The organism is Rhizobium changzhiense (genome assembly GCF_013087625.1).
Classification (GTDB): domain Bacteria; phylum Pseudomonadota; class Alphaproteobacteria; order Rhizobiales; family Rhizobiaceae; genus Rhizobium; species Rhizobium sophorae.
In genome coordinates, this window is record NZ_JABFCQ010000003.1 from 286,399 (window position 1) to 343,795 (window position 57,397).

Annotated in this window: 54 protein-coding genes (2 of these 54 running past the window's edge); 26 read left to right on the plus strand and 28 right to left on the minus strand. The window is 60.6% G+C overall.

Features of this window, described 5'->3' with window-relative positions:
- The 7 genes from G9X68_RS16440 to G9X68_RS16465 all read left to right on the plus strand — a co-directional run.
- On the plus strand, positions 1-472 hold the 3' portion of the coding sequence (locus tag G9X68_RS16440) for a carbohydrate ABC transporter permease (RefSeq protein WP_171603298.1). 365 nt of this gene lie to the left of the window's left edge; only the last 472 of its 837 coding nucleotides appear in the window; its start codon lies beyond the left edge, outside the window; it ends in the stop codon at positions 470-472.
- A gap of 13 nt (positions 473-485) precedes the next feature.
- Positions 486-1,628, plus strand: a complete 1,143-nt coding sequence (locus G9X68_RS16445; protein WP_171603299.1) for an ABC transporter ATP-binding protein — start codon at positions 486-488, stop codon at positions 1,626-1,628.
- 110 nt (positions 1,629-1,738) lie between these two features.
- Positions 1,739-3,112, plus strand: a complete 1,374-nt coding sequence (locus tag G9X68_RS16450) for a NosD domain-containing protein (RefSeq protein WP_171603300.1) — start codon at positions 1,739-1,741, stop codon at positions 3,110-3,112.
- Between the two features lie 95 nt (positions 3,113-3,207).
- Complete coding sequence (locus tag G9X68_RS16455) at positions 3,208-4,896, plus strand: glycoside hydrolase family protein (protein ID WP_171603896.1); 1,689 nt, start codon at positions 3,208-3,210, stop codon at positions 4,894-4,896.
- 43 nt (positions 4,897-4,939) lie between these two features.
- Positions 4,940-5,125 carry a hypothetical protein gene (locus tag G9X68_RS16460; RefSeq protein ID WP_171603301.1) on the plus strand — a complete coding sequence of 62 codons (186 nt, stop codon included), beginning with the start codon at positions 4,940-4,942 and terminating at the stop codon, positions 5,123-5,125.
- Complete coding sequence (locus tag G9X68_RS31915; RefSeq protein WP_240603792.1) at positions 5,037-5,225, plus strand: hypothetical protein; 189 nt, start codon at positions 5,037-5,039, stop codon at positions 5,223-5,225. Before G9X68_RS16460 ends, G9X68_RS31915 begins: the two co-directional genes overlap by 89 nt.
- A 208-nt stretch (positions 5,226-5,433) precedes the next feature.
- A complete protein-coding gene (locus G9X68_RS16465; RefSeq protein WP_171603302.1) occupies positions 5,434-6,573 on the plus strand; it encodes an ROK family transcriptional regulator in 1,140 nt (379 codons plus the stop codon).
- A gap of 8 nt (positions 6,574-6,581) precedes the next feature.
- On the opposite strand, the gene G9X68_RS16470 is transcribed toward G9X68_RS16465, so the two are convergent.
- Positions 6,582-7,628: a Gfo/Idh/MocA family protein gene (locus G9X68_RS16470; protein WP_171603303.1), complete on the minus strand. Its 1,047-nt coding sequence runs from the start codon at positions 7,626-7,628 to the stop codon at positions 6,582-6,584.
- Positions 7,629-7,997: 369 nt separating this feature from the next.
- Between G9X68_RS16470 and G9X68_RS16475 the strand changes: the two genes are divergently transcribed.
- The 6 genes from G9X68_RS16475 (at position 7,998) to G9X68_RS16500 (ending at position 14,470) form a co-directional block, all read left to right on the plus strand.
- Complete coding sequence (locus G9X68_RS16475) at positions 7,998-9,296, plus strand: type 2 periplasmic-binding domain-containing protein (protein ID WP_171603304.1); 1,299 nt, start codon at positions 7,998-8,000, stop codon at positions 9,294-9,296.
- 142 nt (positions 9,297-9,438) lie between these two features.
- Positions 9,439-10,368, plus strand: a complete 930-nt coding sequence (locus tag G9X68_RS16480) for a carbohydrate ABC transporter permease (RefSeq protein WP_171376781.1) — start codon at positions 9,439-9,441, stop codon at positions 10,366-10,368.
- Complete coding sequence (locus G9X68_RS16485) at positions 10,365-11,207, plus strand: carbohydrate ABC transporter permease (RefSeq protein WP_171603305.1); 843 nt, start codon at positions 10,365-10,367, stop codon at positions 11,205-11,207. The genes G9X68_RS16480 and G9X68_RS16485 overlap by 4 nt, the downstream gene beginning before the upstream one ends.
- 38 nt (positions 11,208-11,245) lie before the next feature.
- Positions 11,246-12,484: an ROK family transcriptional regulator gene (locus G9X68_RS16490; RefSeq protein WP_171603307.1), complete on the plus strand. Its 1,239-nt coding sequence runs from the start codon at positions 11,246-11,248 to the stop codon at positions 12,482-12,484.
- Between the two features lie 47 nt (positions 12,485-12,531).
- The gene (locus tag G9X68_RS16495) at positions 12,532-13,386 is read left to right on the plus strand and encodes a TIM barrel protein (RefSeq protein WP_171603308.1); all 855 of its coding nucleotides are present in this window, start codon (positions 12,532-12,534) and stop codon (positions 13,384-13,386) included.
- A 22-nt stretch (positions 13,387-13,408) separates the two neighbouring features.
- A complete protein-coding gene (locus G9X68_RS16500; protein WP_171603309.1) occupies positions 13,409-14,470 on the plus strand; it encodes an ABC transporter ATP-binding protein in 1,062 nt (353 codons plus the stop codon).
- Between the two features lie 275 nt (positions 14,471-14,745).
- On the opposite strand, the gene G9X68_RS16505 is transcribed toward G9X68_RS16500, so the two are convergent.
- Positions 14,746-15,219 carry a ProQ/FINO family protein gene (locus tag G9X68_RS16505; protein ID WP_171603311.1) on the minus strand — a complete coding sequence of 158 codons (474 nt, stop codon included), beginning with the start codon at positions 15,217-15,219 and terminating at the stop codon, positions 14,746-14,748.
- Positions 15,220-15,473: 254 nt separating this feature from the next.
- Here G9X68_RS16505 and panC point away from each other — a divergent pair, with 254 nt between their 5' ends.
- Together panC and panB are read left to right on the plus strand one after the other, a co-directional pair.
- Positions 15,474-16,385 carry a pantoate--beta-alanine ligase gene (gene panC, locus G9X68_RS16510; RefSeq protein WP_171603312.1) on the plus strand — a complete coding sequence of 304 codons (912 nt, stop codon included), beginning with the start codon at positions 15,474-15,476 and terminating at the stop codon, positions 16,383-16,385.
- The gene (gene panB, locus G9X68_RS16515) at positions 16,382-17,203 is read left to right on the plus strand and encodes a 3-methyl-2-oxobutanoate hydroxymethyltransferase (protein WP_171603313.1); all 822 of its coding nucleotides are present in this window, start codon (positions 16,382-16,384) and stop codon (positions 17,201-17,203) included. The genes panC and panB overlap by 4 nt, the downstream gene beginning before the upstream one ends.
- Positions 17,204-17,224: 21 nt before the next feature.
- On the opposite strand, the gene G9X68_RS16520 is transcribed toward panB, so the two are convergent.
- On the minus strand, positions 17,225-18,139 hold the full coding sequence (locus G9X68_RS16520; RefSeq protein WP_171603314.1) for a hydrogen peroxide-inducible genes activator: 915 nt from the start codon (positions 18,137-18,139) through the stop codon (positions 17,225-17,227).
- A 143-nt stretch (positions 18,140-18,282) separates the two neighbouring features.
- On the opposite strand from G9X68_RS16520, the gene katG reads away from it, so the two are divergent.
- On the plus strand, positions 18,283-20,469 hold the full coding sequence (gene katG, locus G9X68_RS16525; protein ID WP_171603315.1) for a catalase/peroxidase HPI: 2,187 nt from the start codon (positions 18,283-18,285) through the stop codon (positions 20,467-20,469).
- Positions 20,470-20,533: 64 nt separating this feature from the next.
- Here katG and G9X68_RS16530 read toward each other — a convergent pair whose 3' ends face one another.
- From G9X68_RS16530 to G9X68_RS16545, 4 genes are all read right to left on the minus strand, one after another.
- Positions 20,534-20,944 (minus strand): PIN domain-containing protein, encoded by a 411-nt coding sequence (locus G9X68_RS16530; RefSeq protein WP_171603316.1) that lies wholly within the window; start codon positions 20,942-20,944, stop codon positions 20,534-20,536.
- On the minus strand, positions 20,941-21,201 hold the full coding sequence (locus G9X68_RS16535; RefSeq protein ID WP_171603317.1) for an antitoxin: 261 nt from the start codon (positions 21,199-21,201) through the stop codon (positions 20,941-20,943). Before G9X68_RS16535 ends, G9X68_RS16530 begins: the two co-directional genes overlap by 4 nt.
- 80 nt (positions 21,202-21,281) lie before the next feature.
- On the minus strand, positions 21,282-21,842 hold the full coding sequence (locus G9X68_RS16540) for a DUF3299 domain-containing protein (protein ID WP_171603318.1): 561 nt from the start codon (positions 21,840-21,842) through the stop codon (positions 21,282-21,284).
- Between the two features lie 108 nt (positions 21,843-21,950).
- Complete coding sequence (locus tag G9X68_RS16545) at positions 21,951-22,925, minus strand: zinc-dependent alcohol dehydrogenase family protein (RefSeq protein WP_171603319.1); 975 nt, start codon at positions 22,923-22,925, stop codon at positions 21,951-21,953.
- 50 nt (positions 22,926-22,975) lie between these two features.
- On the opposite strand from G9X68_RS16545, the gene G9X68_RS16550 reads away from it, so the two are divergent.
- From G9X68_RS16550 to G9X68_RS16570, 5 genes are all read left to right on the plus strand, one after another.
- Complete coding sequence (locus G9X68_RS16550) at positions 22,976-23,392, plus strand: acyl-CoA thioesterase (protein ID WP_171603320.1); 417 nt, start codon at positions 22,976-22,978, stop codon at positions 23,390-23,392.
- Positions 23,393-23,421: 29 nt separating this feature from the next.
- The gene (locus G9X68_RS16555) at positions 23,422-24,951 is read left to right on the plus strand and encodes a class I adenylate-forming enzyme family protein (protein ID WP_171603321.1); all 1,530 of its coding nucleotides are present in this window, start codon (positions 23,422-23,424) and stop codon (positions 24,949-24,951) included.
- A complete protein-coding gene (locus G9X68_RS16560) occupies positions 24,929-26,134 on the plus strand; it encodes a thiolase family protein (protein ID WP_171603322.1) in 1,206 nt (401 codons plus the stop codon). The genes G9X68_RS16555 and G9X68_RS16560 overlap by 23 nt, the downstream gene beginning before the upstream one ends.
- 334 nt (positions 26,135-26,468) lie before the next feature.
- Positions 26,469-27,233 carry an SDR family oxidoreductase gene (locus G9X68_RS16565; RefSeq protein ID WP_171603323.1) on the plus strand — a complete coding sequence of 255 codons (765 nt, stop codon included), beginning with the start codon at positions 26,469-26,471 and terminating at the stop codon, positions 27,231-27,233.
- Positions 27,234-27,282: 49 nt separating this feature from the next.
- Positions 27,283-27,696, plus strand: a complete 414-nt coding sequence (locus tag G9X68_RS16570; RefSeq protein ID WP_138330791.1) for a cupin domain-containing protein — start codon at positions 27,283-27,285, stop codon at positions 27,694-27,696.
- Between the two features lie 50 nt (positions 27,697-27,746).
- On the opposite strand, the gene G9X68_RS16575 is transcribed toward G9X68_RS16570, so the two are convergent.
- The 21 genes from G9X68_RS16575 to oiaX all read right to left on the minus strand — a co-directional run bounded on the left by G9X68_RS16575 (position 27,747) and on the right by oiaX (position 53,593).
- Positions 27,747-29,030, minus strand: a complete 1,284-nt coding sequence (locus G9X68_RS16575) for a cystathionine gamma-synthase family protein (protein WP_171603324.1) — start codon at positions 29,028-29,030, stop codon at positions 27,747-27,749.
- A 73-nt stretch (positions 29,031-29,103) separates the two neighbouring features.
- Positions 29,104-30,183, minus strand: a complete 1,080-nt coding sequence (locus G9X68_RS16580) for a YihY/virulence factor BrkB family protein (RefSeq protein WP_171603325.1) — start codon at positions 30,181-30,183, stop codon at positions 29,104-29,106.
- 1,879 nt (positions 30,184-32,062) lie between these two features.
- Entirely contained in the window at positions 32,063-32,236 is a 174-nt protein-coding gene (locus tag G9X68_RS16585; protein ID WP_171603326.1) for a hypothetical protein, read from the minus strand.
- 1,113 nt (positions 32,237-33,349) lie between these two features.
- A complete protein-coding gene (locus tag G9X68_RS16590) occupies positions 33,350-34,261 on the minus strand; it encodes a protein-L-isoaspartate O-methyltransferase family protein (protein WP_171603327.1) in 912 nt (303 codons plus the stop codon).
- A gap of 314 nt (positions 34,262-34,575) precedes the next feature.
- Positions 34,576-35,085, minus strand: a complete 510-nt coding sequence (locus G9X68_RS16595) for a GNAT family N-acetyltransferase (RefSeq protein WP_171603328.1) — start codon at positions 35,083-35,085, stop codon at positions 34,576-34,578.
- A gap of 149 nt (positions 35,086-35,234) precedes the next feature.
- Positions 35,235-36,305 carry an ABC transporter ATP-binding protein gene (locus G9X68_RS16600; RefSeq protein WP_171603329.1) on the minus strand — a complete coding sequence of 357 codons (1,071 nt, stop codon included), beginning with the start codon at positions 36,303-36,305 and terminating at the stop codon, positions 35,235-35,237.
- 20 nt (positions 36,306-36,325) lie between these two features.
- Positions 36,326-37,846: a DUF5060 domain-containing protein gene (locus tag G9X68_RS16605; protein WP_171603330.1), complete on the minus strand. Its 1,521-nt coding sequence runs from the start codon at positions 37,844-37,846 to the stop codon at positions 36,326-36,328.
- Positions 37,847-37,880: 34 nt separating this feature from the next.
- Positions 37,881-38,765: a carbohydrate ABC transporter permease gene (locus tag G9X68_RS16610; protein WP_171603331.1), complete on the minus strand. Its 885-nt coding sequence runs from the start codon at positions 38,763-38,765 to the stop codon at positions 37,881-37,883.
- The gene (locus G9X68_RS16615) at positions 38,762-39,661 is read right to left on the minus strand and encodes a carbohydrate ABC transporter permease (RefSeq protein ID WP_171603332.1); all 900 of its coding nucleotides are present in this window, start codon (positions 39,659-39,661) and stop codon (positions 38,762-38,764) included. The genes G9X68_RS16610 and G9X68_RS16615 overlap by 4 nt, the downstream gene beginning before the upstream one ends.
- A 93-nt stretch (positions 39,662-39,754) precedes the next feature.
- Complete coding sequence (locus G9X68_RS16620) at positions 39,755-41,008, minus strand: ABC transporter substrate-binding protein (protein WP_077980559.1); 1,254 nt, start codon at positions 41,006-41,008, stop codon at positions 39,755-39,757.
- Between the two features lie 71 nt (positions 41,009-41,079).
- Positions 41,080-41,724 carry a dihydroxyacetone kinase subunit DhaL gene (gene dhaL, locus G9X68_RS16625; RefSeq protein ID WP_171603333.1) on the minus strand — a complete coding sequence of 215 codons (645 nt, stop codon included), beginning with the start codon at positions 41,722-41,724 and terminating at the stop codon, positions 41,080-41,082.
- A gap of 3 nt (positions 41,725-41,727) precedes the next feature.
- Positions 41,728-42,729 (minus strand): dihydroxyacetone kinase subunit DhaK, encoded by a 1,002-nt coding sequence (locus G9X68_RS16630; RefSeq protein WP_171603334.1) that lies wholly within the window; start codon positions 42,727-42,729, stop codon positions 41,728-41,730.
- A 56-nt stretch (positions 42,730-42,785) separates the two neighbouring features.
- Positions 42,786-44,669 (minus strand): D-apionate lactonase, encoded by a 1,884-nt coding sequence (gene apnL / locus G9X68_RS16635; protein ID WP_171603335.1) that lies wholly within the window; start codon positions 44,667-44,669, stop codon positions 42,786-42,788.
- Complete coding sequence (locus G9X68_RS16640; RefSeq protein WP_171603336.1) at positions 44,666-45,700, minus strand: Gfo/Idh/MocA family protein; 1,035 nt, start codon at positions 45,698-45,700, stop codon at positions 44,666-44,668. The genes apnL and G9X68_RS16640 overlap by 4 nt, the downstream gene beginning before the upstream one ends.
- A 1-nt stretch (position 45,701) precedes the next feature.
- Positions 45,702-46,766, minus strand: coding sequence for an ABC transporter permease (locus tag G9X68_RS16645; RefSeq protein ID WP_171603337.1), 1,065 nt, complete (start codon positions 46,764-46,766; stop codon positions 45,702-45,704).
- Positions 46,763-48,313 (minus strand): sugar ABC transporter ATP-binding protein, encoded by a 1,551-nt coding sequence (locus G9X68_RS16650; protein ID WP_171603338.1) that lies wholly within the window; start codon positions 48,311-48,313, stop codon positions 46,763-46,765. The genes G9X68_RS16645 and G9X68_RS16650 overlap by 4 nt, the downstream gene beginning before the upstream one ends.
- The gene (locus G9X68_RS16655) at positions 48,310-48,954 is read right to left on the minus strand and encodes a DUF2291 family protein (RefSeq protein ID WP_171603339.1); all 645 of its coding nucleotides are present in this window, start codon (positions 48,952-48,954) and stop codon (positions 48,310-48,312) included. The genes G9X68_RS16650 and G9X68_RS16655 overlap by 4 nt, the downstream gene beginning before the upstream one ends.
- Positions 48,955-49,027: 73 nt before the next feature.
- Entirely contained in the window at positions 49,028-49,969 is a 942-nt protein-coding gene (locus G9X68_RS16660; protein WP_003550404.1) for a D-ribose ABC transporter substrate-binding protein, read from the minus strand.
- A 75-nt stretch (positions 49,970-50,044) separates the two neighbouring features.
- Positions 50,045-50,872, minus strand: coding sequence for a phosphogluconate dehydrogenase C-terminal domain-containing protein (locus tag G9X68_RS16665; protein WP_171603340.1), 828 nt, complete (start codon positions 50,870-50,872; stop codon positions 50,045-50,047).
- 121 nt (positions 50,873-50,993) lie between these two features.
- Entirely contained in the window at positions 50,994-52,331 is a 1,338-nt protein-coding gene (locus G9X68_RS16670; RefSeq protein WP_171603897.1) for a four-carbon acid sugar kinase family protein, read from the minus strand.
- 5 nt (positions 52,332-52,336) lie between these two features.
- Positions 52,337-53,593 (minus strand): 3-oxo-isoapionate-4-phosphate decarboxylase OiaX, encoded by a 1,257-nt coding sequence (gene oiaX, locus G9X68_RS16675; RefSeq protein WP_171603341.1) that lies wholly within the window; start codon positions 53,591-53,593, stop codon positions 52,337-52,339.
- Positions 53,594-53,770: 177 nt separating this feature from the next.
- Between oiaX and G9X68_RS16680 the strand changes: the two genes are divergently transcribed.
- The 5 genes from G9X68_RS16680 to G9X68_RS16700 all read left to right on the plus strand — a co-directional run.
- Positions 53,771-54,475, plus strand: coding sequence for a transcriptional regulator NanR (locus G9X68_RS16680; RefSeq protein WP_171603898.1), 705 nt, complete (start codon positions 53,771-53,773; stop codon positions 54,473-54,475).
- A 179-nt stretch (positions 54,476-54,654) separates the two neighbouring features.
- Complete coding sequence (locus G9X68_RS16685) at positions 54,655-54,975, plus strand: hypothetical protein (RefSeq protein ID WP_171603342.1); 321 nt, start codon at positions 54,655-54,657, stop codon at positions 54,973-54,975.
- Positions 54,976-55,162: 187 nt separating this feature from the next.
- The gene (locus G9X68_RS16690; protein ID WP_171603343.1) at positions 55,163-55,921 is read left to right on the plus strand and encodes a FadR/GntR family transcriptional regulator; all 759 of its coding nucleotides are present in this window, start codon (positions 55,163-55,165) and stop codon (positions 55,919-55,921) included.
- A 23-nt stretch (positions 55,922-55,944) separates the two neighbouring features.
- The gene (locus tag G9X68_RS16695; RefSeq protein ID WP_171603344.1) at positions 55,945-56,919 is read left to right on the plus strand and encodes a sialic acid TRAP transporter substrate-binding protein SiaP; all 975 of its coding nucleotides are present in this window, start codon (positions 55,945-55,947) and stop codon (positions 56,917-56,919) included.
- Between the two features lie 287 nt (positions 56,920-57,206).
- Positions 57,207-57,397, plus strand: the 5' end (the start) of a protein-coding gene (locus G9X68_RS16700; RefSeq protein ID WP_171603345.1) for a TRAP transporter small permease. It continues 382 nt past the right edge of the window; 191 of the gene's 573 nt are visible here — the first part of the coding sequence; the start codon lies at positions 57,207-57,209; its stop codon lies beyond the right edge, outside the window.

Consider the following 57,397-nt stretch of genomic DNA (forward strand, 5'->3'; position numbering starts at 1 on the left):
GGCGCTCGGAGTGCCGCTGTTCCAGCTTTTGAAGTCGCTGGGTCTGCTCGATACCATTCCAGGCCTGGTCCTCGCTCACACGTCGGCCGCGGTACCACTGGCACTGCTGCTCATGTCCGCCTTCTTCGAGGGCATACCGAAGGAGCTCGAAGAAGCAGCGCGCATGGATGGCTGCACACGATTCCAGGCGTTTCGAAAGATTGTCCTTCCGGTCATGACAGGGGGGATAGCGGTCACCGCGCTCTTTACGTTCATTACCAGCTGGAACGAGTTCCTCTACGCGCTGCTGTTGACGTCCGAGGCGACCAAAACGGCGCCGATCGTCATCGCCGAATACAATTCGGTCTACGGGCTCGCCTGGGGGGCGATGACCGCCGCAGCCGTCCTCTACTCACTGCCGGTCATCATCGTAACGCTCGCACTGCAAAAACAGATCGTCGGCGGCCTGACTTTCGGCGCTGTGAAGGGATGAGGGAGGCAAAGGCATGGCCGGCATAGAACTGCGCAATATCAACAAGGTCTACGGAAACAGCTTTCACGCTCTGCACGATCTGAGCTTCGACATCAGGGATGGCGAGTTCATGGTGTTTGTCGGTCCGTCAGGATGCGGAAAGTCGACGGCCCTCAGGATGATCGCTGGCCTGGAGAGCATTACGAGCGGTGAACTCAGGATCGGTGACAGGCTGGTCAACGACGTCGATCCCAAGGATCGCGACATCGCCATGGTCTTTCAGTCCTATGCGCTCTACCCGCACAAGACAGTGCGGGAGAACATCGCCTTCCCCTTGCTGATGGCAGGCCTGCCGAAGACCGAGATTGCCAGCCGCGTAGACGAAGCCGCACGCATCCTCGAACTGACGACTTTGCTCGACCGCAGGCCGGCACTCCTTTCAGGAGGCCAGCGTCAGCGTGTCGCCATGGGACGGGCGATCGTCCGCAAACCAGCGGCCTTCCTGATGGATGAACCGTTGTCGAACCTCGATGCCAAGCTGCGCGTGCAGATGCGCGCCGAGATCGCCAGCCTCCAGAGAAAACTAAATGTCACGACGATTTACGTGACCCACGACCAGGTCGAGGCGATGACAATGGGTGACCGCGTCGCTGTCATGAAAGGCGGTGTGCTGCAGCAAGTCGACACACCGCAAAACCTGTACAATCGTCCTGACAATGTCTTTGTCGCCGCCTTTATCGGATCGCCCTCGATGAATTTGTACGAGGCCGTCCTGAATGGGAGGACGCTGACCCTGGGCAGCAACAGCTTGCAAATCCCCGACCAGGTTTTCGAACACCGCCCCTCGCTCAACGGTGCGTCTAACCGTCAGGTCATTGTCGGTATCCGGCCCGAGCATATGAACGATGCCGCAATCCGGCCCTCTTCGGCCGAGATCTCGGCCCCGGTCACTCTTGTCGAGGCGCTAGGTTCTGAATCCATGGTGCATTTGAATATCGACGCCACCCGTGTAGATGCCGGCGACCCGGACGCCGTCGCCGAGATTGGCAACGAAAAGGCTGCTGTAGCCCGCTTTTCTCCAAAGAGCACCGTACGCGCAGGCGACATCGCGCGCATCGCTGTCGATGCCGACGAACTCCATTTCTTTGAACCGGACGTCCGCACCAGCATCTGGTGACGGTGCGCAGGATCGAACGCATTTCCCCAGGCGGCTTGCGAGCAACAAGCCAATCAAGACATCGGTCTACTCTCGCTGTGGAGTAGAAAATGACCGAGGAGACATGAACAATGGTAAGTGAAAACTTTTACGACGTAACACAATATCCCTTAGGCAACCCCTATGAGGATATCGGCTCGGTCATCAACAGCATCATTGCGGATATTAAGAGCAGGCAAGCGGTTCGCGACCAGAATGACGGCGGAAAGCCTGGAGCCGTGATCTATATTCCGCCAGGCGATTATCGTCTTGTCACCCAGGTCTTGATAGACGTGAGCTATCTGAAGATTGCAGGCTCGGGACATGGCTTTACGTCTTCGAGCATCCGTTTCAACACACCTGCAGACGAACTTGCACAGTGGCATGAAGTGTGGCCGGGCGGGAGTCGCATACGTGTGGACATGTCTCCGGACGCCGCCGACGGTGAGGCTGGCGGAGCCGCGTTCTACGTCAAGCGCACCGGCAATCCTCGCATAAGCTCTGTGGAGTTTGCCGATTTTTGCATCGATGGCCTGCACTTCATGGACGACGGTTCGGGGCAGGATGATGCGGAAAATACCTACAGGAATGGCAAAACCGGAATCTATGTGGGTAGCGCCAATGACTCATTCCGAATAACGGGGATGGGCCTTATCTATCTGGAACACGGCGTGACTGTTCATGACGCGGATGCGCTGGCGATAGACAATAATTTCATTGCAGAGTGCGGCAACTGTATCGAATTGAAAGGTATGGGGCAGGCCTCGAGGATAGCGAATAATTTTGTCGGAGCCGGATATAGGGGACATTCCGTCTACGCTGAAAATTACGGCGGCATTCTGGTCTCTTCAAACAACGTCTTCCCTCGGGGCGCGAGCAGCGTCTATTTTTCCGGCGTGGCGCGTTCCTCGATCACAGGAAACAGATTCCATTCCTTCTATCCCGGAATGCTGGTTCTTGCTGCGAATTGTTGCGAAAACCTGGTGTCCTCAAATCACTTCCTGCGAGATCGCGAGCCGTGGGCGCCTATGCAAAAGTACGATAACGGCCTGGATGACCTGTTCGGACTTTTGCACATTGATGGCAGCAACAATTCGGTCATCGCCAACCACATTTCAGAAACGATCGATACTCAATATATCAAGCCTCTCGCCGCAAAGCCTGTGATCATCAATGTCGTTTCCGGTAGCGGCAACTACATCGCCAACAATCACATCGTGGCCACAACCGAAATGTCGCAGATCAACGATGCACCAAACAGTGCCTGTTTTTCAACGCAAGTGGGCGCATTGCTTTCAACGGACAATTTGAAGGCGCTCGAGGTAACGGCAGTCCTGGTGCAAAGGGGTTCGGTGCGGAATACAGTTCTGGATTCAGGCAGTGCCGAACAGGTCGAGATGGACAGAACAGTGAATGCTTTCAGGGGCACGCCAGTTCCCGGGCAATGGTCGGCAGAGTTTCACTAGACCGAGCATGGTTAGGCCGTCGGTCGAAAAACCAGTGACTATTCGCAGTTGTGTTCATGGCGAACCAAATGGAAAACCGGAAAAGTGACCCGTTGATGCAGCAAAACCTGTTCCTACCCCCGGGGTACCGCTTGGAATTTTGGGCCGCGGGCGACGGCTTTTTTCGTATCGGCATTGACGGGAAAACGGTTTGGCAGGTTCAGTCATTTGCCATCCATCCGGAGTTTTTCAAATATCACCACAGGGAAGCTTGCGAGGTCACCATTGTCACCAATGCGCCGGACGCTGTTCTGTGGGCCTATGGATATCAGCCTCAAACCGTGAACGAGACCGGTATAACAGTGTTTGAATTCTCGGAAAAAGGGATCCTTCAACGCACCGGCGCGGAAATTGAAGATTGGCTTCGGTCCGATCCGGATCGTCCTGCGCTTCATTTCTCGCCAATCCGGCATTGGATGAACGATCCCGTAGGTCTCTGCAAGATCGACGAGCTATGGCACCTTTTTTATCAATTCCATCCGAGCGGCAGTGATTGGGGACCGATGCACTGGGGACATGCGACCAGCCGCGATCTGGTCAATTGGCTTCACATGCCGGTATTTCTGCATCCAGAACAGAACCTGTGGCGTCTCGGCGCCACAGGGGGCGCATTCTCCGGCAATGCCTTTCGGGATCGAGATGGAAGTTTGATGTTCTTTTACACCGAGCGCCTGCCTGCCTATGACCTTTTCAAGGGCTATCGGGAAATTCAGAAAATAGCGCGTCCAGATCGGCTGATGATCAAGGCGGAAGGCATTGTGACGGTGCTGGAGCAGCGTCCCGATGGGGTCGAGCACGATTTCCGCGATCCAAAGGTTTGGTGGGATGACGCAGCCAACGCCTATCGCATGATACTCGGCGCATCGATCGAAGGCGATCCCGCGGTGTTGTTGTTCGGCTCCGCCAATGGCCTCGATTGGCAATATCTCAGGCCGCTCTACCGTGCACCGGTTAATTTCCGCCAAGAAGGCGCGCGTGCGGTGGAATGCCCGGATTTCTTTCGGCTGGAGGAAAAGTGGGTTTTGGTGATGGGTTTTGTTGGCCATGTCGAGCCACGAACACGGCGCCACAATCTCCTTTATGCCCTGATCGGCGAGTTTATCGACGACTGCTTCGTACCCGACATGCCGGAACTGCAATTGCTGGATTTCGGCACCGATTATTATGCGATGCAGAGTTTCGAAGCGGGAGGGCGCCAGATCGCCTTTGCCTGGCTTTTCAATTGGGAATATCGCAAGCCCGAGGGCTCAGCCTATTCCGGGGAGATGTCCCTACCACGTGTTCTAAGTTTGAGTGAAGACAAGAAGAGGCTGCGGATGCTGCCGACGATCGAAGTCGACGATCACTTTGCCGTTGCCCCAATCGTCGAGGACCAAAGCGGCAAATTCTCGCTACCGATGGCTCCCATTGAAATCCGCCTTTCCGGAGCTCTGGAGGGCAGCAAGGTCGTTGCGACGCAGGGCGGCGAACTTGCCTTCGAGGTGGGCGTCGCTGGCGGTATCCTCTCGATCCGGCTCGCCCAGGATGACGGCTCGATCCACTACGTGGCGGAGCTTGGCGACGGAAAGGAAATTCGTCTGTTTCATGATTGCGGAATCATCGAGATTTTCGCCAATGGCGGAACTGTTTGTGGAACCCGTCGCGGCTACGCGAATATCAACCCCGACTACCTGGAAATCTCATCGTCCGCTTCAACGCGGGTGCTGGAAAGGGATGCGAAACGCTGCTGTGCTGCCGCAAGATGAGCTGTTGAATGAAACGCTTGGGCCTTCGCGGAATAACGAGATCTTGATCGACAACAACAGTTATCGAAACCCCCGTCGGCCCTATTTGACCGAGAATTGCACTGATATCGCAGATTTCAGGCAGCGCTGGGGAGGATGGGATGCTTCAAGTCCGCAAATTATTGACAGCCGCGACAGCCGTCATCGTGGTTGCCGTATCGTCGTCATCCTGCACGACAACCTCGAATGACTCGATGCAAACCGGCTCGGTTGGATATAGCAGCGTCGACTATGGGCTCAGACCTGCCTGCCGCGACGGCTTCGGCAACGATCGTTCCTGCAGCTATTAGCGACCGATAGAGCGAAGCTCCGATTGCCGTGTAGTTTAGACGATCTGTTGACGCATTTTGCGGCATTCGGCCGCCGCGCTTCGTCACCCCCGTGATGGCCCTGATCCCGATTGATAGGACGTTGTGCCCAAAAAGCGGCTGCTAAGCTCGGCTTTCCCATAGCCCATGGATGAAGTACACAACCGGAAAGGCTTTAGGAAAGACAGTCATGCGGTATCTTCGGTCAGGGCCGCGTCGGCTTCACACTCAGGAGATGGGCGCCCCACGCGCTAAAACAGTCGGTCTGCGGTCGGGCGAAATCGCCGACCGGAATATTCGCGTCATTCTGGAGGCGATCCGCCGCCATGGCCCGCTGACGCGGATGGAGCTTGGCCGGCATTGCGGCCTGACCGGGCCCGGCATCACCAATATTCTGCGGCGGCTGGCCGAGGAAAAACTTGTCACCTCCAACCGTCGCAATGGCCTCGGCGGAGGGGCCACCGCTACCGAGTTTGCCTTGCGCCCGGAAGGTGCTTTCTCGATCGGCGTCAAGCTTCGCCCAAGGCGTGGTGAGGCCGTGCTCATCGATCTGAGTGGCCAGGTCCATGACCGGGTCTATATCGAGCTGGACCCCGCAGACAAAGTCGGCCTGGTGCATGCGGCCGTCAGGGATATGGTCGATCGCCACGCGACATTGCCGATCATGGGGCTCGGCATCGCCGCCAACGACTGGACAGAGGATCAAAGCGATCAGATCGCCGTGATGTCGACGATCGCGCGTCCCTATGTCGAGAACGAGTGCACGGCGAGCCTTCTCGCCGAGCGCACGATCGGCAGCTCCGGCAGGGAAGGCGGACTTGCGATGATCATCATCGACGACGACGTTCAGGCCGGCTTTCTCATTCGCGGTATTCCCTATTCCGGCGTGCATGGCCGGGCAGGCAGCATCGGCGAAATGCTGACCGGTCCCGACAATGTCCAGCTCAATACCGTCGTCGGTTTCGAGTCCTTGCGATCACGGATCGGCGACCAGGCATTCACCCGCCTGCTGAAGGGCGAGGAAATCTCCTCGCCGTCACTGTCGCAATGGATACGGGAGGCCGCTGGCCATCTGCTCGACCCGATCATCGCCATGGCCGGTTTTCTCGCGCCGAGCGTCGTCATGATCGGCAGCGATCTGCCGCAGGGCGTGATCGAAGCGCTGATCCATCAGCTTTCCATCGAGCGGCGCGACACCTCGACGAGGCCGTTGCTGACGCCCTGGATTTCGCCGATGAAACCCGCAAGCTTCAGCGGCGGCGGCGTTGCGCTCGGGGCAGCACTCCTGCCCTTCCTCAACACTTTGCTGCTGCCGCCGGCTTCGGCCTGATGGCCGGGTCAGGCGAGCGCTTCATCGGCGTGGCTGAGATCGGAGGCCAGCGCCTTGTCCAGGACTTTCTGGATATTGGCCGCCCGCCGGAACGAGGGTTCCTGGGTCCTGCCCGCCCGTACGGCCTGGACGAAACGCTGGTAGTTGGTCTCGACCGGATCGAAGGGGACGTCGCGCCAGGTCGCCGTGTGCACGTCTTCTCCAAAACAGGCGCGTAGCGTCGATTTTCCGGTGTCGTAGATCATCTCGATCGAGCCGGTTTCGCCATAGACCCTGAGGCGCAGCTGATCCATCTGTCCGGCCGCCGTGCGCGTCGCCTGGATCGTCCCGATCGCGCCATTGGTGAAATCGACATTCATCGTGAAGCTGTCATTCGCATCAAGATCATACTCGCCGATCTTGTGGCCTGGCGCCTTGTCGAAGGTCTTCAGCCGCGCGAAGACATGAGCGACGTCAAGCCCTGAACCGTATGATGCAAAATCGACAATGTGAATTCCGATATCGCCGAGCGCCCCGTTGGATCCATGCTTCTTGCTCAGCCGCCACAGCCATTTGCTTTCGCTCTTCCAGTCGCCCCAGTGACGACCGACCAGCCAGCTTTGCAGATGGGATGCCTCGACGTGCCTGACCTCCCCGATTTCGCCGGCGAGTACCATCTGCCGGCCTTTCTGAAGGGCGGGCGAATTGCGATAGGTGAAATTGACCATGCCGACCTTGCCCGATCGCTCGATGGCCTCGGTCATCTCCATGGCCTTGACCGCATCGGTGGCGAGCGGCTTTTCGCAGAAGACGTGCTTGCCGGCGGCAATGGCCTGAAGCGTCGTCGGGTGGTGAATGCGGTCCGGCGTAACGTTTGCCACTGCGTCGAACTCGCCCCAGGCGAGAGCATCCTCGAGGGTCGTGAAGTGATTGGCGATGCCATGTTCGGTGCAAAAGGCCGCGAGCCTTTCCGGGACGACATCGACGCCGCCGACGACACTGACGCCTTCGATCGCCTTGAAGTTGGCGGCATGCTGGTTGGCCATTCCGCCGGTACCGAGAATGAGTAGACGCATCTTATCCTCCATGGAATTAACTTCCCCGCCGCAGTTCAGCCGGGGCAAAACCGCACTCACCCATCGCAGCCATCCGCGATTGCCTCGTGCTCTTCTTCAGGAAAATTGCGGTGGACGCGCCGCGCGCCAACAAGACGCTTCATCACTTCACGGCGCGGATCCTTTTCCGAAAATCGATCTCGAATTTCCGGAACTGTGCACTAGCTGCTGTTGATTGTCGCCAGCATCTCAACCTCCCAGGTCTGGCCTTCCAAGCTGTGGCTTGACATCAAATCAAAGTAACTTAATCTAATTAGTGCAGCACGGAAATGAGGAGAGGTCAACTGACCGCCAAGGCTGTATCCGTTCAAAATGGGGAGGAGACCCATCATGAAGAGCGCCACCGTCAGCGCATTTGCGCTGAGCACACTGCTATTTTCAGCATCTGTTTCATTTGCCCAGGAACTTGCCACTAAGGACAGGATCGGCCTCGCCGATGCGCCAAAATCCCTCGTCGTCCGTTTGACGAACGATAGTCCGAACAATTCGGATCCGGCGATCGCCGAGGGCTACCAGAAGCTCTTCGTCGATTTCATCAAAAAGCATCCGGACTGGAAATTGCAGCTGCAATTCATGTCCTCGGACATTGGAACCGAACAGGCCAAGATGCTGGAGCAGGCCAAAGCCGGCAACGCGCCTGACTGCGCTGCGGTCGACTCGTTCGTTCTTTCGCAGTTCATGGTCAATAATGTTCTTGCGGACTTCACACCGTATTTTTCGAAGGAGGAAGTGGATGACCTGTTCCCCTTCATCCGCAGCGGCATCACGGATAAGGACCAGAAGGTCCGCGCCTGGTGGTGGGATACCGACCTTCGTGTGCTCTACCGCAACAAGTCGATCGTGGCGGATGCGCCGCAGACATGGGACGATCTGAAAAAGGCCGCGCTCGCCTCCACCAAAGAAGGCATGGAAGGCGTTCTCTTCAACGGCGGGCGCTGGGAAGGGACGACGTTCGACTGGCTCGCGAATTATTGGGCGCTCGGCGGCAAGCTCGTCGACGACTCGGGCAAGCCAGTGTTCGGCGAAGGCGAGAACAAGGAGAAATTCCTGAAGGCGCTGAATTATTTCAAGGATCTCGTCGATTCGGGTGCCGCGCCCAAGCGCGTCAGCACGATCGCGAATTACGACGATATGAATGCTGCGGCCGCAGCGGCGACGACGGCTCTCTTCATCGGCGGCAACTGGCAATATGCGCAGTTGAAGGCCACGCTCGAAGAGGACGAGTTCAACAACTGGACCTTCTCGCCGATCCCCGGTCCCAGCGCCGATCAGCGTTCGACCGGCACCGGCGGCTGGACGATCGCCTCCTTCAGCAAGGACAAGGACAAGATCGAGATGTGCGCCAACCTCGCACGCGAGGTCTATATGGGGCCGGCAAACGCGCTACAGCAGCAGTTGCCGACCAGGAAGTCGCTGTTCGACAAATATGAGGTCTTCTCCACCGAAGCCAACAAGACCTTTGCCAAGGCTCTGGTCGACGGACAGGCACGCCCTGGCGTGCCGATCTATCCTGAAATCTCCAACCAGATCCAGATCATGATGGGCGACGTGCTCTCAGGGACCAAAAAGCCGGAAGACGCTTTGAATGCCGCCTTCAACGCAGCATTGGAGGCTTACAAGCGTCTGTGATGTCACGGCTAAATCGCGACCTGCCCCTCATCCGGCTGCCGCCACCTTCTCCCCGCTTGCGGGGAGAAGGTTAGGGTGAGGGGCAGCCACCGGCACGAACAGGTCAGTCGTGCTCAAATGCCAACCCCGGACAGAGAAGCCAATGAGCCCCATTGCCATCGAGGCCGACAGCCCGCCTCAAAGCAGAACGTTCATGCGCCGTTTCGCCGGTGCGCCCCTGCCCTGGATCATGCCTGTGATCGTCGTCATCGGCATCTTCTACCTTTACCCCGTCATCGACGTTTTCAGGCTTTCATTCACCAATGCCACGCTGATCGGCGACAATCAGGATTATACGCTGGGGTCGATCACCAATGCGTTGAGCTCGCCGCAGCTGCCCGACATTTTATGGGCGACCCTGATCTTCGTCGGCGGCAGCGTCATCGGCCAGCAAATTTTAGGTCTTGCGGTCGCCGTCGTGGTCATCCGCGGCGAAAAGCGCGGCCTGTTCGGCACCACCATACTCAGAACGACGGCGCTGGTTGCCTGGGTCGTTCCCGGAATTGCCGGCGGCATCATCTGGCAAATGCTCTTTTCCGAAGCGCCTTATGGTGCTCTGAACAGCATTCTGCGGTTGATGCACATGCCGACGGTCGCCTGGCTCTCGGATCCCTCAATCGCACCGTGGTCTACCCTCATCTCCAACATATGGCGCGGCACGGCATTTTCGATGGTCGTCATGTATGCGGCGCTGAAGTCGATCGATCCCTCGCTCTATGAAGCGGCCGAGGTCGACGGTGCGACGGCATCGCAGCAGTTTTTCTTCGTCACGCTTCCGCAGCTGCGCGCGGCAATCCTCGTCAACATGATCCTCATTACGATCCAGACGGTGAATACCTTCGATGCGATCATTACGCTGACGGGCGGCGGTCCGGGGCGTGCGACCGAGGTCATCTCGCTTTACGTCTTCAATATCGTCTTTAGAAACTACGACCTGTCCGGTGGCAGTGTGCTCTCGGTGCTCATGCTGATCATCAGCCTCGGGCTCGCCTTTATCTATGCGTCGTTCCTGCCGAAGGAGGAAGAGCAATGAGCGGACGGACCGGAACGCGGCTCGGCGATGCCATGAGCTATCTGTTCATGCTGGTAATGTTCGTATTCTTCGCCGGCCCCCTCACCTATCTCCTGTCGATGGCGATGCGTGACAAGCGCGAGATCTATCGCGGCGCGGCGCGATATATTCCCAACAATCCCACCATCGACAATTTCATCACCGTTTTGAACAACAGCTATTTTCCGATCTATCTCTGGAACGGCCTCAAGCTTGCCGCCTTCAGCGGACTGGGCGTCCTGATCGTCGCACTGCCCGCGGCATATGCTTTTTCCCGCTTTCAGTTCCGGGGCAAGGGCCTGTCGATGATGGGGCTGCTGCTTTTCCAGATGATCTCGCCGCTTGTCATCATGGTGCCGCTCTACCGCTACATGAACCGCCTCGGCCTACTGGACACGCATTTTGCCGTCGTCATGGTCTATATCGCGCTTGGGGTTCCGCTGGCGACCTGGCTCTTGAAGAGTTCGGTCGACGGCATCCCGCGCAGCCTCGACGAAGCGGCGATGATCGATGGCTGCAATCGATTTTCGGTCTTCTGGCGCATCATTCTGCCACTATCGGCGCCGGGGATAGCCTCCGTCTTTATCATCACGGTGATTGCCGGCTGGTCGCAATTTCTGGTGCCTTTTCTGTTGCTCACGAAAAATGATCTGATGCCGATCGGCGTCGGCATCTTTAACTTCCGCGGCATGCAAACCGACTCGTCCATCCAGCTGCTTGCCGCCGCCTGCCTGATTGCGGTTGTTCCGGCGATCGTCGCCTTTCTGTCGCTCCAGCGGCTGATCCTCGGTGCGATGACCAGCGGCGCGGTCAAGGGATGACGAGCGGTTCAGGCTATGCGCAAGGAAGGAATTCGAGCATGAACCAGACACTCGGCGCCAGGCTGTCCCCGGATCTGACCGGCGCCAATGTCGAAGATGCAGGTGAGCACAACAGGGCCGTCGTCCTGCGCTGCATTCATCGTCAGGCGCCGATTTCGCGGGCCGAAATCGCCAGGCGGACGGGTTTTACCAAACCGGCAATCGCCCGGATCGTCGATCGCCTGCTGGACGAGGGCCTGATCATGGAAGCCCGCCGGCGGCATGGGCTGAGAGGCCAGCCGGCGATCGAACTCGAAATCAATCCGGATGCCTGTTTTGCCATCGGCATCAACATCGATCGCGACCATTTGACGATCCTGGCCGTCGATGCCGTCGGCAACGTCCGCGCCCGCGTACACCACGAGAAACGCTTCATTCTGCCGGCGGAGTTCTTGCAGCTCACGGCAGATGCGATTTCGCATTTCCAGCGCAGCCGGCTCATCGACGACGCGCGTCTGGCCGGCATCGGTCTGGCGATGCCGGATTGGCTTGGCGAGATTTCGCTCCTCGGCAAGCCCGAGGCTTATCAGGAATGGACGGCATTCGATGTGCGCGCCGCACTGGAGAACCTGACGCAGCATCCCGTCTTCATCGAAAACGAAGCCAATGCCGCAGCCCTTGCCGAACTCGATTACGGACTAGGCGCTGAAAGCAGCAGCTTCTTCTATATCGCCATCAATCCATGCCCGGGCGGCGGCCTCGTGCTCGACGGCAACGGTCATCGTGGCGCCATGGGCCTCAGCGGCGAAATCGGCTGGCTGCCGATCGCCGACGGCCGGGACGGGAAGGCCCATAAGGTTCAGCTTCTCGGCGAGATATTCTCGCTGTTCTTCCTCTATGATTTCCTCGCGCAGCACGGCGTCGAGGTGAGTGTTCCCCACGACCTGCTGACGCTGGATGCGCATGGCAGGCGCCTCGTGTCACAGTGGCTGAAGGAAATGAGCGCGCATCTGGCAGTCGCCGTCAAGCATATCGGCATGGTCGTCGACCCCGACGCCGTCCTCGTCGGCGGCAGATTGCCGATCCGCATCGTCGACGAATTGCTGCGCTACGTGCATGAGCATCTCGATGCCGATGACACCAACCTTCCCTCGCTTCATCGCGCCTCGCTCGGAGAGGATGCCTCTGCCATGGGAGCGGCGGCCATGCCGATGGCAGCAGCCCTGATGCTCGCATCGGCCGACGCTGCACAACGCACACGTTCGCCACTCAAGAACATGGATCGCCTGAACAGTTGAAACAGCCGCATGGCCCCAGGGATTTTGGCGAAGATAGGAGGATTTTGGTGAAGATCGGCTTTTACACCTCGACATTCAACGATCGCCCCTTGGAGGAAGTGGTGGATTTCGCCGCATCGGCCGGTTTCGACGCCATCGAGATCGACGTCGGCGGCCATATCAAAACGCCGGATAGGGTGGAAGCTGCCGTCGCGCTCGCGCGTAGTCGCGACCTCTTTGTGTCGTCGATCACCTATTTCGGCAATCAGCTCGATGCCGACCGGGCAAAACGAAAGGCACTTCGGGAAACGACCGCCGAATTCGCCGGCGCAATCGGGCAAGCGGGCGTCCCGATCTTTGTGATCTTCCCGGGCCGGGACGACACCGCAAGCGACGAAGCCAACTATGATGATTTCGCCGATTTCGCCAACGGGCTGATCGCGCAGACGGAGCCCTACGGCCTGACGTTTGCAATCGAGAACTGGCCAGGTCCGAAGGACGATTTCATCGGAACGACACCAAGAGGGTGGCAGGAGCTTTTTCAGAGGATCGGGGATCCCCGTTTCGGCCTGGAGTTCGATCCCTCGCACCTCATTCGAATCGGCGTCGATCCCTATCAGGCGATGGAGGCGGTGAAGGATCGCATCGCCATCCTTCATGCCAAGGACACGGCAATCGATCCGGAGAGCCTGCAGGCTGTCGGTTATCACGGCAAGGGCTGGTGGCAATACAAGCTGCCAGGGCTCGGCCTCATCGATTGGCCGAGGTTTCTGCGCCAGGCTCGCGGGGCTGGTTTCGACGGCACGCTGTCGATCGAACACGAGGATGCCGCCTATGGCCGGCCGGGCAAGGACCTGGCCGCGCGTAAAGTCGGCGAGCGCCTCGGCCTCGATTATTTGAGAAATGTTCTGAGCGGACTTTGACAGCGATTTCGGGAGGACGGCAATGGCCCATGTTTCGGTCAACAATGCGCGCAAGGACTACGGCGCGTTCAAAGCCATCAAAGGCGTATCGGTCGACATCGGCGACGGCGAGTTCGTCGTTCTGGTTGGCCCCTCGGGCTGCGGCAAATCCACGCTTCTAAGGATGATCGCGGGCCTCGAGGGTATCACCTCGGGGCAGATCCAGATCGGCAAACATATCGTCAACGAGCTTGCCCCCAAGGATCGGGACATCGCCATGGTGTTTCAGAACTACGCGCTCTACCCGCATATGACCGTTGCCAAGAACATGGGCTTTTCGCTGCGGCTGAAACGGATGCCGAGGACGGAGATCAACCAGCGGGTCGGCAACGCCGCGAAGATTCTCGGTCTCGAAAGTCTCCTGGAGAGATATCCCAAGCAACTGTCGGGCGGCCAGAGACAGCGTGTGGCGATGGGGCGGGCGATCGTGCGCGACCCGGCCGTCTTCCTCTTCGACGAGCCGCTGTCGAACCTTGACGCCAAGCTCAGAGTGCAGATGCGCTCTGAGATCAAGGAACTGCATCAACGGCTGCAGACGACGACCATTTACGTCACCCATGACCAGATCGAAGCCATGACCATGGCCGACAAGATCGTCGTCATGAAGGACGGCCTGATCGAGCAGTCGGGTTCTCCGCTGGAATTGTACGATCGTCCGAACAATCTTTTCGTCGCTGGCTTCATCGGCTCCCCGGCGATGAATTTCATCAGCGGCAACATGACGGAAGATGGGTTTCGAACCGCCGACGGCCTGCTCCTGCCGAGTGACCGGCACCCGCCCGAAGCCGTGACCTACGGCATTCGCCCCGAGCATATCCGTTTGGACCCGGGCGGCATTGAGGTCACGACGGTTGTCGTCGAGCCGACGGGTTCGGAAACCCTGGTCATTGTCCGGCTGGGGGCACAGACGCTGACCTGCGTCTTCAGGGAACGGATCAGGGCAGCTCCCGGCGAGGTGCTGAGGATCGCGCCGATCCACGATACCGTCCACCTGTTTGGAAAGAACGAGCAGCGGATCACATCAGGTGAAGCGCCGTTGAACTGAGCCGGCCGATTGCCCCTCCCCTTCGGCCGACGCCGGCCGGGGGCGCGTTTTCCGCGCCCCCGATGCGGCCGAGCTCATCGAGCGACTACGTCGCCCCTGTGAATGACGGTTGCACTACGCAAGAACGCACAATGACTGCAAGGCGGATATGAGACGCTGATGTCATCCTGCTCTAAAGCGCGTCGCGATCTTTCAGATTCGCGCCATGCGCTTTAGGTCTTTGTTTTTACGCATGTCGTTGTCGCAAAACCACTGCACACATTTGCGCGACATGCTTAGCTGGCGCCGTTCCTTTTGCCGAGGAGGGCTGCGCGGATCTGCTCGCTTTTGCTCAACAGCGGAGCGGGGACCGGTGCTGTCTGCTCGGGCGCGTCGGCTTTGCCGGTGTTCTGCTTGAGGCTCAGGAAGCGCTTTTGCGCGACCAGCCGGTCTTCGGGCGACAGTGGTTCGACGGGTTCACCGTCAAGACTATGGCGCATGGAATCGGGCTGGGCGCTGGCGAAATAATAGCGCCGGCAGTGGACATAGGCAGCTGTCGCCCGCCTGAGCGTCGTGACGCCTGCATCGGGCTTCAAGAGCGGGCGGAGTTCGTTGAAAAGGCCGACGGCAAAAGGAAGGATCGGATCGCCCTCCTTGGCCGGAAGGACGCCGACCGGCCGGATCAACAGCACATTGATCGCGTTTGCCTTCTCCACGTCGAGCTCGGTTGCCGCAATCGGTCCGCGGCTGATCTTCCAGGGCTTGTCCATGCGTCCTCCATGTAACGTCCATAGCGATCGACTGTGATGGTATCTTGACGGACAGGGCGAGTAACGGAAGTCGCACATCGTCGGTTCCACTGCAAGCAGCCAAGTGGCGAAGAGCCGCTCCCGGGACCGATATGGCCCAGCGTCTTCGGCTGCCGTTGCATCTAATCGTTTTTATCGAGGAATATGCATTGACCCGCCGCATCGATTACACTTCTTATCCGCGCCAAGATGGAGTGACCGGCAGGGGAGGATATATGCGGGTTTTCTCGAGCATTGACGAGTTGCGCCACACGCTCGACGCGCTGAGGCGGCAGGGGCGGACCGTCGGCCTTGTTCCGACGATGGGCTATCTCCATGCCGGTCATATGGAACTGGTCGCGCGCGCTCGCGCCGAGAACGACATCGTCGTCGTCTCGATTTTCGTCAATCCGCTGCAATTCGGCCCGGCGGAAGATCTCAACAAATATCCGCGCGATCTGGAACGCGACGCCGCCATGCTGAGGCAAGCGGGCGTCAATTTCCTTTTTTCACCTGGCGTCGAGGACATGTATCCCCGCCCGATGCTAACCGTCGTCGACGTTCCCGATCTCGGGCGCGAACTCGAAGGGGCGGTCCGGCCCGGGCATTTTGCCGGTGTCGCCACTGTCGTCTGCAAGCTTTTCAACATCGTGCAGCCGCAGATCGCCTATTTCGGAGAGAAGGATTACCAGCAGGTCGTCATCATCAAGCGCATGGTGGACGACCTGGCCATGCCGGTGCGCGTGATATCGGTGCCGACGGTCAGGGACAGCGACGGTCTCGCATTGTCGTCGCGCAACGTCTATCTCAGCGAGGCGGAGCGGCGTGCCGCGGTGATCGTCCCCCAGACCCTTGACGAGGCGGAGCGTTTGGTCGCCGGCGGCCTTACCGATCCGGTGGAACTCGAGGCAAGGCTCACGGCGTTTCTCAATCGCGAGCCTCTGGCAAAGCCCGAGGTCGTCGCCGTGAGGGATGCCGCGACGCTGCTGCCGGTCACGTCGATCGCCGACCCTGTCATCGTGGCGCTCTTCGTTCGGGTCGGCTCGACACGGCTGCTCGACAACCGGGTTGTCGGAGACAACCGGGTTGTAGGGAACAAGAGGGTGAACGGCGGGCAGAGCTTGCCGGGAAAGGGAGTGACCAGATGAGCGCGGCCGGAATTCAGAAGCGCCTCACGCCAGCGCGCATCTCCGCCATGAAGGGCGGCAAGCCGATCGTCTGCCTGACCGCCTATACGACGCCCATGGCGCGGCTGCTCGATGAGCATTGCGACCTGCTGCTAGTCGGGGATTCGCTCGGCATGGTGCTCTACGGCATGGAGACCACCATCGGCGTCACGCTGGACATGATGATCGCACACGGCAAGGCGGTGATGCGCGGCGTCGGCAAGGCCTGCGTCGTCGTCGACATGCCGTTCGGCACCTATCAGGAATCGAAGGAGATTGCCTTCCGCAACGCTGTCCGCATCCTGCAGGAAACCGGCTGCGACGCCGTCAAGCTGGAGGGCGGCGAGGAGATGGCCGAGACCATCGCCTTTCTGACGAAGCGGGGGATACCGGTTATGGGCCATATCGGCCTGATGCCGCAGCAGGTCCAAACCGCAGGCGGCTATCGTTCCGTCGGCCATTCCGAACACGAGACATCGAAGATCCGCCGCGACGCCCACGCCATCGGCGGCTCGGGCGCCTTTGCCGTCGTCATCGAGGGCACGGTGGAGCCGCTCGCCCGGGAGGTGACGGCCGCCATGCACGTCCCGACCATCGGTATCGGCGCTTCTTCCGCCTGCGACGGCCAGGTTCTGGTTTCCGACGACATTCTGGGGCTCTTCAACGATTTCATCCCGCGCTTCGTCAAGCGCTACGACGAACTCGCCAAAAGGATTTCGGCCGCTGCTGCCGCTTATGCCGAAGAGGTCCGATCGCGACAGTTTCCGGCAGCGGAGCATACATTCAAACGGCGATCTTGAGGCGAGGCCATATCAGGTCCATCACCGGGCGGCATACTGTTCGCGCATGCTCTCGGCCGACCGGCGAACCGCCTCGGAAACCTGTTGGAGCTGATTGGCCATGGGCGTCGAATTGCGCCAGATCATGCCTATCGTTCGCGACGGCTGCGGAGACTGAAAACGGGAGATCGAGACATGCGCCGAGCGCGTTTCGAGGGGAACGGCCATCTCGGGAATCAAGGTGATGCCGATACCGGCGCTGACCATCTGGACCAGGGTGGAGAGAGAGCTGCCTTCCATGACTTCCCGGGGACGGGCCTGCCCTATCTTGCAGAACGACAAAGCCTGATCGCGGAAGCAATGGCCTTCCTCGAGCAGCAGTAGCCGCATTTCGCGCAGCGCCTCGCGTTCAGGCACCGGCTTACCCTCGTCTTCGGGCCGCCGAACCAGCACGAACTCTTCCTTGAAGAGCTCGAGTTCTGCCAGGGAGGGTTCCGACACGGGCAAGGCAACGATTGCCGTGTCCAGCTGACCTTGCGCCAGCTCCTGAACCAGCTTCGAGGTTTGCGTTTCGCGCACTTCGATCTGAATGCCTGCAAAGCTCCTGTTCAGATCGTTGATGATCGCCGGCAACAGATAGGGCGCGATCGTCGGGATGATGCCGATGCGCAACCGTGTCAGGAAAGGATCGCGTGCGGCGCGCGCCAGATCCGCCAGTTCGTCCACGCCACGCAGGATATCGCGGATCCTGAGCGCGACGCTTTGGCCGAAGGCCGTCAGCTTCACCTCACGCGCGTTGCGCTCGAAAAGCTCGCCGCCCAACTCCTGCTCAAGTTCTTTGATCTGCATTGACAATGCCGGCTGGGAGATCGCACAGGCGTCGGCAGCGCGCCGGAAGCGGCCATCTCTTGCCAGTGCTTCAAAATAACGTAGCTGTTTCAGGGTAAGGTTCTTCATAATCTCAGCTTATTGCAACGATCAGTAAATCCAACTTAAATTTATGAAGCGCTTCCGATATGAAGACTGCAAGGGGAGAGTAGGGCGCCAGCTCGGCTCATCTTTTTGACGCGCAGACAGATCAAGCAATGAAGGAGACGATCATGGACAACCCCACTGACAGCGCAGGCAAATGTCCTGTCGCACACGGCAATACGCCTCGCAGCAGATCCAATCGCGACTGGTGGCCGGACCAGTTGAACGTGCAGATTCTTCATCACAATTCCGGCCGCGCCGACCCCCTCGGCCAGGCCTTCGATTATGCCGAGGAGTTCAAGAAGCTCGATCTCGACGGCCTGAAGAAGGATCTTCACGCGTTGATGACGGACTCGCAGGATTGGTGGCCGGCCGATTTCGGTCACTATGGCGGCCTGTTCATCCGCATGGCCTGGCACAGCGCCGGCACCTACCGCATCACTGATGGCCGCGGCGGCGCCGGCCAGGGCCAGCAGCGTTTTGCGCCGCTCAACAGCTGGCCTGACAACGCCAACCTCGACAAGGCCCGCCGCCTGCTGTGGCCGATCAAGCAGAAATACGGCAACCGCATCTCGTGGGCCGACCTGCTGATCCTGACGGGCAATGTCGCGCTCGAATCCATGGGCTTCAAGACCTTCGGCTTTGCGGGTGGTCGCGCCGACGTGTGGGAGCCTGAGGAATTGTTCTGGGGTCCTGAAGGAACCTGGCTGGGCGACGAGCGCTACAGCGGCGAACGCGAGCTGGCAGAGCCGCTCGGCGCCGTGCAGATGGGCCTCATCTATGTCAATCCGGAAGGCCCGGGCGGCAATTCCGATCCGATCGCCTCGGCGCGCGACATCCGCGAAACCTTCGGCCGGATGGCGATGAACGACGAAGAGACCGTGGCGCTGATCGCCGGCGGCCACACCTTCGGCAAGACGCATGGCGCCGGCGACCCGTCCTTGATCGGCGCCGAGCCGGAAGGCGGCGCGATCGAGGACCAGGGCCTCGGCTGGAAGAGCTCGTTCGGCACCGGCGTCGGCAAGGATGCGATCACCGCCGGCCTCGAAGTGACCTGGTCGCAGACGCCGACCAAGTGGAGCAACTACTTCTTCGAAAACCTCTTCGCCTTCGAATGGGAGCTGACGAAGAGCCCGGCCGGCGCGCATCAGTGGCAGGCCAAAAATGCCGAAGCCTCCATTCCTGATGCCTACGACGCCTCGAAGAGGCACCTGCCGACCATGCTGACCAGCGATCTGGCGCTGCGTTTCGATCCGACCTACGAGAAGATCTCGCGCCGCTTCCTCGAAAATCCCGGTGAGTTTGCCGACGCTTTCGCCCGCGCTTGGTTCAAGCTGACCCACCGCGACATGGGACCGAAGGTGCGCTACCTCGGCCCGGAAGTTCCGGCCGAAGACCTGATCTGGCAGGATGTGATCCCGGCCGTCGACCACCCGCTCGTCGACGACAAGGACATTGCCGAACTGAAGGAAAAGGTTCTCGCCACCGGGCTCACCGTGCAGGAACTGGTCTCGACCGCCTGGGCGTCGGCCTCGACCTTCCGCGGCTCCGACAAGCGCGGCGGCGCCAACGGCGCGCGCATCCGCCTTGCCCCGCAGAAGGACTGGGACGCCAACCAGCCGGCACAGCTCGCCAAGGTGCTCGGCGTTCTCGAAGGCATCCAGAAGGACTTCAACGCCGCCCAGACCGGGGCTAAGAAGATCTCGCTCGCCGACTTGATCGTTCTCGCTGGTGCTGCCGGCGTCGAGAAGGCGGCAGCGGCCGGCGGCAACGCCGTCAGCGTGCCCTTCACGCCGGGCCGCATGGATGCTTCCGAAGCCCAGACCGACGCGCATTCCTTCGCAGCACTCGAGCCGCGCATCGACGGCTTCCGCAACTATGTGAACGACAAGCGCCATCAGTTCATGAAGCCGGAAGAAGCTCTCGTCGACCGCGCTCAGCTCTTGACGCTGACCGGTCCTGAGATGACCGTCCTCGTCGGCGGCCTGCGCGTGCTGAAGGCAGGCAGCCCCGAACACGGCGTCTTCACTTCGCGTCCCGAGACGTTGACGAACGACTTCTTCGTCAATCTGCTCGACATGGGCACGCAGTGGGTTCCCACCGCCGGCAAGGAAGGCGTCTATGAGGGCCGCGACCGCAAAACGGGCGCTTCCAAGTGGACCGGCACCCGCGTCGACCTGATCTTCGGCTCACACTCGCAGCTGCGCGCCTTCGCCGAAGTCTACGGCCAGGCCGACGCCAAGGGGAAGTTCGTCAAGGACTTCGTCGCCGCCTGGAACAAGGTCATGAACGCCGACCGCTTCGACCTCGTCTGATCGGCAGCATTTCGCCCGGGCGCAGTTTCGGCAGCGCCCGGGCATTTTTTATCGGAGATCGGACCTACCGCCCGACCGTCCAGTCCTCGACACGCAGACCATCGACGCGGCGAAATTCCCCGACATTGTTGGTGACGAGAACCAGATCACGAGTCCTGGCCTGGGCGGCGATCAGGACATCATAGGGACCGATCGGCGTTCCCTTTGTCGCCAATGCGGCGCGGATCTCGCCTGCGGCCAGCGCATCCTCGCGTTCGAAACCGACAGGCGGAAAATCCGCCATGAACAGGCGCAGGGTTTCAAGATTGTAGGAAATTTTCGCGCTTTTATAGGCGCCATAATAGAGTTCATGCATCACCACGGTCGACAGCCCGATCGATCCCTCGTCGTTGTCGATCACGCGCTTCAGCAGTGTTTCGGATTTCCTGCCGATCAGAGCGATCACCGCATTGGTGTCGATAAGATGCGTGATCACTTGAACAGGTCCTGAAGATCAGGCCTCTCCTGCCCCTCCGGCTGCTCCCGACCTTCCGCCATGAAATCGTCGCTGAGGCCGCGCTCCAAGGCGCTATGCAACGATGCCCACCGCACGCCGCGATCGGCCCGTGGCCGAAGGATCACAGCATCGCCCTCCCGCGTCACCTCCACCTGGTCGACGTCGAAGCGGAATTCCTTCGGCAGCCGGACCGCCTGCGAATTACCGGATTGAAATACACGCGCATATTGCGGCATAGGGGTCCTCCGCAGCTTGTATATATGTTGTTGTATATACGCGATTGGCGGTGTTCATGCAAGAAGCGTCTCTGCGCTTTCTACTGGCGAGGCAGAATGCCGAAAGGCGAAAGTGACAGCAGATCGGGATCAGTCGTCGCCGTTACTGTCGCTACCTGGGCATGGTTTATGCTGTAGCCGTAGGTGAGGACGCGGTCACCGTCGATCATGAAGAATTGCGCCTGATCCAGGCCGGGCCGCAGGGTACCCGTTACGGTGACGGTCTCGTACATTCTTGCCAGGTGCAAAGGCTCTTCCGGAACGACACGAACCAGTTGGTTGGGCGGAGGGGAAGGCATGTGGCTGCAGGCTCCGGCCCAAGGCACCAGCAAGAATTCGTAGACAAGATCGCCGTCCTGGTCGATCGGCAGAACAAAGCCCGTCAATTCGATCGGATGCCCCTCCCCATGCCAGGCGAGTGTTTCGCCCTGTGGGCCGCTCACCGCCTTGCCCGACAGCGGCACTGTCGCTTTGGCCTGATCGGCCGGCCGTAAAGCGCTCCAGAAGATAGGCTGCGCTGCCGCGAAGGCGTCAGAGACTGGCCATGCGGAACATAATGCCAGCGCCGCGAACGTCAGGAGGAAAGGTTTGTGCTTCATCATTGCATCTCCACCGGGCCGGCCGCTTTGACCACCTTGCCGCTGCCGCAGGGATGCTACTCCCGATCCCGCTTAGCCGTCAAAACGTTGTCGCGGGCCTGCTCATGTTCGTTAGGCCAGCAGCACTTTGCCGCCCGTCCGGAACGGAACGGCGGATCGCAGTGCTTCACTGACCTTTTCCAGAGGAAACACCTCCCGCACCTCGGTGGTGATGACCTTCGAGGCGATCTGCGCGGCGACCTCGGAATAGGCCTGTTGGACGCCGCCCATGGCTTGCGAATGTACCCATTCCCGGAGGTGAAAATAGGAAAAGGATATATCGGGATGGGACGCCCAGAATGAATTCGGGATGCTCAGCCCCGAGAGCAGACCGTAATGCACGAAGCGTCCGCCCGGCCGTAGCGCGCTTGCGAGGACTGCGGCGCGCGCACCTCCGACGCAATCGAGCACCGCGTCGAGCCCATGCCGGCCGGCGAGCCCGGCAACCAGATCGCTCTCGCTTTCTTCCCTGTCGATGATGACAGCCTCGACCCGGCCGCGCAGGCGCTCAAGTGATCCTTCGCTGCGGACGATGGCGACCGGCTCGACGCCGGCGGCATTAGCGAGACCGATCAATATCGCTCCGATCGAAGAGGCGGCGGCATTGATGGCGATGCGCATGCCCGGCCTCAGCCCGATCTTGGCATGCAGCATCAACCAGGCCGTCATCGGATTGACGTAGCTCGTCGCAGCCTCGAAGTCGGTGAGCTCGTCCGGAACACGAAGGCACCAGCCGGGATCGGTATCTTTGAATTCCTGCCACCCGCCGGCGCTGCGCACCGGCAGCACGCGTGTCCCAGGGGAAAGTCCATTAACCTCTTCACCGCACTGTTCGACCACTCCGAATGCTTCGAAGCCGGGAATGAAGGGTAATGTCGTGCGTCCGCTATAGGCTCCTGATATGGTTATGATGTCGGAGGGATTGATCGACCGCGCCAGCAGGCGCACCCGGACCTGGTCGTGCTGCAGCGGCGCCAGCGCGGCCTGCTCGAGCTCAACGACGTCCTGGGCCGGGCCGAATTTTCGCACGACCGCCTGATATTGCATTGCATCCCCCACACACTGCGGTTAGATCACCCCGTCGAATTGGTGATCGAATGAGCGTTGACGACAGGCCTTTAGCATCGTTCCGGGTCTCGATGCGAGACATCGACATCTATGGTCACGTCCACAATTCCCGTTATCTCGACTATTGCGAGGATGCGGTCGTCGAGTTCCTGCGGCAACGGCAAATTCTCAGCCATTTCCGTCACACCTCCTCCGGCGTTGCCTATCACGTGAAGAAGGCGGAGATCACCTTTCACAGCCCGATCGACCTTGACGATGTTGTCGAGGCAAAGGTGGACGTGGAGAAAATCGGGCGTACGAGCCTGTCCTTTGCCATAGAGCTCTTTCGCCAGCGCGATGGCGCCCATTGCGCATCGGCGCATTTCGTCTGGGTCTGCGTCGGCCTCTCCGACAGCCGCCCGACGCCCATCCCCGAAGTGACCAGGGCCGCTCTGTCTCCCGGCTGACGGCCGATCATTCAAACCAGCGGGTGTCCATGCCGATCCATGCGCAGCTCCTTCGACATGCAACGGAGGCACCGGACAAACCGGCGCTGGTGATCGACGGGCGCTCGCTCAGCTATGGCGAGCTCTATGTGCGCGCCAAGGCAATTTATCGGTTTCTTCAGGAGCTCCCCCGCTCGAACGGCCGCACGCTCGATCTGCCCGGTGTGGAGAAGCTTGTCGCTCTCAGCCTTGGCAATCATATCGGCTTTGCCGAGTATTTTGCGGCGGCGACCGCTTTCCCGAATGCCTGCGCGGTCATCGACCCGATGATGCCGCCGGAAAAGATCAAACGCATAATCGAGCACCTGGCGCCTGACGTTCTGATCGTCGACGACGATGCCGGGCCGAGCGCCGAAATTGCCCGAAGACTCGGCATTCCTGTGGTCGCTGCCGGAGCGGAGGCTTTCGACCTCGCCGTGGTGGGAAAGGAAGCCGAACTGCCGCTCGATGCCGACAAGATCTTTCTGATCGGCTTCACCTCAGGGACCACCGCCGAGCCGAAGGCCTATTATCGCTCGCGGGAGCAATGGCGCCGGAGCCTCGATCGCGGACGCGTTGTTTTCGAGCTCGAAGACGCGCCCTCGACAATGTGCCCCGGAGCCCTCGCGCATGGCCTGGCGCTCTATGCATTGGTCGAAGCTTTCGATGCCGGCGGGACTTTTCATTCGGTCCGGAAATGGGATCCGGGCGTGGTCGCACGCTCGCTCTCCTCCTGGCAAGTCGAACGGCTGGTTGCCGTACCCACCCATATAGCCGGCATTGCAAGGGCGTGGGCAGGCGAACCCGCTCTGACCTCCCTGCGCGATGTTCTCACCGCCGGCGCAAAGCTTGACAGGAACGGTGTCGAATCCATGCGCTGCCTGTTTCCGAATGCCCGTATCCGCGAATATTACGGTGCATCCGAGCTTGGTTTCATGACGGTCTCGACCCTTGTCGGCGGCGAGATCGATTTTCCGATCGACCGGGTCGGACAAGCCTATCCCGGCGTGGAAATTTCCATCCGCGACCCCGACGAAAACGACGTCGGTACCGATGTGGCGGGAACTATATTCGTCGACAGCGACCTGATCGCGGACGGATATCTCTGGGGCGACGATGGTCAGGCCTTCAGGGTCACTGAAGCGGGAGCGACGGTCGGGGATCTCGGCGAACTCGATGCCAATGGCATGCTGCGGGTGATCGGCAGGGCGGGCGGCATGATGATATCAGGCGGCAACAACGTTTATCCTGCCGAAGTCGAAAGCGCGCTCAAAGCCTGCCCCGGCGTTGAGGATGCCGTTGTCTTCGGGCTGCCGGACGCCTACTTCGGTCAGCGGATCGTCGCCGTCGTCTCGGGAGAGACGATGGACCTAAAAATTCTGGCCGATCATTGCGCGAGCTCGCTCGCCAGGTACAAGATCCCCAAACAATTCTACCATATAAGATCCTGGCCGATGACGAGCAGCGGGAAGATCTCGAGGGGGCAAGTGGAGACATCAGTGGTTTCTGGAGACGATCTTGTCCTACGCCTATCAGCCTGACGAGGATTGGCAGCCGGTCGTGGTTGCCGCGTACCGGTCGCCGATCGGCCGGGCGTTCGGATCGCTGTCGACTGCTGCGGCAGAAGACCTGCTTGCACCGATCATCCATCGGATCGTGTCCGAGACGGGAATTGCGCCCGAAAGCATCGACGACGTGCTGGTCGGCAATGCCGCCGGCGGCGGCGGAAATATCGCGCGGCTGGCGGCGCTGACCGCAGGTCTGCCGATGGCAGTTCCGGGTGTTTCGATCGATCGGCAATGCGGCTCAGGCCTGGAAGCGATCATCACGGCAGCCCGGCTGATCCAGGCGAAAGCCGGCTCGTGCTTTCTGGCCGGCGGCGTCGAAAGCGTCAGCACCGCGCCATGGCGCCTCGAAAGACCAAAGGCGAATGGGATGCCGCCGCGATTTTACGGGCGCGCCCGGTTTTCGCCTGAAGCGATCGGCGATCCGGAAATGGGAATTGCCGCAGAAAACGTCGCCCGTCAGTTCGGCATATCGCGGCAGAGGCAGGATGAATTCTCCCTGCGCAGCCATAGGCTCGCCGTAGCGGCGGCGGAGGCAGGCATCTTTCGGCCCGAGATCGTCGACATTTCCACCGGCCACGGTCTGATCGAACGGGACGAGTGCCCGCGCCCGTCCACATCTCTTGAGGCGCTCGCAAACCTCCGGCCGGTCTTCCTGGCCGATGGTTCGGTGACAGCCGGTAATGCTTGCCCGCTGAACGACGGCGCCTGCCTGGTGCTGGTCATGAGCCGCGCAATGGCGAGAAGTATCGGTATCGAAAAGGGCCTTGCCTTCATCGACAGCGCCGCTGCCGGTGTGGATCCCAACCTGCTGGGCATCGGCCCGGTCGCCTCGACCAGGAAGCTATTGCAGCGTCAGCCCGGGCTCTCGCTCTTAGACATCGATGCCATCGAATTCAACGAGGCTTTCGCGGCCCAGGTTCTGGCATCGCTGGACCAGCTCGCTATCCCTGCCGACGCGATCAACAAGGACGGCGGAGCAATTTCCTTGGGCCATCCGTTCGGGGCCTCCGGTGCAATCCTCGTGACCCGGCTATACAGCCAGTTGATCCGCAACACCCGCGGAAGCTGGGCGCCTAGTGCGACTGGCCTGGCGATGATCGGCATCGGCGGAGGCATCGGGCTTACGGCGCTGTTCGAGGCTGTCAGGCTTTCCTGACGAGACGACGGTATTGCGAGGAGCGGAGACGGCGCGGCATATCCTTCCTCACTGTCTCCTTTCCTCGCGATGACGGATGACGCGAATCGCCTCCGTTTCCGCAATACGGCTCGACCGCAGGGCGAGCGGCCCTACACCTTGGCATAGAGCGACAGCGACTGAGGGAGAATGGTTCAAAGCCGTGATCGAGCGCATTCTCATGCCCATCGGTTCCGGCTGATGAAGCCGCTTGGCTCCGTCACGGTTTCGGCACTCCGAGCAATTCCTGCTCGCCGTCATATCAGTAGGGCAAGTCAACAGAGGAAACTCCTCATAGAGGACAAGGAGACTATCCATGAAAATCGTCGTTATCGGCGGCACCGGCCTCATCGGCTCGAAGACCGTGGAAAGATTGCGCAACAAGGGGCATGACGTATTGGCGGCTTCGCCGAATTCCGGCGTCGACACGATCACCGGCAAGGGCCTGGCGGAAGCGCTCGCTGGCGCTGAGGTGGTGCTCGATCTCGCAAACTCGCCCTCGTTCGAGGACAAGGCCGTCCTGGAATTCTTCCAGACGTCGGGCCGCAATCTGCTCAAGGCAGGGGCCGTCGCCGGCGTCAAGCATCACATTGCGCTGTCGATCGTCGGCATGGAGCGGCTGCAGGGCAGCGGTTACATGCGCGCCAAAATGGCCCAGGAAGAGCTGATCAAGACCTCCGGCATAGCCTACACCATCGTGCACTCGACGCAGTTCCATGAATTCATGGCCGGCATCGCTCAATCGAACACGGTGGGCCAGACGACGCATCTGTCGCCGGCCTATCTGCAGCCGATCGCCTCAGACGACGTCGCCGACGTCATGGCCGAGGTGGCGCTCGCCTCGCCTGTCAACGGCACGATCGAAATCGGCGGGCCGGAAAAAATCCGCCTCACAGACATCGTGACGCGTCTCTTCAAGGCGACGAACGATCCGCGCCAGGTGGTCGCCGATCCGCACGCCCGCTATTTCGGCGTCGAACTCGAGGACAATTCGCTCGTGACCGGCCCCAAGGCGCGGCTCGGCCAGATCCGTTTCGATGATTGGCTCAGCCGTCAGCCGCCGCAGAAAAAGAGCGCCTGACAGCGAAGCTGCGCCTGTCGACCCATTCTATCAACTGAGGAGACCAGACATGCTCAGGAAAATGATCTCGGCAGCGGCCTTCGCCCTTGTCCTTGCCGCCGGTACTCAGGCTCACGCCGGAGGTGGGAAAGCGAAGGTAAGCGTCGTTTTCGACCAGAAGCTTCCCAATGTTCCCGGCAAGAGTATGAAGGCTGTGATGGTGGAATATGAGCCCGGCGGCCTGTCGCCCGGCCATACCCATCCGGATTCGGCCTTCATCTACGCCACCGTTCTCGAAGGGGCAATTCGCAGCGCGGTGAACGACGGCCCGGTGAAAACGTATAAGGCCGGAGAAAGCTTCGCTGAATTTCCCGGCGATCACCACAGCGTCAGCGCAAACGCCAGCGACACCAAGCCGGCGCGCCTGCTTGCAGTCTTCGTGCTGGACACCGACGAGACGGAACTGACGATCGACGACAAGTGACGCCAAGCTCGATGCCCAGCGGCGCCGGGCATCGATTTCCCCGCCGTGTCTCAGGCGGCCTGCAGCGCCAGTTCCAGGTCGGCGATCAGGTCGTCCGGATGCTCGATGCCGATCGAAAGACGGATCGTCGATTCCAGAACGCCGATGCGCTGGCGGACGTCGGCGGGCACGCCGGAATGCGTCATGGTGGCAGGATGGCTCGCAAGCGATTCCGTGCCGCCGAGGCTGACCGCGAGCTTGAAGATCTGTAGCGCGTTCAGGAATTTGAACGAGGCTGGCTGACCGCCGCGGATGTCGAAAGAGAAGGTGGAGCCGGCGCCGGTGCATTGCGCGATGAAGGTCCGGCCGGCCGGCGATTCCGGGTCGTGGTAGGGCAGATAGTGGACCTTCTCGACCTTCGGGTGATCGCGCAGATAGTCAGCGACGGCCCCCGCGTTGCTGTTTGCCCGTTCCATGCGCAGCTGCAGCGTTTCCAGCGAACGGCCGAGCATCCAGCAGGAATGTGGATCGAGCTGGGTGCCGATCGCGCCGCGCAGGGCCTTGATCTGCTTGATCACCGCCTTGCGACCGAGAACGGCGCCGGCGATCAGATCCGAATGACCACCGACATATTTGGTCAGCGAATAGAGCGAGATATCGGCGCCGTGCTCGATCGGCCGCTGGAAGACCGGTCCGAGCAGGGTGTTGTCGCAGACGATGATCGGCATATGGCCCTGTCTTGCTCCAATCATGTCGGCCACGCGTCGTATCATTGCGACATCGACCAGACTGTTGGTCGGATTGGCAGGCGTCTCGATCAGGATGACAGAGACGCGGCCCTTGGCCATCGCCTCTTCTGCCGCCTTTTGCACCGATCCTTCGCTGACGCCGTCGGCAAATCCAATAGCGGCGACGCCGAAGTTCAGAAAAGTCTTTGCCAGCAATGTTTCGGTTCCCCCGTAGAGCGGCTGCGAATGCAGGATCGCATCCCCCGGCCGGACGAAGGCGAGCAGAGTGGTGGCGATCGCTGCCATGCCGGATGAAAACAGCACGCCGCTTTCCGTCCGTTCGTAGACGGCGAGCCTGTCCTCGACGATCTCGCTGTTCGGATGGTTGAAGCGCGAATAGACGAGGCCGGCCCCTTTCCCCTCGGGCGGCTCGCGGCGGCCAGACACATAATCGAAGAAGTCGCGGCCATCCTCGGCTGTGTTGAACACGAAGGTCGACGTGAGGAACACCGGTGGCTTGACCGCCCCTTCCGAGAGTTCGGGATCGTAGCCGTAATTCAGCATCTGTGTTTCGGGATGCAGGGCATGATTGCCGATATGAGTTTTGGAAGGATGCGGGGCGGTCATCATCGTCTCCTGTGCCGGGACTGCAGAAATGGCAGAATACATCAAAACCATATGAGAGGAGCAATCATCGCAGTCAGTTCATAGTCTTGCCCAGAGTGTCCGCGACATAGGCCCCGCGCGATCCCATCGGCAACGGCGTTCCCGTCGTCGTGTCCTTCGCGGTCTGATGCTCCAGTTCGGCGTTCAGCTCCCCTCCGACGATGAGAATGACGACGGAAAGCCAGATCCAGATGAGGAAGCCGATCAGTGCGCCGAGCGTGCCGTATGTCGCGTTGTAATTGGCGAAGTGATCCAGATAGTAGGAGAAGCCGAGGGACATGGCGGTCCAGGCGACGGTGGTCAGAACCGCGCCCCATGTCATCCACCGGAGCTTGGCAGGCTCCCGGCTGGGGCCGAAGCGGTAGACCGATGTAACGGCCACTGCGACGACCAGTAGAAGCAGTGGCCATCGCATGAGAAGGGCCATGTGCTCCTTGAACTGATCGAGCCAGAGATAGGAGAGAACAACCGGCATGACCCCGACGAGCGCCACCATGACGACCGTCAAAAGCATCGCGCACAGGGTGAAGCAGAGGCCGATCAGGTTCAACCGGACAAGCCCCCGCTTCTCCTCTTCTTCATAGGCGACGTTCATCGCGTCGAAGATCGCCAGAGTGCCGCTATGCGTGCTCCAGAGGGCGATGCCGAGGCCGACGAAGAAGGTGATGCCGAGCGTAGCATCGCGCCGATCGACGAGTTCTTTGATCTGATTGGCAAGAAGATCGAACGCTCCTGATGGCATGAGGCCGGCCAATTCGCGAAGATGTTCGGATATGGTGGTCGGATCTGCAACCAGCCCGTAGAGTGATACCAAGGCCGCCATGGCTGGAAACAGCGCCAGCAGCAGATAGAAGGTCACGCCCGCGGCAATCAGCGTGACCCTGTCGGCGAGGATCTCGTGGAAGACGCGCCAGAACACGTCGCGAAGGCCACTGAAGGGAATAGCCTCGGGCGTGCCGGCGCTGCGGCCATGATCGTCACCTGCGCGGCCGGTAGCCGCAGACAGGGCGATCGACCTGCGCTCAGTCGCCTGCATCAACACAAGTGCGCCAATCGCTGCGGCCATCATTGTCGCCGCAATGGAGAATCTCTTGAGGTGAAGCACATCAGGCATGAGCTGGTCTCCGGTCTCGTGCGGAGATAACGCAGGGTGCCGCTAAAGGATGCAAGCCGTTGCTTTCCTGCGGACATTTGATGCAGGCCGTGATCGCCCACTTCTCTAATCGCGTCAGGAAGCAGGGATAGGAACGAGGAAGTGGCATCGCCGTTGCGTCCATAAGTCATTGATATCGCTGCAGTAAAATCCTACTACGGAAGCAAATCCAGACTTTAGTTTCGTTACCGCTGTGGTGAGGGTGTTTTCAACAGGTCTACCGGTGGGGCGGCTTGGCGGCCGCGAAGCGGTAGATTGGCGTGCGGCTCATATCGAAAGCGCGACTTGGACCTGAATTCCACCTGCCGCCATTCGATACCGGCGCCTGTCGGCGACCCGCACCAGCCGATGCGCTGTGCAGCAAGCCCGCCAAAACAATAGCGCCGGTGACAATGGCCTGCAATAGCCGTTTGCGTTATCAACGGGCAAATACCGGATTTGCCCCTGCGATCCGATTGCTTTCGCTCAGCGCGCCTCATGCCAAGCGTCGTCGATACCGAGCCACTGCCCTGCCCGCGGACGCGATCTCGATGGCCTCAGTGGTTGTTTGATAGCGGGGCGGTAATCGGCGGAACGCGCCGCGATCGATCAAGTGGCCACGCGTAGCCAGCCGCGCGGCGAGGAGGCGGGCAAACAACGCGCGCCGCTCCGAACGTCGGCCAGTTCGTAGCCCGGTGTTATTTTGCCGTGGGCGGCCCTCCCCCGGCCGTCACCGCAAGCGCTGCCCGACATCCCGTTCACAAGGCGCTGTAACATCTTCCGACATATCGGCCGGGATGAACGCAGGGTCCTCCACACTGGCTGACAGCGAGGGCTGCCCGTCATCAAATAGCGTGCATCGACGATGGGCGCGGCCCGTCTGACATGATGGCGCGGTCCTGGTGCTACGGCCGGCAATCTCAGGACAAAGCGGGCTCGACGCTGCCGTTCCCCATGCGCGGCTCGCTGCTGCAAGCAGATCGGCGGTAGTCGTCGCTGCGTCAGGTGCGCTGACGGCCCGTCGGTCGATGTCAGCGACCGCCCTTTCGTAACGGGTGGATGCGCCAAAAGAATTTGGTCGTGACCGCCGATCCTCCAAGATCAAAGGACGGCCCCTCCCCTTCCGCGAGGTTCTTCCGCTCGGTCGTATAAAGAACCGGCTGACAGCGAGGCAGCCGTACTGTCGGCCGACTACCACACAAACGCCGGCTTCATGGCGGATGTGCGGCCGACCCTGCGATCTCTCCCAGGCGAATCCGCAAACCCTGGCTGCAAGGCCGAACGTTGCCTGCTGATGCCGTTGTCCGCGGACAACGGGATGGTCAACGTGGTAGCCGCCAGGTCGTTTGCGCATGAACCGGGTTCCGCAGCAATTGGGTTCGCGCAGCTATCGCTGCCGCAGCTACGGCTCTGCCTGACATCTTAGAAAAGCGGTTTCATACGCCCTGCCGAACAGGCGTGGCGTATTCGGCTTCAAGCGTTCCGACAGGTCCGCAATGCCGAAGCCTGCTCCTTGTCTGGCGAGGAGCGGAGCGCCGTCCAGTCGGATTGCCGCGCTGTTGGCGCCGCAGTTACGCATCGAAAGAGAATGCGGCTAGGATACGGGCAGCCGCAACGCCATCGTCTTGCGGCTCTTGCGTCCCCTCAATGGGTCGGCAATCGAGGTTCCTGTCGCTCGACGAAAAGCTGCCTGACTAACGGCAACACGGCCCTCCGGCAGATCGGGTGGCCCTGTTGATTCCACCAACTGAGTTAATCGGAAGGGCCGGCGGCCAGCCCGGTCCTTCGAGGCCCTGCGGGCGCCCCGGCTAAGGGCAGAGAGGGCGGCACGTGGCGGCGGCGAACCCATCAGCCTGTCAGTTTACGATGCATCGATCGGTTGGCTGGTCCAAGCTGTGTCGATTGGTCGGTCTTCCAGAGGCTTGTAGGCCAAGGCCGAAGCCTCGAATGATGCAGCGGATGGCTGACCGCTGTTGTCGCCGTCGTTGGTGACTGGCGCCAGCATGGCGATCACCTTGTTCGATTTCTCGCCCAATTCGGCCGTCAGTCAGGTGGAGGCAATCGAGGCCGCGGTCGATCGGCTGAAGGGTTGGGCAAGGCAGGTCCAGGGCGGGTCGCCGTCGATCATTGCGGAAATCGCCGTTCACGTCCAGCTCTTGGCGCGCCCGCGGTACGATCCCTGGTTCGCGCATCAATCATTTCGTGATGGGGCAGATCGGTTCGCTGAAGGTCGGAGAATTACCTCCGCCGGGATCGCTGCTCGGCAAGTTGTCCGCGGACAACCCTTCGCCCAGTGCCGATCGTGTGCGAGAGGAGATTGTATTTGCCTGGGCGTTCGTCTGCAACATCCGAGCAGCCATAGGCTTGAATTCGCCGCATTGCAACATTACCTCGTGACAGACCGAAGCGCTTAACCCCTCCGAGCCGCTTCGGTCCGACGGACAGCACTCCTCCTCCCAGGCTGTCGGTCACTATCGAAGCCCGGCGCACCTCTCCCGCGCCGGGCTTTTGTCATTCCGGCAGTCGCCGTCGGACGGGCAACGAATCCTCATTTTCCATTCGTGTCGATCCGGTCCTGGCGAGCATGGGCCAAGGCGCTGCCGATCAGCTATGGTGTGGCCGCGGCCGCTTGCTGATTTTTGCCATCGGTCTGAGCGGCTCCTTCCAGGAGGATGTGTCAAATGCCCTGGTCGGATCGCGTCAGCGTTGCGGAAGGAGCAGGTCTGCTGTCGGTGCACCGTAACCCGCGCATGCGGACCACAGATTTAACAAGCCGTCGGCGCTCAATCCCGCCTCGACCCCGCCAGCGTGGCCGTTGCTCGGATCCTTAGCGCCCTTGGTCCGATCATCAAAGATGAAGACCGGCAAATTTCAGCAGCAGGTTTCCCAGCGTTGGATAGGGCAGGGCGCCGGTGGCGAGCTTGCACAGGCTTCGAGATGGCCCAGTTCCGAACGGGCTTTTAGATGTGTTGCCGCCCATGTTTCCTGCGTCAGATGTTTGAGCGTGGTGCCGCATCGTCGGTCAGAAGTGCGTCAGCGGATCAGGTCGATCGAAAGGCAGGATGGCGTCGAGCTCTTTGGCGAGCTGCGCCACATCGCTTTCGTTCCTCGCTCAGATTAGGCAGCCGACTTTCGCGGCGTGGATGGTTCAGGCGTCATCATAACAGAGCGCCCATTGATCGCCGATATACCAGCAGCGCCCTATCCGCGGCGCCGTTTTCCAGAGCAGGCTTTTGACGAACTCGATGCCGCCGCGCCTGAATGCGGCTGTCAGCGCCTCGATCTCGTTGTCATCGATCGACAATCCACCATTGGCGCAGACGAAATAGGCTGTGCTGATCCAACGCGCCGCAAATCCACTCTCGCCGCGCTCAATCCGAAGTGCAGCACCATGGGATGCGTGACGACCGCCCTTCGGCGGTCGGTCCTGGCGCGGTACGCCGAGTGGCAGCACCAGGCGCCCTCCAGGCCGAAGCCTTTCGATCCAGGGTTCCGCGGGCCGCGCGACTGCAAAATTCACATAGATCGCATCCACCTCTTGCTGCGGCCATTGACTGCCGTCGGCGTTGATGACGCTGACATTGGCCCGATCGGCAAGCGCTGTTTGAGCGTGGGCAGCCAGATCGGGATCCATCTCGACGGCATAGACATGACCGGAGGCGCCGACAAGCTCCGAAAGAATGGCGCTGTAATAGCCGGTGCCGGCACCCATATGGGTTATGCGATCGCCGATTTGTATGTCCAGCTCCGCCAGGAGTCGGGCATGCAGCGAGGGACTGCCGTTGTTGACACCTTTTTCGGACTGCAGCGCGAATAGCACGTCCTGATAGGCCAGGACCAAATCGGAGGAGGGGAGGGGACGATACCCGCCGCCCAGATTGGCGATCTGCCATGGCGGAGCACCGAGAAATTTTTCGCGCGGGACGGTGGCAAAGGCAGCTTCGATCCGCGGGTTCGTCGTTGCTGCGGTTGCCGCCACCTGATGGGCGTAAGCGCGGCGGATCACTGCCAGTTCGTCGGCCGTGAACATCGCAGTCGGCATGGGCAAATCTCCCGGCATGGCTTTGATCCGTTTCTTTTTTACGTCCTTGCGGCTCCAAATCCGTCTCTGCCCCGAACGGCTACGCATGAGGGGATGAACTTGTGACGGAAGCTAAAGGTAATTTCTCTTCCGTTATGGAAAACTACGTTGTTACTTCATAAGGTTAATATTCCGCAGGCCGGCAAAATTCAACTTCGTTGCCGCACATCAGAGTGTAGCTGCAAAGAGGCCGCATCGGCTTGTCGGTCCTTTGCAAACAGGCGACGCTGAGCAAGGCTGAACCGGTCCGGTCCTTGGATGCCAAGCACTCCCGCAGCGCCATCGAACAGGTTTCAGGCGTCGGGCATCGTGTGGTGCCTGGCGTCCACTCTGAAACGCTTCTTGATCCTGTCGACGGGCGTTCCATCTTGAAGCGGAACCTGGACCAGCCGGTCATAGGTCTCGAAGCCCATCTTTGTGTAATAGCCAAGGCCGCTGACATTGTCGGCCCGAATGGTCGCATTGATGAATTCGAGCCCGAGCTCTTCCGCTGCGGCTCGGGTCGCGGGGAAGAGAGCGCTGCCGACGCCTGGGGTCCTTGGGTTCAAGCGGGCAAAGGTGGCGATGTCGGCAACGCCTTTCGGCGGGTCGCCGTATAAGCTGAGCGATTGGAAGCCGACGAGCGACTGATCATGCTCTGCAACATGGCAGGCAAGAGGAAACTCGCCGTCGATGAACCAGTCCGCGAACTCGGCAGCCGAAAGCGGCGTCTCGAGTGCGGTGGTTCCGCCGGCAATGATGATTTCGTTCAAAAGACTGCTCAGCTCCTCCGCGTCGGCGGAGACGGCTCTTCGAATGTGCATGTCTTGGCTACCTCGTCTTGAACGAACAGCCTATCGGCGAGATCAGAGATTACAAGTCACCAATTCGCTCCGAAGACGAGGAATCATCAAGAACTGCCGATGCCGTCAAATTCCCGTTCCGCGTTCGACAGACCTGCTGACGGCCTTATTCAGGCATTCAGGCGCTGCTGCGTCTGCCGGTCGAAGAAGTGAACCTTGGCCGTTTCGAAAGAAAGCTTCACCGGCTGTTCCGGCACCAGTTCGACCCGTTCGCGAACGACCCATGTCAGCTCCCTGCCGTCGAGTTCCACGGCGACATGGGTTTCCGATCCCGTGGGTTCGACCACTTTGACCACGGCATCCACACCGTTTTCGCCACCGAAGGTGATGTCTTCGGGACGAATACCCAGTGTCAGCGGTCTGTTGGCGGAATTGGCTGGAGCCCGCGAAAGCGCTACGCGTGACCCACCCGGCAGCGACAAAGCCGGGTTGCCTGCGCCCTCAAGAGTTCCCTCAAGAAAGTTCATCGCGGGGGAGCCGAGGAAGCCGGCGACAAAGATATTGCGCGGTCGGTCATAGAGCTCGAGCGGACTGCCGATCTGTTCGACGCGGCCGCCGTGGAGCACGACGATCTTGTCGGCCATGGTCATGGCTTCGATCTGGTCGTGGGTGACGTAAACGATCGTGGTCTTCAGGCGCTGGTGCAGAGCCTTGATCTCCGCCCTCATCTTCACGCGCAGTTTCGCATCCAGATTGGAGAGCGGCTCGTCGAAGAGAAAGACTTTCGGATCGCGAACGATGGCCCGGCCCATGGCGACGCGCTGCCGCTGTCCGCCCGACAGCTGAGCCGGCTTTCGATCGAGAAGCGGCTGCAATCCGAGAATCGCTGCAGCCTCCCCGACCTTCTGTTCGATTTCCGGCCGCTTGACTCCGGCGAGCTCGAGCGCAAATCCCATGTTCTGGGAAACCGTCATCTGCGGGTACAAAGCATAGTTCTGGAAGACCATCGCGATATCGCGATCCTTCGGCTGCAGATTGTTCACGACCCGGCCGTCAATGCTGATTTGACCGGCGGTGATATCCTCGAGCCCGGCAATCATGCGCAGCAATGTCGACTTGCCGCAGCCGGAGGGGCCGACGAGAATGGTAAATTCCCCGTCGGCGATCTCGACGTCGACACCATGAATGATATCGACAGTGCCGAAGGATTTCTTGACGTTTCTGATGCTCAAGCCAGACATTTCGTACCCCTTGTCATCTTTTAGCGCTTCCTGCGCACGCGCAACGCCTGGTACGGCTTGCGCGGAATTTTCACGCCAAAGGCAGCGTCCGGCTTGCCGCCGCGCACGACCGATCCATGGCGCGTCGGATGCGGAACGGGAGCCGCCACCTTCTCCACCGGCGTGATCGTCATCTCCCATGTGTCGATGAGATCGACATCATAATCGTCACCGTCGACGGGCAGGCCCGTGGACCAGATCACCGGCTGATGCTCGCCGAAATAAATCAGGCGGAAATCGCCGTCACCGTCGCGCGCGCCCGACACGCGAGACCAGGGCCATTCGCCGATGATGCCCAGCGGCTCGAGGCCGTGCTTGACATCGGCTTCCAGAAGGTCGCGGAGGAAGGCGATGCGCTTCCACGCTTCGCCGCGCAGTTCCCCGCCTTTGGCCCACCAGATCAGATCCTCCGGATGGGAATAGGTTTCGCCATGGCCGGCATAGCCGCCGCGCGCCATCGTGATCCAGAAGCGATGCACGAGCTCCTGCGCATTGAGATTGCCCCATGACTGCAGGATGTCGCCCTCATATTCGGGCTCGTCGTTGACGACAGGCTTGCCGTAGGCATCGCGCCATTCCTGCGTCCGCTTGACGTCAGGGTTTTGAATGCAGGTGTGCGTCACCCAGGGCTTGCGATGATCGAAATTCGCCGTCACGTCGCCATTATGGATGGAGCGCAGGTGCTGGTAGGGGTCGTTCTCTTCGAGGATGTGGAAGTAGCGATCCCACTGCTCCATCGGCTTCGTATCGATGAGAAAATCATATTCATTGGCAAGCGACCACCAGACGTTCCGGTAGGCGGCGAGACGAGCGGCCAGATATTCGACATAGCGAAAATCCTGTTCGGCCGACATGTCGGCATAGCCCCACCGGTCGTAAGGGTGGAAGATGATGATATCGGCTTCGATCCCCAGCTGGCAGAGCGCTGCGACCTGCTTCTCGAAGTGCTGGAACGAGGCGGGGTTCGGGCGGTCGAAGTCTTCCCTTCCGTCCGCCCCGCGTTCGAAGCAGGCGTGCAGCGGCTCGTTGACATTGTAGGGATAATCCTTCGGAAACACGCCCATCCGCATCTTGTTGAAGCGGGCCTTCTTGAGGGTTTCGAGGGTCTGCTTCTGCATGTCGAGCGGCTGGTGCGTCCAGGCGTAGCAGGTCGTTCCGAAGGACAGGAACGGGGTGCCGTCCGCATAGGCGAAGTGGAATTTGTTGCGCACGCGCACCGGGCCGTGATTGCCGGCCGAAGGCCCGGTCGCGGTCAATGCACCGGCCTTGCCGTCGAGTGCAGCAGTCTTGGAACGGGTTAGAAAGGACCATTCGCCTTCGCTATCCGGCATGAAGCGGATACGGTAGGTTCCGTTGCCGTCATAGAAACCCGGCACGCGGACTTCGCGGCTCTTATGGGTGAACACGGCATCGAATGCCACGTCGAGATAGGGATTGCCGCCGGAGGGTCCATCAAAGGAGGCCTCGAACACGCCCCATTTTTCGACTGTTGCATCAGACATAGAATATTCTCCTCGTGAAATGCTTTTCGTGGCCCTAGCCTTTGACGGCACCGGAGGTCAGGCCAGAGACGAAGTAACGCTGGAAGATGAGATAGACGATCGTTGCCGGCAGGACGGTCATCACGATGGCCGCATTGAGCTGGCCGTAATTGCTCGAGAACTGCCCCTGAAACGACATCAGGCCGAGCGGTAGGGTCCACATGTGCTGATCCTGGAGCAGCACCAGCGCCATGGCGAATTCGTTCCAGGTGGAGACGAAGTCGAGGATGAGCAGTGCCGCGAGCACGGGCAGGCACACCGGCAGAAAGATCCGTCTGAAGATGATGAAGTGGTTTGCGCCGTCGATCAGAGCTGCTTCCGACAGCTCCTTGGGAATGCTCTTGAAGAAGCCGTGCAGGATAAAAACCTGATAGGGAACGCCGAAGGCGATGTAGGGCAGGATGACGCCGGGGTAGGTGTCGATCAGGCCGAACGAATTGACCAGGGTGAAGAGCGGCGCAAGCATCACCTGGAAGGGGATCATCGTCCCGAACACGACGAGCAGCAGCAGGGCCTTGGTGATCTTCAGCTTGATCTTGGCAAGGGCATAGGCGGCCATCGCCGAAAGGAACAGCCCGAGCGGCACCTTGATGACGGTTATGATGACGCTGTTGAAGAAGGAGTTTGCGAAGTTGCCGCGGCTCCATGCGGCGCTGTAGTTTTCGAAAGCAAGCTCGGTTGGCGGCACGAAGGCGCCCGTGCCCGTCACCGCCGCCGGCGTCTTCAAGGAGGTGAAGACGATGAAGACGAATGGCGCGACCCAGACGAGCGCCACGATAACAAGCGTGATCCAGAGGCCGATCAGAATCGGATCCCGCTTCATCGACGATGGTTCGACCTGCAGATGCACTGCGGTCTGGTCGGTCGGTACTGCTGTCACGATTCAACCTCCTCGTGCTTCTGGGTCCATTTGAGATAGGGAATGACGACAGCCATGGTGATCAGCAGCAGCACGACCGAAATCGCTGCACCTCGTCCGAAATCGAAGATCTGCATCGCTTGCGTGAATGCCCAGAGCGCCAGCATCTGGGTGGACTGGGCCGGCCCGCCGCCGGTCAGGCCATAGACGATGTCGAAGGCCTTCAGGGAGGAGATGACGGAAAGGACGAGAACGATCGTGATCGTCGGCCGCAAGGCCGGCAATGTCACATGCTTGAACACCGCCCAGCGGCCGGCGCCATCGATGCGCGCTGCCTCGACGAGCGTCTGAGAGACATTCTGCAGGCCCGCCAGGAACAGGACCATCGAGAAGCCGACCGTCTGCCAGAGATAGGCGACGAAAACGGAATAGAGGGCGATATCCCTGTTGCCCAGCCAGTCATTGATCCAGCCCTGCATGCCCCACGAGGTGAGCAGCTGGCTGAAAAGGCCGAAGAACGGGTCGTACATCCACTTCCACATTGTGGCCACAGCGATCGGCGCGATGATGACCGGCAGATAGAAGATGGCCCTGAGGCCGTTGCGGCCGAATATCTTCTGATTGAGACTGAGCGCCAGCAGCAGTCCGATCATCGGCGGAAAGATCAGGCTCATCAAGGTCCAGATGACGGTATTGCGGAAGGCAACCCAGAAGACAGGATCTCTCGTGAAAATCGCCGAGTAGTTTGCAAGCCCTACAAATTGCCGCTGCGGATCCAGCCCGTTCCATTTCTGGAAGCTCAGAATGACGACATTGAGCATCGGATAGAGGGCGAAGACGGCATAGATTGCCAGGGCTGGCACGAGCAGGATGAGCGCTTGTACGCGCGGATCATGTGTCGATTGTCGAAGTGACATGCTTTCCTCCTGGCAGTGAAGCGGCTGCCAGCTGATGAAAGAATGTGCCGGTCGATCGACAGCTGGGTCGATCGACTGGCACCTCGGGAGGAATCAGGTTCTGCTTGCGATAAAGCTCTGCAGCTGCTTGGCCGCATCGGCCGGCTCGGTGTTGCCGGAAGCAACATCGTTGATGACCCGGAAATACTCCGTCGTGACGTCGAGCGGGAAAGCCTGATCGCCGTTCATGTACACTTTGCCGTATTTCTGGAAGATCCCCAGCCATTCCGCCTCGAGCGGCTTCTGGTTGGCATATTGTACGTTCTTGTTGACGGAGGTCGAACTCAACTGGCCGAGCAGATCCTGCTGGACCTTCGTCGAGAGGAAGTAGTCGAGGAACTTCGCCGCTACGTCAGGGCTCTTGCTCTTGGTGCTGATGTAATTGTACTCGGCGAAACCGTAGAGACGGTCGGTGTTGGTCGGGAAGGGGAAAATGCCGTAGTCGTCGAGATTGGCGCCGGAGCCGTTAAGCTGGCTGACCAGCCAGTCGCCTTCGAGCATCATCGCCGCGCGGCCTGCGGTGAAGAGGCTGTAGGACTGTTTGTTGTCGATGCCCATGAATGGCTGCAGCGTATAGTCCTTCGTCCACTTGGCAAACTCCGCGAAGGATTCCGTCGCGCAGGGTTCCTTGGTCCAGTCCAACGTCATCGCCTTCAGCGCATCGTGCTTTTCAGCACCGCACTTCGTTTCAAGGATGACGTCCATGAGGCGCATGACGTGCCAGTTGACCGTGCCGCCGAAGGTGAAGGCAGGGATGCCTGCAGCCTTCAGCTTATCGGCCGCGGCAAGGAATTCGTCGTAGGTTTTCGGCTCTTCCTTGATGCCGGCCTGTTCGAAAAGCTTCTTGTTGTAATAGACGGCCTCACCCTTGAAGGTGAATGGCACGCCGTGCTTGCCGCCGGGGTAGAGGTCGGCAAAAGCCGCTGCCGAGGGCAACAATTCGTCGCTCCACTTATACTCGGCATAGTATTTGTCGAGGGGCAGGGACAGACCGGCCTTCACATATTCGCCACCGAGGCCGAGGCCGGCCCAGCTGAAATAAATGTCAGGCCCCTTGTCGGAGCCGGCAGCGACGCGCAATGCGGTCTTGTGCTCGTCGACGGCGCGCTGGACGATCTCGACATGCGTTCCCGGGTTTGCGGCTTCAAAATCTGTCGCCACCTTCTTCAGAGCTGTATTGGCAGCATTGTTGTCGAAGTTGAGGGTCCAGAGCGTGATGTCTTCAGCAAGAACCGGCGTGGCCGATAGTGACGCCACGGCAATCGCAACGATGCTCGCAGTTTTCAATTTCGCAGAAAGGGTCAGCATTACCGTCCTCCTCTTGTAAAGCCGGGCCCCTTGTTGCAGATAGTCATTGACATGTCAACTGGTATGATGAGCTAACCATCGTGATGTTGGGCAAATTTGGCCATCGCGGCGATGATGATGAGGGCCGAGGCGGCGCCGGGATCGATGTGCCCGATCACACGGTCCCCCAATCGCGAAGCCCGTCCCTTGGCTGCCATCATGCTGCTGGTCGCTTCGCAGCCTGCGCGCGCTGCCCGCTCGGCCGCCTCGAAGCATTGGGGGAGGGGCTTTCCCGACTGCCAGGCATCGAGTGCCGCGTCAGCCGCCGGCTTCCAGGCGTCAACCATCGTCTTTTCACCGGGTTCGGCCTTTCCGCGTTCCTGGATTCCCTGCGCCATTGCCGCAAAGACGCGCAGGAAATCATCATCGCTTAATACTTGCTTGTCCTTGGCGGCCGCTCCGGCGCGCATGAAGGCCGTGGCATATAACGGGCCCGACGAAGCACCGACCGCATTCAGGAAAGCCTTTGCCGCGACGTTGAATGCGGCTGTCGGGGCGATCTCGGCGTCAAGCTCGCCGACCGCTTTCGCAGCCGCCTGGCAGCCCGCATCCATGGCAAGGCCGTGATCCCCATCGCCAATGGCACCGTCCAGTTCGCAAAGTTGATCTCGTGCGGCCGCGATATCCTCGGCAATTGCGGCAAACAAGCGCTGCAGATCTTCGGTCGTAAACGTCATTGATCACCTCGCAAACATCGCGCAATCACAGGGGTGGTCGATCAATCGCTGAAGCTCGTCGTCAAGATGCATGACCGTGATCGACGCGCCGGCCATTTCGAGCGACGTGCAGTAGTTTCCGACGAGCGACGTATGGAGGATGAGCCCGGCATCGTCGAGCCGGGACTTCACGCGCCGCATCATGATGTAGAGTTCCATCATCGGGGTCGAACCCAGCGAATTGACGAGTACCGCGACACGATCGCCCCGGTCTGCTTTCATCTCCCGCAGAATGCTGTCCATGAGTTCGTCGGTCACCGCGTCGGCCGGCTTCAGCGGCTCGCGCGCCACGCCAGGCTCCCCATGGATGCCCATTCCGATCTCCATCTCGCCTTGGCCGATCAGGAAGTTTGGCCGGAGGGTCTGGGGCAGCGAACAGGGCGAGAGCGCCACACCCATCGTGTAGGTTCGCGCATTGGCATGGCGGGCCGCGCGCTCGACATCGTCAAACGAATAGAGAAGATCGCAGGCCGCGCCGGCGGCCTTGAAGATGAAGACGTTGCCCGCCACGCCACGTCGCTTGTCCCGCTGATCGGCAGGGGCGGACGCCACATCATCCGTGGTCAGCACGGTGCGCACCTCGATCTCATCGAGCGCCAGCATCTCGGCAGCCATGTCGAAGTTCATCACGTCGCCGGCATAGTTGCCATACATGAACAGGACACCGACGCCACCGTCGACCGCCATGGCGCAGGCGATAATCGGATCGGGCGGCGGCGAGGCGAAAACATTGCCGATCGCGGCCGCATCCGCCAGGCCCTTGCCGACAAACCCCAGAAATGTCGGCTCGTGCCCGGATCCACCGCCGATGACCAGCCCGACCTTGCCCCTGCGTGGCCCGTCTCTGGCAATGATCGCGCGGGGCATGTCTACCGCATAGAGATGGCGCGGATGCGCCGCCAGGATCCCTTGCAGCATCTCATCGACGGCATCTGCGCCGGAATTGATAAGCTTCTTCGTCTTCACGTCGATCCTCCCGAGAGCGAGTTCCGATCTCATAGATGCAGCTGCACTGCTGGAGGTCAATCCGCCAGCGCGTGGTGCTCCAGCGGCAGGACGGCGACAGCCAATGGGGCAAGCAGCAGATTCCCGCTTGAGTCCTTGCCGGTCGGCCCGCATGCGCCGCAATCGACCTTTCGTTCTTCGCTCGTCAGATTGACGACGTAAAGCCTGGCGCCTGTAGTATCCCTTTCAACGAAAGACAGGACCTCGGAGGGCGAGGAGGAGACGCATTCCCGCCAGGTTGCACCAGCCAGTTGACACAGAGTCCGCACCGTATCGAACAGCGGACGACGCCCGCCTTGTTCGGTCGGTTCCCCCGGACCGGCGATCAGGCCGAACGGACCGGTCAAGGCTGATAGCGTCAGGCATTCCAGACCGGCATCCAGCACTCGTATCGCGTAGCCAAGCGCGAAGGCCTCCGCGAAACGTCCATTGTGACGTGGGTCGCGATTGGCCATGGGGATGCGTGCGCGCACCGGATTGTCCATCGTGCGGCTACCATAGGGATTCTGTCGCATCGGGATCGTCGATGGGCCGATCCGGTAGGGCTTGTCGCCATATATCGCACGCACCGACCGCGTGATGAAGGGCAGTGCTTCCAATGTCTGCATGACGCTGAGATCGTCGGCGGCGTGCACGATCGGGTTGGTGCAGTGGCTGACGAAGTCGAGTTGTCCGTCTGGGACACGCTTCCGGTTGAGTTCGGTGAAGTAGCTCAGCATGCCGCCGCCGATGCGAATGCCGGGAAAGGCGGCGCGGGCAGCTGTATAGACCTCATCCAAGGGCGGGCAATCCGGCCATGTGCTGCCGGGCGGCGTCGATTGCCGGTCGACGGATGGCGAGATCATGATCGCATCCGGCCTGAATTCCGCCAGTTGCATCTGGCGGGCGATCTCGGCCGCCTCGCTAGACGGTGACGATTGGCAGGGAAGGGCGATCTCCAGCGTCGAGCGGCCGCGATGGACTGTTGCGATCGCAGCAAACCGCCTGAGCGCGTCGACGCCGTGCCCGGCACTGGGGTCGAAGTGGAAAAGGAGTTCCTGGGGAGCGATCTCCGACAGAACGGACTTTGCCGACAGCGTCGCATCGGCCTCCTCGGGTGTAACGATCACGCCGATATCAGGCATGGTGCCGGTTCGCGCCCCGAGTTCAAGTTTTATGGCGCCGCCTGACGCCGCAGCTGGAGGATGCCGTGTGGCGTCGCGTGCATCTTTGATGATCAGCGACGTCCTTTGCTCAACGGGCTGATTGGCGGCAATCTGGTAGGGCCAGGGAAGGGCGAGCGGTCTGACATAGGTCTTGTAGGATGCGTCCGACCAGTTCCTCTGATCTTCCATTTCAAAAGTGTCGCCCTCCATCCGGCATTCCGCCTGAACATCAGGCATGACCGCGTGGGTGATGGCGCGCATGTCCTTGAACGGCTGCCAAGGCTCGATGACATCGGGAAACCGAGTTGCCATTATCCGGCCGTCGACATGCTCGACCGTTGCCGGCGAGCCCGCCACGCCGACGATCGGATGCAGGATGCAAAAGCCGCAGCGATTGGTCTCGAAGCCGGTCTCTGTGTTGGCTTCGGCCTCGAAGTCGAGCCGGTCCGCATTTCCGGTGATGCGAACATCGATGATGAGTTTGGTATCATCCGGTCCCTCGCAGCAGGCGCGATAGGCGACCGCGAAACGATCGTCACTCTGCTCGATCCGGAGATTGACAATTTCGGGGCTGTAGGTGCCCCAGTCCCGGTCGCGAACGAGGTATGAAATCGCTCGCAGCACTTCGGTGCCATCGTAGCGGATGGTGCGGAGGTTGCCATTGGTGAGATCGGCTTCCAGTTTTCCGGCTCTCAGGCGAACCGGCGGCGTTTCGACGAGGCGAGTGCCGTAGAGCTGGAACGCATCGACCGTCATCGCAGCATCGCTCCGACGTCGATCGTCTGTCCCCTGGCCGCGCTGTCATAAGCGGCCTCGACGAGCGCGAAAGTTTTCAGATTGTCGGCCCCTGATGTCGAGTGTTCGCCGCCGCGCTCCAACTGATCAACCCAATGCTGCTGGATCGCGTAGACGCTCTCCTGGATGTTGTGCCAGGGCCGCGAGGCCCATGACAACAGCTTCGGCGATACGTCAGTGGTGGTGGTGCCCTTGGCGTTGGTGATTTCCAGGCCGTAACCCTGGGGCAGGCGGATCGTGCCCTCAGAACCGTCGAGCTCGATCAAGGTCTCGGGGAATGGCTCCCTGGAAAGCCTGGTGGCGTAGCTGACGTCGACGACCGATGTGGCGCCGTTTTCGTGATCGAGCAGAATGGTCGCGACATCCTCACCCTTGATGGCTGGATTGACCCGCTTGGTGCGGGCCGTGAGCGAGCGAACGTCACCTAGGATATAGCGGGCGATGTCGAGCGTATGGATGCCGAGGTCTTCGATGATGAACCGCTCCCCTTCGGCGAGATAGGGCTGGCCGGAAAAGACGTCGTAGGCCGAACGGAAGGAGAAGCGCCCCCAGAAGGGCGTGCCGATCGCATCCGCATCCAGCGCCTTGCGGACCGCCTGGATGGGCGTCTGCCAGCGAAAATTCTCGTGCACCATCAGCGGTATGCTGGCATTGCGACACGCCTCGACCATGGCCTTCGCGTCGGACAAGGTCTTGGCGAACGGCTTCTGGCAGATGGCCGGCACCTTGTTCGCAGCCGCCAATTCGACGAGAAAGCGGTGGCTTTGGACCGTCGTGGCAATGTCGACGAAATCAAAACCGCCATCGGCGAACAATGCCTCGGCATCGCCATAGCGACGATCGATGCCGAACTGATCGCCAACGATCTTCAGCCGCTCCGGGTCGCGGTCGCAGATCGCCACGATGCCGGCACCTCGAACGTCGTTCCAGGCATGCATCTGGTTGATCGCAAAGAAACCGCAACCGATCAAAGCCCCTTTCAATTCCGTCATCTTAACCTGCCTTTGCCATCTGCATGAGGGTAACGCGCTGCTGCAGGCGGCGCTGCGCCTGGTCGACGACGACGGCGATGATGATGACGAGGCCCTTGATGACCATCTGCCAGAAGGAGGAGACGCCCATCATCACCAATCCGTCGGAGAGAATGCCGATGACGAAGGCGCCGATGATCGTGCCGCCGATCGTGCCGCGGCCGCCCGACATCGAGGTGCCGCCGAGCACGGCTGCCGCAATCGCATTGAGTTCGAAGCTTTCGCCGGTCGCCGGATGGGCCGCCATCAGTTCCGAGGAGATGACGACGCCGACGATGGCGGCGCACAGTCCGGAAAACATGTAGACGAAGATCTTCACGACATCGACCCGGATGCCGGACATGCGGGCGGCCCGCTCATTGCCGCCGACGGCGAAGATGTGACGGCCGATCGGCGTCGAACGCGCGACATAGGCGGCTAGCAGGGCAAGCACGATCAGAATCCAGATCGATACCGGCAGACCGAAAATGCGTCCCGCGCCGAAGAAATCGAATCCGGTCGTCGCATATTCAGGCCGGCCGACAAGGTTCGGAAAGGTCTGGCCGTCCGACGACAGCAAAGCGAGACCGCGGGCGATATAGAGTGTGCCGAGTGTGGCGATGAACGGCGCAACGTTGAGCTTGGTGATCAGCAGGCCGTTGATCAGCCCGATGAGCAGGCCGATCGACAAGGTGATCAGCACGATCTCGAAGAGGTTGAAAAAGATGGTGTAGCCGATCGGCAATTCGATGCCGTAAAGGATCAGACCGCCGGCGACCATGCCGCAAAGCCCGACGATCGATCCGACCGAGAGATCGATGCCGCCGGTGATGATGACGAAGGTCATGCCCATCGCCAGGAAGGCGTTCAGCGCCACGTGCTTCGACATCAGGATCATGTTCGCCGTCGAGGTGAAGTTCGGGGCGAAGATCGCGAAGAAGATGATGACGGCAAATAACGCGATGAACGTCCTGAGCTTCATCAGCGTCAGAAGCGCCGAGCCGTTGCCGCCCTTCGGCGCAAGAGTGGTGGAGGTAGCCGTCATCATGACGCGAGTTTCCCTTGATGTCCGTGTCCCTTGGCCGAAGCCGCGATAATGGCTTCTTCCGTGGCCTCGTTGCGGTCGAAGACGGCGACCAGCTGGCCGTTGCTCAAGACCGCGATGCGATCGGAAAGCGCCATGACCTCCTCGAGGTCGGAAGTCGAAAACAGAATGGCGAGCCCGTTTGCCGCCAGCCGCCGCATGGTGCGGAAGACATCGGCCTTGGCGCCGACATCGATGCCGCGGCTCGGCTCGTCCATCAAAAGCACTTTCGGATTGGTCATCAACGCCTTACCGATGACGACCTTCTGCTGATTGCCGCCGGACATCGAGGTCACCTCGAAATCCGGGTTCGGCGCCTTGATCGACAGATCGCGGATTGCATCGCGAATGGCATTCTTTTCCGCACCTCTGTCGATATGGAAGAGCCGGGTGAAGCGGCCAAGGCTCGCCAGTGTCAGGTTGGAGGCAATCGAGAGCACCTGGACCAGACCTTCCCGCTGCCGGTCTTCCGGAATGAGCGCAAGGCCGCGGCGGATACGCCGGGTGGTGTCGCGGGCACGAACCTGCTTGCCGTCGATGAAGATCTTGCCGGTCGAGTGTGTGTGACGGCCGATCACGCATTCGAAGAATTCGCTGCGCCCGGCACCCATCAGGCCGTAGATGCCGAGGATTTCGCCCGCCTTGACCGACAGCGAGACATTGTTGACCGAAAGGCCGCCTGTCGGCCGCGGCAGGCTGATATTTTCGGCGCGAAAGACCTCGGCTCCGATGGCGTGGTCCACGGATTTTGCAAAATCCTTGGCATCCGAGCCGATCATCGAGCGCACGATCCAGCGCGTGTCGATGTCGCGGACCATCGCTTCACCGGTGACCTGGCCGTCACGCAGCACCGTGATGTAATCGCCGATCCGCATCAGCTCTTCGAGCCGGTGCGAGATATAGACGATCGCCACACCCTGGGCCTTAAGCTCCGCGATCACCTTGAACAGGATCTCGACTTCGGCCGCCGAAAGCGCCGACGTCGGCTCGTCCATGATCAGGATCCGGGCATCCAGCGACATCGCCTTGGCGATCTCGACGAGCTGCTGCTGGCCGATCGGCAAATCCTCGACCATCGTATCGGCCTCGATCCCGGCATCCAGACGCTTCAGAAACGCATTGGCCTTTTGCACCTGTGCCTTGTGATCGATGCCGAGGATGCCGCGGGTGATTTCACGCCTGGCGAAGATATTCTCGGCGACCGACATGTTGGCAAAGAGATTGAGTTCCTGGAAGATCATGCCGATGCCGTGCGCTTGCGCGTCCGCCGGGCTGTCGAAGGAGACAGGCTTGCCATCCAGAATGATGCGGCCGAGCGTCGGACGCTCGACACCGGCGATGATCTTCATCAGCGTCGACTTGCCTGCACCGTTTTCGCCGACAAGGACGTTCACTGCGCCGCGGCGCAGTTCGAGATTGGCGCGCTTGACGGCGACGATGCCCGAATAGACCTTCGACACGTCGTCGAGGCGCAGGATGATGTCGTCCTTTTGTGCCCCTCCTGTGGTCATGGGCCGACCTTCAGTTCCGAAGGCGTGATGAACGGCAGCTCGCCGCTCTTCGGCAGCGGAAAGGCGCCGATCGCGGTCACCGTCTTGCCGGCGAGGCCTTCACGCGGGATGGCGGAGAGAAAGGTGGTATTGGCCTTCTCGTTGAAGGCTTTGCCGAACTGCGCCCACTCGATCTGGTTCTTGAATTCGTTGAAATTGACGAACTCCAGCGTGTCGCGCAGCGCCGTGCCGCGCAGCGCCGGCCCGATCTGCACCTTCGCATCGGCCTTGCCGTCGCCATCTGCGTCGACATCGAGCGTTGCCGCGCGAGAGGCCGTATCGGCCGCAACAATCTTGCCGGTGATCTTCACCGCATAGGTCCATGGCGAGCTGCTCTGCTTGCGGGGATTGCCGTATTTCTCGCCTGCGGCGTCGGGGCTGGAGGCGGCCAATTGTATGACGTCCTTGAGATCGCCGGCGCGCTTCTCGAAATAGGGCACTGCCTCAGACTGCCAGATCGCCTCGACCTTTGCATTCGGGTCGAAGGCGGTCTTGGCCGCTGCCGCCGCCTTTTCCTCTGCCGTCGGCGTCTTGATGATCTTGCAGCCGGGCAAGGCGGCCGCCACGACGGCAGCGATGAGAGCGCCCTTCATTCTCAACATGCTTTAAACCTCGACGTCTTGCGAAATGCATTGCGGAGGGCGCAGCGCTGCGCCCTCCGCAATTCGCGGCTGATCAGTTCGTCAGGGCGAAGGTTTCGAGCTTGCCGGCATTGTCGGCATTGATGAGAACGCAATCCATCAACTGCTTCTCTTCCTTTGGCGTCGTCTTGTTCTTGATGTAGGCGTCTGCCTGTTCCACTGCCAACTGAGCCTGCGCATAGGCGGGCTGCAGGACCGTCGCCTTGATGCCGCCCGACTTGATGGAGTCGCGCACGTCGTTGGAGCCATCGAAGCCGACGACGATCACGTCCTTGCGGCCGGCCGCCTGCAGCGCTGCGATGGCGCCCATGGCCATGGTGTCATTGCCTGAAATGACGCCCTTGATGTCGGGATTTGCCTGGAGGATGGTTTCCATCTTCGAATAGGCTTCCGTCTGGCTCCAATTGGCCGACTGCTTGGCAACGGACTTCAGATCCGGATAGTCGTCGATGACGTCATGATAGCCTTGCGAGCGGATGCCGGCATTGGTGTCGGACTCCTTGCCCACCAGTTCGACGTAATTGCCCTTCTCGCCCATCAGCTTGACGAATTCCTGCGCCCCGAGCTGGGCGCCCTGATAGTTGTTCGAGACGATCTGGGCGACGGCAACGCCCGTCGCGTTGATTTCGCGGTCGATCAGGAAGGAGGGGATGCCTGCATCCTTCGCCTTTTTGACGGCCGCGACGGAGGCGTCGGCTCCGGCATTGTCGAGGATGATCGCCTTGGCGCCGCGCCCGATCGCCGTGTCGATCATTTCGGACTGCTTGTTGGCGTCGTCGTCATGCGTCATGAGCAGCGTCTCGTAGCCGAGTTCCTTCGCCTTGGCTTCGGCGCCGACGGCTTCGGCCTTGAAGAAGGGATTGTCATGCGCCGGCGTGATGATGGCGATGAGATCGGCCGAAAAGGCCGGAAGAGCCGTTCCGAGCGCCAATGCGCCGGCAAAAGCTGCAAGTGTCAGTCTGCGCGTCAGTTTCATTTTTTCCTCCCTGTTGTGAATGAAGCCCCTTCTCCCCGGGGCGGTTGAGGGGAGGGTTTGCCTCCCCAAGCCGGTTCAGGTGATGCGCCGGATGCTTTCGGCGATCTCCTGCGGTTCGAATACCTTTTTCCAGTCGTCGCGCATCAGCGCCGGGATGCCGAACTCGATCGCCTTGTTGCAGGCATCCGAGAACACGCCGTCGACTTCCTTGAAGATGACCGCGCCGAGCACGTTCATATGGCCGAGCAGGAAATCGCGGGCGGCCTGTTCCGGCACGCCGCGTGCCACGCATTCGTCCATGGCCTGTCGCATGACGACGAGCAGCGATGCGCAGACGGTTTCCGACAAGCCCGGTTCGAGCATGGCAAGCTGGTCGACCGTGACCCGGTGCGAGCGCATGACCGGGGCCCAGATCAGCTTGGCGATTTCCTCGCCGAGCGCGTAGGCGCTTTCGGGGCCTTGCATCAGTGCCGAGACGATATGCTGCTTGGCGAAGAGGCCGCCGAAGTGGTCCTTTTTCGCCTGCATGTCCGTCTCGTCATTGAAAATCGGCGGATGGCAGGGATGGGTGACGAAGTAGGTAAGATCATCACGCTTCGGCAGGTGGCCGGCAAAAGGAGCTGCAGCGTCCAGCGCGATCACCATGGTACCCGATGCGAGCTTGTCGACGATGCCTGCCGCGACCTTGCCGATCGCCGTGTCCGGCACGGCAAGGATCACCACCTCGGCGCCGTCGAGCCCGATATCGACGGGCACGCAATCGACACCGAGGTCATTTTTCAAACGCGCCTTGCCTGCGTCGCTCACCTCGATATGGCGGACGTCGAAACGCGAGCCTTTGAGATTTTTGGCAAGCCGGTATCCCATTTTCCCGCCTGCGCCGAAGAGGGCAATCTTAGTCATGTTTCCTCACCTTTTCCGTTTCTGGATAGGATCATATACTGGTATAATGAGTCAATCACCATATCACTTAATTCGTATGATCCGCACGTTTTTCTCCGCCAAGCCGGATCGGGGGAAACCATCAGCGTTTCCTCCCATCGCGGATCTGCGTGAAATAACCGTCGGTGCCGACCTGGCCGCCTTTGAGGGCGATCTGCAGGCCGTTGGTCGGCTGATAGTCGCCATGCGCAAGGCAAAGCGGAGAACCCGGCGTCTGGGGCAGCGGCAGAAGCGTCGTCAGCGCGTCGATCTTCAACTGCCTGAGGGCATGACTTGACGTGTCGCCGCCGGCGACGACCGCACGCGAAAGCCCTTCGTTCTCGATCAGGCGGCGCAAGATCGTGCCGAGCGCTCTCCCGAGCCGGTGACGAGCGCCTGGAAGCTTGTCGATGTCGGCGCCGCGGTCGGCGGACGGGCCAAGCGCGGTGTAGAGGATGACGCTCTTGCCTTGCTTGAGCTTCTCGGTTCCCGCCTCTACCGCAGCATCCACCGCGCCTTCGCCGTGCTCCGAAACCAGTGCCAGCGGATCGAGCGCGATGCTTTCGAAGCCGTTCTCGACGGCCGTCCGGATCTGGCGCTCGGTCGTCGGCGATACGCTGCCCGACACGACGGCGAGGCGATCGACCGGACCGATATCGGGAAACTCGGCGCCGCTCGCGCCGATGAAGCCGCTCCGTCGCCATGCGCTGAGCAGGGCATATTCGACCCCCGAGGAGCCGGCGACGAAGCTTCCCGAGCGGCCGGTGACACGAAGCAACTGCCGACCGGCGGCCTCCTGCGTCGCTTCGGAATCGACATCGATGAGCAGGATCCCTTCTGAAGCCGACGCCAGTTCGTCGACACGCGCATCTGCGTCCGTCGCGGTGATGGCGATAAGATCGGCGACCAGGACGGGAAGGCGGGTCTGTTTCGACAGGTGAACCGCAAGGTCCGCCTCATCCATCGGGGTCACCGGATGGCGGCTCATGACGGGATGGCGGTCGATACGAAAGATCCGGCCCTGGTAAGCGGCAAAGAGATTGCCGAATGCCGTGTAGCGCCTTAGTTGCGGCGCGCCGACGATGACGGGCGCCACGGATTGCCCGAAGACCGATCGGCCGATTTCGATCGCCTTGCCGATATTGCCGATTTCGGGGCTGGAATCGAAGGTCGAGCAGACCTTGTAGTGGCAGATGTCAGCGCCGAGCGAATTCAGCCACTCGAAAGCGCGCGCAAGGTGCTCTTGCATCCATGCGGGGGTCTCGCTGCGGCTTGTCCCGGCAATGCCGATCGCGCGGCAATCCTTAAAGCGCGCAAGCAGTTCCGGCGTCGGAATGTCGAGGAAGAGCACGGTCGACACGCCGTTCGAGGCGAGCGCCTCCATGACATCGGTGGAGCCGGTGAAGTCGTCCCCGTAATAGCTGACGAGAGGTCCATCCATGGTGGTCACGCGCCCTTGCCGCCGCTAAATTTTGCTATCGACGCTGCAAGCTCCGGATGATCTTTCGCATAAGTCTCCAACGGGATGTCCGCGACCGCGGCCTGCCAGGCCTGCTGCACGGCCCGAACCCCGGCCGCCGGGCCGCCGGGATGGCTGACGATACCTCCGCCGCAGAGATAGAGAAGATCGATGGTGCGGCCGGTCCGCTGATAGGTCTCCGGCGCCTGTCCTCCCCACTGGCCCGAACCGGCAACCGGAAGCGGGCAATCGGAGGCATTAAATAACGGCGTGCTGACGGCCTTGAAGGACGAGACGAAGCTGTCGTCCGGCTCCCAATACTTGACCCTGATGCCGTTGATCTGAAACTGGTCGACCCCGAGCAACCGCCAGAACTGCTGATAGACCTTGAAATCCATGCCGGCGCCCGGATCGCGCGTCAGCACGTCCCAACCGTTTCGATGCGCATGCAGCACCAGATCGGAGCGCTTGCGCAGAAAGCTCATGCCGCCGAAGCCGATCGAGTTGATGTTGACGACGGCGCAGTTGCCGCCGGCCTTGGCGACGATGTCGTGGTTGCGCATCATCTCGTCCGGGTCGGCATGCGAGATGCCAAAGGCATACATGACCTTCTTGCCGGTCTTCTGCTCGTGATCGAGAATGCATGGCATGATCGCCGCAACGCGGTCCTTGAGCGGCGAATAGGCCGGGCTCATCAGTTTTTCATCATCCTTGATGAAGTCGACGCCGGATGAGATCAGCTCGCCGACCAGTTCCGCCGTCTCGTGTGGTCTGAGGCCAAGCGCCGGCTTGACGATCGTTCCGATGATGGGGCGATCTTCGACGCCGGTGAGGCGGCGGCTCCCAGGGATGCCGAACTGCGGTCCGGGATGCGCGCTTTTGAAGGCGTCAGGCAGCGTCATGTCGACGATGCGGATGCCGGTCATGCCCTTGATGGAGTAGACGCCGCCGATCGCAATGGTCATCAATGCCGAAAGGTCTGTCCCGATCGCGTCCAGCGGAAAGGCGATGTCGATATCGGCGCGATGAAGCAGCGTGCCGGGGGCGACCTCGGGCCAAGTCGGATGACTGGCGCCTTCGAGCGGACGGATCGCCAGCACGCGGGCGGCGACACGCGATTTCAGCTCTTCGGTCTCGCCGGGGACGGGAACGAAGGTTCCGGTCGACTGGTCGCTCGCGATCTTTTCCGCCATCGCCTCGACGCTGCCGGGCGTTTCGATACGGTAGGTCAGGGTAATCATCATGAAACTGACGGTTGCTCCTCTCGCCACGCAGATTACCATGGCGTCAACTTGTGATCTGGTATAATGAGTATTCCAACTTATGAAAAGTAGAATCTTCGGATCCGCAAAATTTCGCCGACAGCTTTGTTCTCGACACGGAAACTGTTAGGAGAAAACATTTTGAGCCAGCGAGATGTGATGACCCAGCCCCTCGAACAAATCGTCCGCCGAAAACTCTCTGACGAAGTGTTTGATCGACTTGAGCGAATGATCACCTCGGGCGAGCTTCAGCCCGGCGACGAAATGCCATCCGAGCGCGTGCTGATGGAACGCTTCGGCGTCGGCCGGCCGGCAATCAGGGAGGCCATGCAGTCCCTTGCCAATAAAGGTCTTGTCAGCATTTCGCACGGTGAGCGGGCGAAGGTCCTCAGGCTGACGGCAAAGTCGATATTCCGCCAGGTTGATCTCACCGCCAAGATCATGCTGTCGCAATCAGCGGACTCGCTGGAGCATCTCAAGAGCGCCCGCATCTTCTTCGAGCGGGGCATGGCACGCGAGGCCGCGCAGCGGGCCTCGGTAAATGATATCGCCGACCTCAGGAATATCATCGAACGCCAGCGAATGTCGCTTGGGCGGGCCGAAGAGTTCATCGACGCGGACATGGAGTTTCACACCCGCATCGCGCAGATATCGGGCAATCCGATCTACGTCGCCGTCAGCGAAGCAATGCTTGCCTGGTTGAAGGAATATCATACCGAGATGCTGATCTGGACCGGCAAGGAAAAATTCACGCTCGCCGAACACGACGAAATCGTCGACCGCCTTGAAGCAAACGACGTGGATGGCTCGGAAACGGCGCTCCTCAAGCATCTCGAGCGGTCGCGAGCGCTTTACGCGAAGTAATCTTCACGAACTCGGTCGCCGCTGGCCATCGCTCACTTCCTGACTCTGCCTCACCTTTGATCCTTGGGCGCGCCCGGGGCTCCAGAGCATATGGGATGTTCGTAGGCAGAAACTGCGGAACAATGACGTGCCGGCGAGGTTCTGCCTGATCACCCAAAGATCCCAAGGAGGACACCAGGATGCGTATGAAACTCGTAGCAGCTTCGCTTTTCGCTGTCGGCATGGCCACGTCAGCTTTCGCCCAGTCCAATCCGGCACCAGCCGGCGCCACGATCGATAAAAACCAGGCCGATCAGGGCGGCGGTGCAAGCGGCGATATGAAGGCCAAAAAGCCGATGGCGACCGATACCACCACGACCGGCTCTACGACCACCGGCACAATGAAAACCGACAAGCCCAAATGCCCCAATCCGGTCAACAACTCCGACAATCTTCAGACGCAGGGCGGCACGAGCAATGCCACGCCGATGGATGAGGCCTGCGCGGCCCATAACAACTAGTCGGCCACCGTCGCAAAGAACCCCGCCTCGGCGGGGTTTTTGCGTGCTCGGCTCGGTCTATGTTACTCTCCTTTCAAGTTTATGCGGCGGATTGACGCACAGCCCAAGGGGTGATACCTGTATGTTAATTGGTCAGGCCAGTTGACCAGTCTGCGCGCTTGAGGAGAAGCTCGCCGGGGAGGCCATGATGTTTTCGCCTGTTGAATCACGCCGTCTTTACCGGCAGGTCGCGGATCAGATTCGCTTGATGATCGCCAGCGGCGAGCTTGCCGTCGGCCAGCGGCTGCCGGCCGAGCGCGATCTGGCGGAGCAACTGTCGGTGTCACGCCCGACCGTCCGCGAGGCGCTGATCGTTCTGGAGGTCGAAGGCCTCGTCAACATCCGCATGGGATCCGGCATCTATGTGGTGCGCCGGCATGCCGCGACTGCCGCCGGGGCCGAGCGAGAGCCGGTGGAGGGGCCGTTCGAGCTGCTGCAGGCGCGTGCCATTATCGAATGCGCCATCGCCGAAGAGGCTGCCGGTCGCGCCAAACCGGACGATGTCGCTCTGCTCGATGAGGCTCTGACGCGCATGAGTGGCGTGGTCAACGATGCAATCGCGGTGCTCGATGCCGATCGCGCCTTCCACACCGGCATTGCCGCCATCGTCGGGAATGCGACATTGATCCGCGTGACGGGCGAGATGTTCGACATGCGCATGACCCCTTATTTCGCAAGGCTCGCCAGCCACTTCGAGGGGCCGACGACATGGCGTAGCGCCCTGGACGAACATCGCGCCATTCGCGACGCGATCGCCGCCGGCGATGCCGCCGGCGCCAAGGCTGCCATGCGCGCCCATCTCACAATGTCGCAGAAGAGATTTTCCGAGAGCTTCGGGGAGGAGTTTTCGGGGGAAGAGGAGCGCGGACGCAACAGGCGGCCGTCGAAAGCAACTGCCAAGACTTAACCCAAGCTCGGGAGGAGAGAGCAATGAAAAGCAGACTGGCAACGATACTTTGCACTGCAGCCGTCATCATGGCGAGCAGCGCGATCGCGCAGGCCCAGACAGTGCTGAAATGGGCGCATGTCTATGAAACGTCCGAGCCCTTCCACACGGATTCCGTCTGGGCCGCGGAAGAGATCAACAAACGCACCGACGGGCGCTACAAGATCGAGGTCTATCCGGCGTCGCAGCTCGGCAAGGAAGCCGACATCAACCAGGGCCTCAAGCTCGGGACGGTCGACATCATCATCTCGGGATCGAGCTTTGCGGCGCGCGACTACAAGCCGATCGGCGTGACCTACTTTCCCTATATCTTCCGCGGTCCCGATCACCTGATCGCCTATACCAGGAGCGATGTCTTCAAGCGCCTTGCCAAAGGCTATGAAGACAAGACCGGCAACCACATCACCGCCGTCAGCTATTACGGCACGCGCCATACGACATCAAACAAGCCGATCGCCAAATGCGCCGATATGCAGGGCCTGAAGATCCGCGTGCCCGACGTTCCCGCCTATCTCGCCATGCCGCGCGCCTGCGGCGCCAACACGACGCCGATCGCCTTTGCAGAAGTCTATCTCGCCTTGCAGAACGGCACGGTCGAGGCGCAGGAAAACCCGCTGACGACAATCGAGGCGAAGAAGTTCTACGAAGTCCAGAAGAACATCATCCTCACCGGCCACATCGTCGATCACCTCAACACCGTGGTCTCGAAGACGCGGTGGGCGAGCCTTTCCGACGAGGACAAGAAAATCTTCGGCGAGGTCATGCAGGAGGCCGCCGAGCGCACGAGCAAGACGATCGCCGGCAAGGAAAACGGTCTTATTGCGACCTTCAAGGAAAAGGGCCTGAACGTCGCCGAGGTCGACAAGGCCGATTTCGAAAAGACCGTGATGGAAAAGGTCAAGTTCGAGGATTTCGGCTACGAGAAGGCCGATTGGGAAGCAATCCGCGCGATACAATAAAGCCCGCAAGCCACCCGTTCGTCATGCCCCTCACCCTAACCTCTCCCCGTTTAGACGGGGAGAGGGGACGTGCCAATGCAGCGTCGAGGGTTGAAGAAGCCGCTGCGGCATGTCCCTTCGCCCCGTTTGCGGGGGTCCGAAGGACGGGTCGAGACACGTGGCTCGACCCAGGCAAGGGTGGCGGCAGCCGGATGAGGGGCAGGCGCCGCCGAGCGCAAGACGATGTCGACACGAAGGGCACGCCCCCCACGCCGCGCCCTTCTTCCTCAACTGAAACAGGGCCGATCATGTCGCAAGAAATTCACACGCCAATCACCGCCGAGGAAATCGGTCACGAGTTCGAAGGGCACGCGCCGACGGCAAACGTCTCGGACTATGCCATCGAAGACTGGATCACGCTGATCGTCTTCTGGCTGATGGCGGGTTGCGTCTTCCTGCAGTTCTTCACGCGCTATGTGCTGAACGACAGCTACGCATG

Coding starts and splice junctions, on each gene's coding strand:
- G9X68_RS16445 (WP_171603299.1), top strand. CDS start 486: ATGGCCGGCATAGAACTGCGCAATATCAACAAGGTCTACGGAAACAGC.
- G9X68_RS16450 (WP_171603300.1), top strand. CDS start 1,739: ATGGTAAGTGAAAACTTTTACGACGTAACACAATATCCCTTAGGCAAC.
- G9X68_RS16455 (WP_171603896.1), top strand. CDS start 3,208: ATGCAGCAAAACCTGTTCCTACCCCCGGGGTACCGCTTGGAATTTTGG.
- G9X68_RS31915 (WP_240603792.1), top strand. CDS start 5,037: ATGCTTCAAGTCCGCAAATTATTGACAGCCGCGACAGCCGTCATCGTG.
- G9X68_RS16465 (WP_171603302.1), top strand. CDS start 5,434: ATGCGGTATCTTCGGTCAGGGCCGCGTCGGCTTCACACTCAGGAGATG.
- G9X68_RS16470 (WP_171603303.1), bottom strand. CDS start 7,628: ATGCGTCTACTCATTCTCGGTACCGGCGGAATGGCCAACCAGCATGCC.
- G9X68_RS16475 (WP_171603304.1), top strand. CDS start 7,998: ATGAAGAGCGCCACCGTCAGCGCATTTGCGCTGAGCACACTGCTATTT.
- G9X68_RS16480 (WP_171376781.1), top strand. CDS start 9,439: ATGAGCCCCATTGCCATCGAGGCCGACAGCCCGCCTCAAAGCAGAACG.
- G9X68_RS16485 (WP_171603305.1), top strand. CDS start 10,365: ATGAGCGGACGGACCGGAACGCGGCTCGGCGATGCCATGAGCTATCTG.
- G9X68_RS16490 (WP_171603307.1), top strand. CDS start 11,246: ATGAACCAGACACTCGGCGCCAGGCTGTCCCCGGATCTGACCGGCGCC.
- G9X68_RS16500 (WP_171603309.1), top strand. CDS start 13,409: ATGGCCCATGTTTCGGTCAACAATGCGCGCAAGGACTACGGCGCGTTC.
- G9X68_RS16505 (WP_171603311.1), bottom strand. CDS start 15,219: ATGGACAAGCCCTGGAAGATCAGCCGCGGACCGATTGCGGCAACCGAG.
- panC (WP_171603312.1), top strand. CDS start 15,474: ATGCGGGTTTTCTCGAGCATTGACGAGTTGCGCCACACGCTCGACGCG.
- panB (WP_171603313.1), top strand. CDS start 16,382: ATGAGCGCGGCCGGAATTCAGAAGCGCCTCACGCCAGCGCGCATCTCC.
- G9X68_RS16520 (WP_171603314.1), bottom strand. CDS start 18,139: ATGAAGAACCTTACCCTGAAACAGCTACGTTATTTTGAAGCACTGGCA.
- katG (WP_171603315.1), top strand. CDS start 18,283: ATGGACAACCCCACTGACAGCGCAGGCAAATGTCCTGTCGCACACGGC.
- G9X68_RS16535 (WP_171603317.1), bottom strand. CDS start 21,201: ATGCCGCAATATGCGCGTGTATTTCAATCCGGTAATTCGCAGGCGGTC.
- G9X68_RS16540 (WP_171603318.1), bottom strand. CDS start 21,842: ATGATGAAGCACAAACCTTTCCTCCTGACGTTCGCGGCGCTGGCATTA.
- G9X68_RS16545 (WP_171603319.1), bottom strand. CDS start 22,925: ATGCAATATCAGGCGGTCGTGCGAAAATTCGGCCCGGCCCAGGACGTC.
- G9X68_RS16550 (WP_171603320.1), top strand. CDS start 22,976: ATGAGCGTTGACGACAGGCCTTTAGCATCGTTCCGGGTCTCGATGCGA.
- G9X68_RS16555 (WP_171603321.1), top strand. CDS start 23,422: ATGCCGATCCATGCGCAGCTCCTTCGACATGCAACGGAGGCACCGGAC.
- G9X68_RS16565 (WP_171603323.1), top strand. CDS start 26,469: ATGAAAATCGTCGTTATCGGCGGCACCGGCCTCATCGGCTCGAAGACC.
- G9X68_RS16570 (WP_138330791.1), top strand. CDS start 27,283: ATGCTCAGGAAAATGATCTCGGCAGCGGCCTTCGCCCTTGTCCTTGCC.
- G9X68_RS16575 (WP_171603324.1), bottom strand. CDS start 29,030: ATGACCGCCCCGCATCCTTCCAAAACTCATATCGGCAATCATGCCCTG.
- G9X68_RS16580 (WP_171603325.1), bottom strand. CDS start 30,183: ATGCCTGATGTGCTTCACCTCAAGAGATTCTCCATTGCGGCGACAATG.
- G9X68_RS16590 (WP_171603327.1), bottom strand. CDS start 34,261: ATGCCGGGAGATTTGCCCATGCCGACTGCGATGTTCACGGCCGACGAA.
- G9X68_RS16595 (WP_171603328.1), bottom strand. CDS start 35,085: ATGCACATTCGAAGAGCCGTCTCCGCCGACGCGGAGGAGCTGAGCAGT.
- G9X68_RS16600 (WP_171603329.1), bottom strand. CDS start 36,305: ATGTCTGGCTTGAGCATCAGAAACGTCAAGAAATCCTTCGGCACTGTC.
- G9X68_RS16605 (WP_171603330.1), bottom strand. CDS start 37,846: ATGTCTGATGCAACAGTCGAAAAATGGGGCGTGTTCGAGGCCTCCTTT.
- G9X68_RS16615 (WP_171603332.1), bottom strand. CDS start 39,661: ATGTCACTTCGACAATCGACACATGATCCGCGCGTACAAGCGCTCATC.
- G9X68_RS16620 (WP_077980559.1), bottom strand. CDS start 41,008: ATGCTGACCCTTTCTGCGAAATTGAAAACTGCGAGCATCGTTGCGATT.
- dhaL (WP_171603333.1), bottom strand. CDS start 41,724: ATGACGTTTACGACCGAAGATCTGCAGCGCTTGTTTGCCGCAATTGCC.
- apnL (WP_171603335.1), bottom strand. CDS start 44,669: ATGACGGTCGATGCGTTCCAGCTCTACGGCACTCGCCTCGTCGAAACG.
- G9X68_RS16640 (WP_171603336.1), bottom strand. CDS start 45,700: ATGACGGAATTGAAAGGGGCTTTGATCGGTTGCGGTTTCTTTGCGATC.
- G9X68_RS16645 (WP_171603337.1), bottom strand. CDS start 46,766: ATGATGACGGCTACCTCCACCACTCTTGCGCCGAAGGGCGGCAACGGC.
- G9X68_RS16650 (WP_171603338.1), bottom strand. CDS start 48,313: ATGACCACAGGAGGGGCACAAAAGGACGACATCATCCTGCGCCTCGAC.
- G9X68_RS16655 (WP_171603339.1), bottom strand. CDS start 48,954: ATGTTGAGAATGAAGGGCGCTCTCATCGCTGCCGTCGTGGCGGCCGCC.
- G9X68_RS16660 (WP_003550404.1), bottom strand. CDS start 49,969: ATGAAACTGACGCGCAGACTGACACTTGCAGCTTTTGCCGGCGCATTG.
- G9X68_RS16665 (WP_171603340.1), bottom strand. CDS start 50,872: ATGACTAAGATTGCCCTCTTCGGCGCAGGCGGGAAAATGGGATACCGG.
- G9X68_RS16670 (WP_171603897.1), bottom strand. CDS start 52,331: ATGGATGGACCTCTCGTCAGCTATTACGGGGACGACTTCACCGGCTCC.
- oiaX (WP_171603341.1), bottom strand. CDS start 53,593: ATGATGATTACCCTGACCTACCGTATCGAAACGCCCGGCAGCGTCGAG.
- G9X68_RS16680 (WP_171603898.1), top strand. CDS start 53,771: ATGACCCAGCCCCTCGAACAAATCGTCCGCCGAAAACTCTCTGACGAA.
- G9X68_RS16685 (WP_171603342.1), top strand. CDS start 54,655: ATGCGTATGAAACTCGTAGCAGCTTCGCTTTTCGCTGTCGGCATGGCC.
- G9X68_RS16690 (WP_171603343.1), top strand. CDS start 55,163: ATGTTTTCGCCTGTTGAATCACGCCGTCTTTACCGGCAGGTCGCGGAT.
- G9X68_RS16695 (WP_171603344.1), top strand. CDS start 55,945: ATGAAAAGCAGACTGGCAACGATACTTTGCACTGCAGCCGTCATCATG.